Annotated in this window: 55 protein-coding genes and 2 tRNA genes (1 of these 57 only partly in view); 18 read left to right on the top strand and 39 right to left on the bottom strand. The window is 66.8% G+C overall.

Annotated features, from left to right (window positions below; genetic code table 11):
- The 6 genes from ABD231_RS10685 to ABD231_RS10660 form a co-directional block, all read right to left on the bottom strand.
- Positions 1–6, bottom strand: the beginning of a protein-coding gene (locus ABD231_RS10685) for an alpha/beta hydrolase (protein ID WP_344148966.1). It extends 1,599 nt beyond the left edge of the window; 6 of the gene's 1,605 nt are visible here — the first part of the coding sequence; its start codon is at positions 4–6; the stop codon falls past the left edge of the window.
- Between the two features lie 103 nt (positions 7–109).
- Complete coding sequence (gene clpX, locus ABD231_RS10680) at positions 110–1,405, bottom strand: ATP-dependent Clp protease ATP-binding subunit ClpX (protein ID WP_344148963.1); 1,296 nt, start codon at positions 1,403–1,405, stop codon at positions 110–112.
- A gap of 198 nt (positions 1,406–1,603) precedes the next feature.
- Positions 1,604–2,212 (bottom strand): ATP-dependent Clp protease proteolytic subunit, encoded by a 609-nt coding sequence (locus tag ABD231_RS10675; protein ID WP_132410342.1) that lies wholly within the window; start codon positions 2,210–2,212, stop codon positions 1,604–1,606.
- 28 nt (positions 2,213–2,240) lie between these two features.
- On the bottom strand, positions 2,241–2,864 hold the full coding sequence (locus ABD231_RS10670; protein ID WP_344148958.1) for an ATP-dependent Clp protease proteolytic subunit: 624 nt from the start codon (positions 2,862–2,864) through the stop codon (positions 2,241–2,243).
- A gap of 293 nt (positions 2,865–3,157) precedes the next feature.
- The gene (tig, locus tag ABD231_RS10665) at positions 3,158–4,534 is read right to left on the bottom strand and encodes a trigger factor (protein ID WP_344148955.1); all 1,377 of its coding nucleotides are present in this window, start codon (positions 4,532–4,534) and stop codon (positions 3,158–3,160) included.
- Between the two features lie 78 nt (positions 4,535–4,612).
- Positions 4,613–4,685, bottom strand: a tRNA-Pro gene (locus ABD231_RS10660).
- A 125-nt stretch (positions 4,686–4,810) separates the two neighbouring features.
- Here ABD231_RS10660 and ABD231_RS10655 point away from each other — a divergent pair.
- The 5 genes from ABD231_RS10655 (at position 4,811) to ABD231_RS10635 (ending at position 8,986) form a co-directional block, all read left to right on the top strand.
- A tRNA-Gly gene (locus ABD231_RS10655) sits at positions 4,811–4,881 on the top strand.
- Between the two features lie 280 nt (positions 4,882–5,161).
- Positions 5,162–6,223, top strand: a complete 1,062-nt coding sequence (locus ABD231_RS10650) for an ATP-binding protein (protein ID WP_344148952.1) — start codon at positions 5,162–5,164, stop codon at positions 6,221–6,223.
- Positions 6,216–8,000, top strand: a complete 1,785-nt coding sequence (locus ABD231_RS10645; RefSeq protein ID WP_344148949.1) for a vWA domain-containing protein — start codon at positions 6,216–6,218, stop codon at positions 7,998–8,000. Before ABD231_RS10650 ends, ABD231_RS10645 begins: the two co-directional genes overlap by 8 nt.
- 9 nt (positions 8,001–8,009) lie before the next feature.
- Entirely contained in the window at positions 8,010–8,336 is a 327-nt protein-coding gene (locus ABD231_RS10640) for a hypothetical protein (protein ID WP_344148946.1), read from the top strand.
- A gap of 98 nt (positions 8,337–8,434) precedes the next feature.
- Positions 8,435–8,986 carry an AAA family ATPase gene (locus ABD231_RS10635; protein ID WP_344148943.1) on the top strand — a complete coding sequence of 184 codons (552 nt, stop codon included), beginning with the start codon at positions 8,435–8,437 and terminating at the stop codon, positions 8,984–8,986.
- Here the strand turns inward: ABD231_RS10635 and ABD231_RS10630 are convergent.
- Genes ABD231_RS10630 through ABD231_RS10620 form a run of 3 tightly spaced genes read right to left on the bottom strand, consistent with a single transcriptional unit; the run spans position 8,983 to position 11,127 of the window.
- Entirely contained in the window at positions 8,983–9,447 is a 465-nt protein-coding gene (locus ABD231_RS10630; RefSeq protein ID WP_344148940.1) for a DinB family protein, read from the bottom strand. The two genes, ABD231_RS10635 and ABD231_RS10630, sit on opposite strands and share 4 nt — an antisense overlap.
- The gene (locus tag ABD231_RS10625; protein ID WP_344148937.1) at positions 9,444–9,905 is read right to left on the bottom strand and encodes an AAA family ATPase; all 462 of its coding nucleotides are present in this window, start codon (positions 9,903–9,905) and stop codon (positions 9,444–9,446) included. Before ABD231_RS10625 ends, ABD231_RS10630 begins: the two co-directional genes overlap by 4 nt.
- Positions 9,906–9,927: 22 nt before the next feature.
- A complete protein-coding gene (locus ABD231_RS10620; RefSeq protein ID WP_344148933.1) occupies positions 9,928–11,127 on the bottom strand; it encodes an MFS transporter in 1,200 nt (399 codons plus the stop codon).
- Positions 11,128–11,488: 361 nt separating this feature from the next.
- Here ABD231_RS10620 and ABD231_RS10615 point away from each other — a divergent pair, with 361 nt between their 5' ends.
- Both ABD231_RS10615 and ABD231_RS10610 read left to right on the top strand, forming a co-directional pair.
- Positions 11,489–13,153, top strand: a complete 1,665-nt coding sequence (locus ABD231_RS10615) for an ABC transporter ATP-binding protein (protein ID WP_344148930.1) — start codon at positions 11,489–11,491, stop codon at positions 13,151–13,153.
- Complete coding sequence (locus ABD231_RS10610; RefSeq protein ID WP_344148927.1) at positions 13,150–15,018, top strand: ABC transporter ATP-binding protein; 1,869 nt, start codon at positions 13,150–13,152, stop codon at positions 15,016–15,018. The genes ABD231_RS10615 and ABD231_RS10610 overlap by 4 nt, the downstream gene beginning before the upstream one ends.
- Before the next feature lie 318 nt (positions 15,019–15,336).
- Here the strand turns inward: ABD231_RS10610 and ABD231_RS10605 are convergent, their stop codons facing one another.
- The gene (locus ABD231_RS10605; protein WP_344148924.1) at positions 15,337–16,758 is read right to left on the bottom strand and encodes an ATP-binding protein; all 1,422 of its coding nucleotides are present in this window, start codon (positions 16,756–16,758) and stop codon (positions 15,337–15,339) included.
- Between the two features lie 105 nt (positions 16,759–16,863).
- Here ABD231_RS10605 and ABD231_RS10600 point away from each other — a divergent pair, with 105 nt between their 5' ends.
- A complete protein-coding gene (locus tag ABD231_RS10600) occupies positions 16,864–18,015 on the top strand; it encodes an AAA family ATPase (RefSeq protein WP_344148921.1) in 1,152 nt (383 codons plus the stop codon).
- Positions 18,016–18,033: 18 nt separating this feature from the next.
- On the opposite strand, the gene ABD231_RS10595 is transcribed toward ABD231_RS10600, so the two are convergent.
- The 7 genes from ABD231_RS10595 to ABD231_RS10565 all read right to left on the bottom strand — a co-directional run bounded on the left by ABD231_RS10595 (position 18,034) and on the right by ABD231_RS10565 (position 23,355).
- Positions 18,034–18,606 (bottom strand): dihydrofolate reductase family protein, encoded by a 573-nt coding sequence (locus ABD231_RS10595; RefSeq protein WP_344148918.1) that lies wholly within the window; start codon positions 18,604–18,606, stop codon positions 18,034–18,036.
- 98 nt (positions 18,607–18,704) lie between these two features.
- Positions 18,705–19,544, bottom strand: a complete 840-nt coding sequence (locus ABD231_RS10590) for a DMT family protein (protein ID WP_344148915.1) — start codon at positions 19,542–19,544, stop codon at positions 18,705–18,707.
- 1 nt (position 19,545) lies between these two features.
- Positions 19,546–20,274: a CDP-alcohol phosphatidyltransferase family protein gene (locus ABD231_RS10585; RefSeq protein WP_344148912.1), complete on the bottom strand. Its 729-nt coding sequence runs from the start codon at positions 20,272–20,274 to the stop codon at positions 19,546–19,548.
- A gap of 148 nt (positions 20,275–20,422) precedes the next feature.
- Entirely contained in the window at positions 20,423–20,860 is a 438-nt protein-coding gene (locus ABD231_RS10580; RefSeq protein ID WP_344148909.1) for a nitroreductase family deazaflavin-dependent oxidoreductase, read from the bottom strand.
- Between the two features lie 50 nt (positions 20,861–20,910).
- Positions 20,911–21,342, bottom strand: a complete 432-nt coding sequence (locus ABD231_RS10575; protein ID WP_344149275.1) for a hypothetical protein — start codon at positions 21,340–21,342, stop codon at positions 20,911–20,913.
- Between the two features lie 30 nt (positions 21,343–21,372).
- Positions 21,373–22,467, bottom strand: coding sequence for a PP2C family protein-serine/threonine phosphatase (locus ABD231_RS10570; RefSeq protein ID WP_344148906.1), 1,095 nt, complete (start codon positions 22,465–22,467; stop codon positions 21,373–21,375).
- Positions 22,468–22,530: 63 nt separating this feature from the next.
- Positions 22,531–23,355 (bottom strand): Fpg/Nei family DNA glycosylase, encoded by an 825-nt coding sequence (locus ABD231_RS10565; protein WP_344148903.1) that lies wholly within the window; start codon positions 23,353–23,355, stop codon positions 22,531–22,533.
- Positions 23,356–23,365: 10 nt separating this feature from the next.
- On the opposite strand from ABD231_RS10565, the gene ABD231_RS10560 reads away from it, so the two are divergent.
- Positions 23,366–23,551, top strand: coding sequence for a hypothetical protein (locus ABD231_RS10560; protein WP_344148900.1), 186 nt, complete (start codon positions 23,366–23,368; stop codon positions 23,549–23,551).
- Here the strand turns inward: ABD231_RS10560 and ABD231_RS10555 are convergent.
- The 3 genes from ABD231_RS10555 to ABD231_RS10545 all read right to left on the bottom strand — a co-directional run bounded on the left by ABD231_RS10555 (position 23,515) and on the right by ABD231_RS10545 (position 25,745).
- Entirely contained in the window at positions 23,515–23,982 is a 468-nt protein-coding gene (locus ABD231_RS10555) for a ribose-5-phosphate isomerase (RefSeq protein ID WP_344148897.1), read from the bottom strand. The genes ABD231_RS10560 and ABD231_RS10555 overlap by 37 nt on opposite strands.
- Positions 23,983–23,992: 10 nt before the next feature.
- Positions 23,993–25,027 carry a hypothetical protein gene (locus ABD231_RS10550; protein ID WP_344148894.1) on the bottom strand — a complete coding sequence of 345 codons (1,035 nt, stop codon included), beginning with the start codon at positions 25,025–25,027 and terminating at the stop codon, positions 23,993–23,995.
- A gap of 121 nt (positions 25,028–25,148) precedes the next feature.
- Complete coding sequence (locus ABD231_RS10545; RefSeq protein ID WP_344148891.1) at positions 25,149–25,745, bottom strand: mycothiol-dependent nitroreductase Rv2466c family protein; 597 nt, start codon at positions 25,743–25,745, stop codon at positions 25,149–25,151.
- Between the two features lie 109 nt (positions 25,746–25,854).
- On the opposite strand from ABD231_RS10545, the gene pepN reads away from it, so the two are divergent.
- Both pepN and ABD231_RS10535 read left to right on the top strand, forming a co-directional pair.
- Positions 25,855–28,425, top strand: coding sequence for an aminopeptidase N (gene pepN, locus ABD231_RS10540; RefSeq protein WP_344148888.1), 2,571 nt, complete (start codon positions 25,855–25,857; stop codon positions 28,423–28,425).
- A 50-nt stretch (positions 28,426–28,475) separates the two neighbouring features.
- The gene (locus tag ABD231_RS10535; protein ID WP_344148885.1) at positions 28,476–29,006 is read left to right on the top strand and encodes a hypothetical protein; all 531 of its coding nucleotides are present in this window, start codon (positions 28,476–28,478) and stop codon (positions 29,004–29,006) included.
- On the opposite strand, the gene ABD231_RS10530 is transcribed toward ABD231_RS10535, so the two are convergent.
- Positions 28,993–30,102: a serine hydrolase domain-containing protein gene (locus ABD231_RS10530; RefSeq protein WP_344148882.1), complete on the bottom strand. Its 1,110-nt coding sequence runs from the start codon at positions 30,100–30,102 to the stop codon at positions 28,993–28,995. The two genes, ABD231_RS10535 and ABD231_RS10530, sit on opposite strands and share 14 nt — an antisense overlap.
- A 235-nt stretch (positions 30,103–30,337) precedes the next feature.
- Here ABD231_RS10530 and ABD231_RS10525 point away from each other — a divergent pair, with 235 nt between their 5' ends.
- Positions 30,338–30,952 (top strand): hypothetical protein, encoded by a 615-nt coding sequence (locus ABD231_RS10525; RefSeq protein ID WP_344148879.1) that lies wholly within the window; start codon positions 30,338–30,340, stop codon positions 30,950–30,952.
- On the opposite strand, the gene ABD231_RS10520 is transcribed toward ABD231_RS10525, so the two are convergent.
- From ABD231_RS10520 to ABD231_RS10490, 7 genes are all read right to left on the bottom strand, one after another.
- Complete coding sequence (locus ABD231_RS10520) at positions 30,901–31,509, bottom strand: GNAT family N-acetyltransferase (protein WP_344148876.1); 609 nt, start codon at positions 31,507–31,509, stop codon at positions 30,901–30,903. The two genes, ABD231_RS10525 and ABD231_RS10520, sit on opposite strands and share 52 nt — an antisense overlap.
- A complete protein-coding gene (locus tag ABD231_RS10515) occupies positions 31,506–31,904 on the bottom strand; it encodes a DUF5130 family protein (RefSeq protein ID WP_344148873.1) in 399 nt (132 codons plus the stop codon). Before ABD231_RS10515 ends, ABD231_RS10520 begins: the two co-directional genes overlap by 4 nt.
- Positions 31,891–32,172, bottom strand: coding sequence for an aa3-type cytochrome oxidase subunit CtaJ (gene ctaJ / locus ABD231_RS10510; RefSeq protein ID WP_344148870.1), 282 nt, complete (start codon positions 32,170–32,172; stop codon positions 31,891–31,893). Before ctaJ ends, ABD231_RS10515 begins: the two co-directional genes overlap by 14 nt.
- Positions 32,173–32,245: 73 nt before the next feature.
- Positions 32,246–32,734 (bottom strand): hypothetical protein, encoded by a 489-nt coding sequence (locus tag ABD231_RS10505; protein WP_344148868.1) that lies wholly within the window; start codon positions 32,732–32,734, stop codon positions 32,246–32,248.
- 80 nt (positions 32,735–32,814) lie between these two features.
- A complete protein-coding gene (locus tag ABD231_RS10500; RefSeq protein WP_344148865.1) occupies positions 32,815–33,411 on the bottom strand; it encodes a lytic polysaccharide monooxygenase auxiliary activity family 9 protein in 597 nt (198 codons plus the stop codon).
- A gap of 287 nt (positions 33,412–33,698) precedes the next feature.
- A complete protein-coding gene (gene malQ, locus ABD231_RS10495) occupies positions 33,699–35,816 on the bottom strand; it encodes a 4-alpha-glucanotransferase (RefSeq protein ID WP_344148862.1) in 2,118 nt (705 codons plus the stop codon).
- 50 nt (positions 35,817–35,866) lie between these two features.
- Positions 35,867–36,856, bottom strand: coding sequence for a hypothetical protein (locus ABD231_RS10490; protein ID WP_344148860.1), 990 nt, complete (start codon positions 36,854–36,856; stop codon positions 35,867–35,869).
- Positions 36,857–37,065: 209 nt separating this feature from the next.
- On the opposite strand from ABD231_RS10490, the gene ABD231_RS10485 reads away from it, so the two are divergent.
- On the top strand, positions 37,066–37,812 hold the full coding sequence (locus ABD231_RS10485; RefSeq protein ID WP_344148857.1) for a mechanosensitive ion channel family protein: 747 nt from the start codon (positions 37,066–37,068) through the stop codon (positions 37,810–37,812).
- A gap of 122 nt (positions 37,813–37,934) precedes the next feature.
- Complete coding sequence (locus tag ABD231_RS10480) at positions 37,935–44,642, top strand: glycoside hydrolase family 88 protein (protein ID WP_344148850.1); 6,708 nt, start codon at positions 37,935–37,937, stop codon at positions 44,640–44,642.
- 74 nt (positions 44,643–44,716) lie between these two features.
- Here ABD231_RS10480 and ABD231_RS10475 read toward each other — a convergent pair whose 3' ends face one another.
- From ABD231_RS10475 to ABD231_RS10460, 4 genes are read right to left on the bottom strand one after another with little or no spacing between them, the layout of a single operon-like run.
- Positions 44,717–45,145: an OsmC family protein gene (locus tag ABD231_RS10475; RefSeq protein ID WP_344148847.1), complete on the bottom strand. Its 429-nt coding sequence runs from the start codon at positions 45,143–45,145 to the stop codon at positions 44,717–44,719.
- A gap of 25 nt (positions 45,146–45,170) precedes the next feature.
- On the bottom strand, positions 45,171–45,590 hold the full coding sequence (locus tag ABD231_RS10470; RefSeq protein WP_344148844.1) for a globin: 420 nt from the start codon (positions 45,588–45,590) through the stop codon (positions 45,171–45,173).
- A 15-nt stretch (positions 45,591–45,605) separates the two neighbouring features.
- Positions 45,606–46,025, bottom strand: coding sequence for an acyl-CoA thioesterase (locus ABD231_RS10465; protein WP_344148841.1), 420 nt, complete (start codon positions 46,023–46,025; stop codon positions 45,606–45,608).
- Complete coding sequence (locus ABD231_RS10460) at positions 46,022–46,396, bottom strand: acyl-CoA thioesterase (RefSeq protein WP_344148838.1); 375 nt, start codon at positions 46,394–46,396, stop codon at positions 46,022–46,024. The genes ABD231_RS10465 and ABD231_RS10460 overlap by 4 nt, the downstream gene beginning before the upstream one ends.
- Before the next feature lie 142 nt (positions 46,397–46,538).
- Here ABD231_RS10460 and ABD231_RS10455 point away from each other — a divergent pair, with 142 nt between their 5' ends.
- Together ABD231_RS10455 and ABD231_RS10450 are read left to right on the top strand one after the other, a co-directional pair.
- Positions 46,539–47,294, top strand: a complete 756-nt coding sequence (locus ABD231_RS10455; RefSeq protein ID WP_344148835.1) for an SDR family oxidoreductase — start codon at positions 46,539–46,541, stop codon at positions 47,292–47,294.
- Positions 47,295–47,304: 10 nt separating this feature from the next.
- Positions 47,305–47,760, top strand: a complete 456-nt coding sequence (locus ABD231_RS10450; RefSeq protein WP_344148832.1) for a MaoC family dehydratase — start codon at positions 47,305–47,307, stop codon at positions 47,758–47,760.
- Here ABD231_RS10450 and ABD231_RS10445 read toward each other — a convergent pair.
- The 4 genes from ABD231_RS10445 to ABD231_RS10430 form a co-directional block, all read right to left on the bottom strand.
- Complete coding sequence (locus tag ABD231_RS10445; protein ID WP_344148829.1) at positions 47,757–48,641, bottom strand: GNAT family N-acetyltransferase; 885 nt, start codon at positions 48,639–48,641, stop codon at positions 47,757–47,759. The genes ABD231_RS10450 and ABD231_RS10445 overlap by 4 nt on opposite strands.
- A gap of 69 nt (positions 48,642–48,710) precedes the next feature.
- On the bottom strand, positions 48,711–49,610 hold the full coding sequence (locus tag ABD231_RS10440) for a GNAT family N-acetyltransferase (protein ID WP_344148826.1): 900 nt from the start codon (positions 49,608–49,610) through the stop codon (positions 48,711–48,713).
- A 3-nt stretch (positions 49,611–49,613) separates the two neighbouring features.
- Entirely contained in the window at positions 49,614–50,516 is a 903-nt protein-coding gene (locus ABD231_RS10435) for a GNAT family N-acetyltransferase (RefSeq protein ID WP_344148823.1), read from the bottom strand.
- A gap of 207 nt (positions 50,517–50,723) precedes the next feature.
- Positions 50,724–51,701: a helix-turn-helix transcriptional regulator gene (locus ABD231_RS10430; RefSeq protein WP_344148820.1), complete on the bottom strand. Its 978-nt coding sequence runs from the start codon at positions 51,699–51,701 to the stop codon at positions 50,724–50,726.
- Between the two features lie 53 nt (positions 51,702–51,754).
- On the opposite strand from ABD231_RS10430, the gene ABD231_RS10425 reads away from it, so the two are divergent.
- Complete coding sequence (locus tag ABD231_RS10425) at positions 51,755–52,321, top strand: TIGR03086 family metal-binding protein (protein WP_344148817.1); 567 nt, start codon at positions 51,755–51,757, stop codon at positions 52,319–52,321.
- Between the two features lie 21 nt (positions 52,322–52,342).
- On the opposite strand, the gene ABD231_RS10420 is transcribed toward ABD231_RS10425, so the two are convergent.
- From ABD231_RS10420 to ABD231_RS10410, 3 genes are read right to left on the bottom strand one after another with little or no spacing between them, the layout of a single operon-like run.
- Positions 52,343–53,098 (bottom strand): SDR family oxidoreductase, encoded by a 756-nt coding sequence (locus ABD231_RS10420; protein WP_344148814.1) that lies wholly within the window; start codon positions 53,096–53,098, stop codon positions 52,343–52,345.
- A complete protein-coding gene (locus ABD231_RS10415; protein WP_344148811.1) occupies positions 53,098–54,318 on the bottom strand; it encodes an acetyl-CoA C-acetyltransferase in 1,221 nt (406 codons plus the stop codon). The genes ABD231_RS10420 and ABD231_RS10415 overlap by 1 nt, the downstream gene beginning before the upstream one ends.
- A gap of 15 nt (positions 54,319–54,333) precedes the next feature.
- Positions 54,334–55,479: an acyl-CoA dehydrogenase family protein gene (locus ABD231_RS10410; RefSeq protein WP_344148808.1), complete on the bottom strand. Its 1,146-nt coding sequence runs from the start codon at positions 55,477–55,479 to the stop codon at positions 54,334–54,336.
- Between the two features lie 73 nt (positions 55,480–55,552).
- Here ABD231_RS10410 and ABD231_RS10405 point away from each other — a divergent pair, with 73 nt between their 5' ends.
- The gene (locus ABD231_RS10405; protein WP_344148805.1) at positions 55,553–56,152 is read left to right on the top strand and encodes a TetR/AcrR family transcriptional regulator; all 600 of its coding nucleotides are present in this window, start codon (positions 55,553–55,555) and stop codon (positions 56,150–56,152) included.
- Positions 56,153–56,697 lie beyond the last annotated feature (545 nt).

Raw genomic sequence — 56,697 nt, 5'->3', positions numbered from 1 at the left:
CCTCATGGCACCGACAGTAGAAAGCACCACTCTCGGTTGGCGTCCACCACGAGAAGGAGGCCGGGCACCCGCCGTACGGCGGACCCGGCCTCCCGCTACAGAGTGACTGCTAAGCGGTCTTGTCCCGGCGCTCGCGCTTGCGCTCGATCTGATCGCGCGGGATCAGCGTGGGGTTCACGTTCTCCAGCACGACCTCGCCGGTCACGACGACCTTCGCCACGTCCTCACGGCTGGGCACCTCGTACATCACGTTGAGGAGCACCTCCTCCATGATGGCGCGCAGACCGCGGGCACCGGTGCCGCGCAGCAGCGCCTGGTCCGCGATCGCCTCGACCGCGTCGTCGCTGAACTCCAGCTCGACGTTGTCGATCTCGAACAGCCGCCGGTACTGCTTGACCAGCGCGTTCTTCGGCTCGGACAGGATCTTGATCAGCGCGTCGCGGTCCAGCGGGGAAACCGTGGTGATCACCGGGAGGCGGCCGATGAACTCGGGGATCAGCCCGAACTTCAGCAGATCCTCCGGCATCACATCGGCGTACCCGCCGACCTCCTTCGGCTTCTCCGGCTCGCGCGAGGCGTTGAAACCGAGCGTCTTCTTGCCGACCCGCTGCTCCACCATGTGGTCCAGACCGGCGAACGCGCCACCGACGATGAACAGCACGTTGGTGGTGTCGATCTGGATGAACTCCTGGTGCGGGTGCTTGCGACCGCCCTGCGGCGGGACCGAGGCCGTCGTACCCTCGAGGATCTTCAGCAGCGCCTGCTGGACACCCTCACCGGAGACATCGCGGGTGATCGACGGGTTCTCGCTCTTGCGGGCGATCTTGTCGACCTCGTCGATGTAGATGATCCCGGTCTCGGCCTTCTTGACGTCGTAGTCGGCCGCCTGGATCAGCTTCAGCAGGATGTTCTCGACGTCCTCACCGACATACCCGGCCTCGGTCAGCGCCGTCGCGTCCGCGATCGCGAACGGGACGTTCAGCATCCGGGCCAGGGTCTGCGCGAGGTAGGTCTTACCGCACCCGGTCGGGCCGATCAGCAGAATGTTCGACTTGGCCAGCTCGACGGCCTCGTCCTTCGCGTGCCGGCCGGCGCTCGAGGAGCCCTGACCGTCGCGGACCCGCTTGTAGTGGTTGTACACCGCCACCGCGAGCGCCTTCTTCGCCACGTCCTGTCCGACGACGTAGGCATTGAGGAAGTCGTAGATCTCCCGCGGCTTGGGCAGCTCGGTGAGTCCGACCTCGGAGCCCTCGTTCAGCTCCTCCTCGATGATCTCGTTGCAGAGATCGATGCACTCGTCGCAGATGTAGACGCCGGGACCGGCGATGAGCTTCTTGACCTGCTTCTGGCTCTTTCCGCAGAACGAGCATTTGAGCAGGTCGCCGCCGTCACCTATGCGTGCCACCGGGACAGATCCCTTCTCTGAGCAGTCGATCAGGTACCCCACCAAACCTTTTTCGACGGTACCCCGTCAGGAGCCGAAACACCGCGCTCTGTGCCGGGTTGTGTCTACGCCGGTGGCGAACGCGGCGGGGCCTTGACAGCGGCCGCCGAGCCAGGGGTGGAGCGGTGGGCCCCAGATAGGAGCCCACCGTCTCAGCTGTCAGACTCCGGCCGGAACCGGCTTCAGGGTCTGCAGCACGTCGTCGATCAGGCCGTACTCGATCGCCTGCTCGGCGGTCAGGAACTTGTCCCGCTCGATGTCGCGGGAGACCTCTTCGTGCGACTTGCCGCTGGCGTCGGCGATCATCTTCTCCAGCAGCGCGCGCAGCCGGAGGATCTCGTTCGCCTGGATCTCGATGTCGCTGGACTGCCCGTAGGTGCCCTCGGTAGCCGGCTGGTGGATGATGATCCGGCTGTTCGGCAGCGCCAGCCGCTTACCCGGCGTACCGGCCGCGAGCAGCACGGCGGCGGCCGAGGCGGCCTGGCCCAGGCACACGGTCTGGACGTCCGGCTTGATGTAGCGCACGGTGTCGTAGATCGCGGTCAGCGCGGTGAACGAACCACCCGGCGAGTTGATGTAGATGCTGATGTCGCGGTCGGAGTCCATCGACTGCAGGCAGAGCAGCTGCGCCATCACGGCGTTCGCGATCTCGTCCGTGATCGGCGTACCGAGGAAGATGATCCGGTCCTCGAACAGCTTGGTGTAGGGGTCGATGCGGCGCATGCCGTACGACGTGCGCTCCTCCCACTGCGGGATGAAGTAGTTCATGTGTGTGCGTCCTCTGTCGGGTGGGAGATCAGGAGTTCGGGCTGCCGGAGCTGAGCTGAGCGGCGCTGTTGACCACGTGGTCGATGAAGCCGTACTCCTTGGCCTTGTCGGCCGTGAACCAGCGGTCGCGGTCCGCGTCGCTCTCGACCTGCTCGAGCGGCTGGCCGGTGTGCTCGGAGATCAGCTTGAACAGCAGTGCCTTCAGGTGCAGCGACTGCTCGGCCTGGATCTTGATGTCGGACGCCGTGCCACCCATACCACCGGAGGGCTGGTGCATCATGATCCGGGCGTGCGGCAGTGCGTAGCGCTTGTTCTTCGCGCCGGCGCAGAGCAGGAACTGGCCCATCGAGGCCGCCAGGCCCATCCCGACCGTGGCCACGTCGTTGGAGATCCACTGCATGGTGTCGTAGATCGCCATCCCGGAGTCCACCGAGCCACCCGGCGAGTTGATGTACAGCCAGATGTCCTTGTTGGGGTCCTCGGCGTTGAGGAGCAACATCTGCGCGCAGATCGCGTTCGCGTTGTCGTCGCGAACCTCGGACCCCAGGAAGATGATCCGGTTCTGCAGCAGGCGCTGGTAGATGTGGTCGTCGTGTCCGCCGGATCCATTGCCGCCCGCGGCGGTGGGGCTGGCTGCAAATGTCTCGTTCACGAAGCCGACATTACTGGGCGGCGGCGACAGACCTAAGGCTGGGCCACAGGTGTTCGCTCACGGCGCACCGAACCGGCCCGGATCGAGGGTCACCAGGAGCAGAGCGCGGCCGAGTCGAAGTCCCTCTCAGCGAGTCGCTCACCGGAGGCGTCAGTCTCCGGCCGATCACCTTCGTCGAAATCTTCCACCGTGCAGGGCATACCGCGACGGTAATCACCGCCGCTTTCAGCACACTGTCAAACGCGAAACGGCCCGGAACCCCGTGCGGGGGTCCGGGCCGTTCGACGGACAGATCAGGCCTGTGCGGGCTCTTCCACCGGGGCCTCGGCGGCCTCGGGGTCGGCGTAGGTGCCGTCCGGCTGCAGGGTCTTCAGCTCGACCACGTTGCCGGAAGCGTCCTTGACCTTCGCGTGCTCCACCAGGTGCGCCAGCGCCTTGCCGCGGACGACCTCGGAGACCAGGCTCGGGACCAGGTTGTTCTCCACCGCGTGCTGGGCGAACTGGTCCGGGCTGACACCGGAACGCTGCGCGTGCCGGACGATGTGCTCGGTGAGCTCCTGGTCGTTGACGCTCAGCTCCTGCTGCTCGGCCACCAGGTCGAGCACGAACTGCGCCTTGATCGCGTCCTCGGAACGCTTCTTCAGGTCCTCGTCGAACTCGTCCTGGGTCTGCTCCTCGCCCTCCAGGAACTGCTCGAACGACATCCCGGAGTACCCGAGCTGCTGCTCAAGGTTCTCCTTGCGGGCGGCCAGCTCGTCGGTCAGCAGACCCTCCGGCACCGGCACGTCGACCAGGGTCAGGATCTTCTCGAGCACCGCGTCGCGGGCCTCGCCGGCCTGCTCGAGCCGCTTGCCGCGCTCCAGCCGGGCCTGTACGTCGGCCTTCAGCTCATCGGCGGTGTCGAACTCCGACGCGGTCTGCGCGAACTCGTCGTCGAAGGCCGGCAGCTCCTGCTCCTTGACCGCGGTCACGGTGACCTCGACGTCGACGTCGTCACCCTTGAGCGAACCGCCGACCAGCTGCGTGACGAAGGTCTTGCTCTCGCCCGCGCTCAGCCCGGTGACCGCTTCGTCGAGCCCGTCCAGCAGCTGACCGCTGCCGACCTGGTACGACAGGCCGGTGGCCTGCGCCTCCTCGACCTTCTCGCCGTCCTTGCTGGCCGACAGGTCGATGGTGATGTAGTCCTTGTCCGCCACCGCCCGCTCGACCGGGTTCAGCGAGCCGAACCGCTGCCGCAGCGCCTCGATCTGCTCCTCGACCTCGGAGTCGGCGATCGCGATGTCCTCGACCTCGGCCTCCAGACCCTCCAGGTCCGGCAGCGTGATCTCCGGGCGCACCTCGACCTCGGCGGAGAACTGCAGGCTCTCCTTGTCGTTGAACTCGGTGACGTCCACCTCAGGCCGGCCGATCGCCTTCACCTGGTTGTCCTGGACCGCCTGCGAGTACAGCTTCGGCAGCGCGTCGTTGATGGCCTCTTCGAGAACCGGCCCGCGACCGACCCGCTGGTCGATCACCTGCGGCGGGATCTTCCCCTTGCGGAACCCAGGAACCTGGATCTGCGAGGCGATGCTCTGGTACGCCGCGTCGAGGCTCGGCTTGAGCTCCTCGAACGGCACCTCGACGATGAGCTTGACCTTCGTCGGGCTCAAGGACTCGACGGTGCTCTTCACGGTGGCGGTTCTCCTTGATCTGATGACATAACCGGCGCGGCGGACAGCCCGCACCACAGCGGTGCTGCAGGGGGTGTGTCGGGGCGACAGGACTCGAACCTGCGGTCTCCTGCTCCCAAAGCAGGCGCGCTAGCCACTACGCTACGCCCCGCAGTGACCGCACGAGTCTAGTCGACCCGAAGGGGTGCTCGCGCCACCACCCCACCCCGGAACCGGTTTGAGCCCCGGCCAGGTCATGTGGAATCATGTCCGCCGTACCCATTCCGGTGGGCACACGCGGGTGTAGCTCAATGGTAGAGCCCCAGTCTTCCAAACTGACTACGCGAGTTCGATTCTCGTCACCCGCTCGATCGAGGGCGAGGTGTGCCGGCGGAAAGCGCCGGCCCCTCGCTCTCGCCATTTGTGCGCCGTCGCTCCGCTCGGCGCGAGCGGGGGCTCCGCCACCCGCACCCCCTGGCCTTCGCTTCGCTCGGCTCCGGTGGCTGGGGTGCGCTTCCAGGCTTCCGGTTGTGGCTGGGGGTTTACTCTCGCTCACTCCTCCTGGCCGACGCGGCTGAAATTCGGGTGACAGGTGGTGTGGCGGGGAGGATCGTGGAGGGGGTCGGGTTGGGTTTGTGAGAGGGATGGATGCAGGCGGGGATTTCGGTTTCGGCGGGGGAGTTGCCGGGGGTTTTGTTGCATGTGGCTGTGGTTCGGCCGGTGTTTTTGTGGGGGGCTCCGGGGATTGGGAAGAGCAGTTTGGTGCGGGGGTTCGCGGAGTCGTTGGGGTTGGAGTGTGTGACTCTGCTGGGGACTCAGCTGGCGCCTGAGGACCTCATCGGGGTGCCGCAGATTGTTGAGGGGCGGAGTCGGTTTGCGCCGCCGGCGGCTATTGCTCGGGACGAGCCCTATTGCTTGTTCCTGGATGAGTTGAATGCTTCTTCGGCTGAGGTGCAGAAGGCGTTCTACTCGTTGATTCTGGATCGGCGGATCGGTGAGTACGAACTGCCGGAGGGGTCGGTGGTGATCGGGGCCGGGAACCGGGCTACCGACAACGCGCTCGCGCGGCCGATGGCTAGTGCGCTGGTCAATCGGCTGGTGCATGTTCACTTGCGGGCTTCGGCGAGTGACTGGCTGCAGTGGGCTGGTACGGCGGGGATTCACCCGTGGGTGCTCGATTATCTGCGCAACCGGCCGGACCACCTCTGGACTGCGCCGCCGAAGACGGAGGAACCGTTCTCGACGCCGCGCAGCTGGCACATGCTGTCGGACGCGCTGCTCTCCTACGGCGACGATGTCACCGACGAGACGTTGCGAGTGCTTGCCTTTGGCACCTTGTCTGCGGGACATGCTTCTGCGTTCCGGGCGTTCGTGAAAACGGTGCGGAACGCGTTCGGGCTGGAGGCGGTGCTGAAGGGTGAGGCGGGCTGGCCGTCCGCTCCGGAGGACCGCGACCTGCTGTACTTCCTGGCCGAGACCTTCCGGGCCCGACTGGTCAAGGAGCTGCCCGCCGACAAGCACTCCGGCAGCCCGGCTGCGCGTCAGCTCGCGCATCGCGGCAAGGCGTTGCTGGTGGAGCTGGCCGAGATCTCGCTCGAGATCGCTCAGGTGGTGATCGCCTCGGACGACGACGGGCGGCCGGTGCTGCCGACGTGGTTCCTGGTCGAGGTCAGCCGCGACCTGCCGCGGCTGGTCGCTGCGCGTGCCTGACCGGCGCAAGTCCCGCAAGGACCCGGCCTGGGAGGCGGTCCAGGCCGGCTGGGCTGCGACGCGTCGCCATCCGTTGTTCGCACCAATGGCAGCCAAGATCAGCCACCCGACTCGCAGCAGCTCGGTCCCTCGCGACGGCTGGGCCACGATCGACTCCAACGGCCGGATCGTCACCCACTCGTCCCGCCGAGCCACTCCAGCCGAGTGGACCTGGGTATTCGCGCACCTGCTCATCCATCTCGGCCTGGGACATGCGGAACGCGACAGGCCGGCGCCTGACCAGGCTGCGAGTGCCGCCTGCGACACCGCGGTCAACCACTTCCTCAGCTCCCTCAAACTCGGCACTCCGGTCATGGAACTCCCGTCCGAGGTCCCAGTGACCGATGAGGACGCGCTAGCCCGGCAGTGGCGACGTACCGCCGTGCCTGCTCAGTACGCCGGCCTCGGCGTGGCCGGTGCGCAGTCCGACGTACTGATCGAGCGGTGGAACGGCTGGGGCAAGCCACCGGAATGGAGTGAGCTGTTTGCCGCCGGACTGTCCGATGCGGCCGCCGCTGCGGTAGACGTCGCCGGTGGGGCGCGGTCGTCGCTGACGGATCGCGGTGCGAGCCGGAACGAGTGGGACCTCGCACTGGGCTGGTTCGTCTCGTCGTACCCACTGCTCGGTGCACTCGCCGCCACCATGACGATCGTGGCCGAAGCTGAGCTGGCCCGTGGCTGGGACATCCAGGTGGCGGCCGTGAACGCCGCAGTGGGCGAGATCTACGTCAACCCGCTCACCAGCCTGACGCAGAACGAGTGGCGCTTCGTCATGGCGCACGAGATGCTGCACGCCGCCCTCCGGCACGGTGAGCGCGTCGGCGGGCGCGATCCGTACCTGTGGAATGTCGCAGCCGACCTGGTCATCAACGGCTGGCTCCTGGAGATGGGCGTCGGCACCATGCCCGACGGTGCGCTGTACGACCCAGCGCTGAAGGGCATGTCCGCCGAGGAGGTCTACGACCGCGTAGCCACCGACCTCCGCCGCTACCGCAAGCTGGCCACCCTCCGCGGTACCGGACTGGGCGACGTACTGGGCCACCCCCTACCGCACACCGGCGAGGCGGCCCGCGGCGCCGGCCTGGACGACATCTACCGCCGCGCACTGAACACCGGCCTGGCCTACCACGACCCGTCGCGCGGACTGCTCCCCGCAGGCCTCGTCGAGGAGATCCGCGCGCTCGAGCACCCACCACTGAGCTGGGACGCGCAACTGGCCCGCTGGTTCGAAGAACACGTCCCCGCCGTAGAGCGCACCCGCACCTACGCCCGAGCCTCCCGCCGCCAGGACAGTACGCCGGACATCCCGCGCCCCGGCTGGATCCGACCAGTCGAGCTGCAGCAACTCCCGACGTACGGCGTAGTCCTGGACACGTCCGGTTCGATGGATCGCATGCTGCTCGGCAAAGCACTCGGCGCCATCGCTTCGTACTCGCGAGCCCGCGACGTCCCCGCCGCCCGCGTCATCTACTGCGACGCAGCCGCGTACGACGCCGGCTACGTCCCGGTCGACGACATAGCCGGCCGCGTCCAGGTCCGAGGCCGCGGCGGCACCCTTCTGCAACCCGGCGTAGACCTCCTCGAACGAGCCGACGACTTCCCCGCCACCGGCCCCATCCTCCTCATCACCGACGGCTACTGCGACGTAGTCCGCCTCCGCCGGGACCACGCCTGGCTCCTCCCCCGCGGCGCCACCCTCCCCTTCACGCCACGCGGCCAGGTCTTCCGCGTCGAATAGGGTCTCCAGGTGGACACCGAACCCGAGCGGTCGTACCCCTCGCCCATCCGGGACGGACTGTTCGTGGACCGGGACGGCGTGAGCTGGCGTCTTCGTGGGGGCGAGGTGCGCTGGCGGCGGGTACGGCGGTTGATTCAGGACCCGGAAGTGGACGTGCTGCACGTCTATCTGGATGACGTGCGCGCGGTGCCGCTCAGTGAACGCAGTGCCTTGTTGATGCGGATCGCGCCGTACGTCGAAGACGCGCGCAAGCGGCCTGAGGACCACACCGACTTCCGGCTGGCCGAGTTCAAGGCCGAGAGTCGGTCCCTGGTCGTCGTCGAGGAGAGCTGTTAGTGGACATCGAACCTCGGCGGATCGACACGTCGGTGCTCAGGGCGGACGAGTGTGCGGAGATTATTCGGCGGCGGCTGGTGAGTGGTTAGGGTCTGCGGGTGGCTCAGATCGGGGACGGTACGACGCGGCTTGTGGTGGTGAGGGGGAATTCAGGCTCGGGGAAGAGCAGTACGGCGCAGGAGATTCGGCGGCGGCTGGGGTACGGCGTGGCTTGGGTGGAGCAGGATTATTTCCGGCGGACTCTGTTGCGGGAGCACGACAAGTTCGGGCAGCCGAATGTCGGGTTGATCGACCTGACGGTGCGGTATGCGCTCGACCACGGGTATCACGTCGTACTGGAAGGCATTCTGAACAACCCGACGTACGGCGACACCCTTCGGCGGCTCATCGACGACCACGCCGGGGTGACTGGGGCGTACTACTTCCAACTGCCGCTCGAGGAGACGATCCGGCGACACTCGACGCGGGAGCTGTCGAAGGTGGTCACAGCCGAGCAGATGCGCGACTGGTACCGGACAGTCGACCTACTGGGTGTTCCGGGCGAGCAGGTGATCGGTGTCGACAGCACGCTGGAGCAGACGGTCGACCGGATCCTCACCGACCTCGACTGGACCACAGGCGGCGCAATCAACGAGCCGATCGCGCACTAGCCGCGGTCGATCAGTTGGCGGAGGGCTGTGGCGTGGCCGGCGTGATGGGCGGTTTCGGTGGCCATGGTGAAGAGGAGAACGCCCAGTGTGGTCTCGTGATTCTCCCAGTGCGCGACATGGCCGGGACTGTCCAGATCGAGGGACAGGATGACCTGGTCGGAGTGGGCGGACAGCTCTCGGTAGACGGTGGTGATGTAGTCGGTGGACTCGTCCGGTTCCGCCCACATGTCGTGCTCTTCGTAGGGGTCGTCACGAAACCAGGTCGGTCGCAACGCGGGCGTGTGGCCAAGAGACTCACCCAGGTACCCGTGTTCTTCGCCAGCCAGATGCTTAACCAGCCCGAGCAGATTGGTACCGCTGGCCACCACAGGACGCCTGCGGTCGTACTCCGAGATCCCCTCAACCGCAGCCAACACCTGCGCGCGGCTACGGCGGAGGCCCTCCAACAACTCGAGTTTCATCGGTACTCCTCGGCCATGCGCAGGACCTCATCGGTCACGGCGACCACCGACTGGCTGGCATCGACCAGGGTGGCGCCGAAGCGGGCGTTGTCGGCGTCGATGGTCGCGTGCCAGCCCAAGATGCGCTGGAGCTCCTCCTTGGTGGAGCCGAAGCCATTGGGCCGCTGGGCGATCCTCCTCCGCACGGTATCGGCGTCCACCGACAGACTGATCACGTGAGCGAACAGCTCCCAGATCTCCCCCTCGTTGCCCACAGACCCGCAGACGAACCCGACCGCGTCCCCCACCTCGGCCGCCAGTCGACGGACTGTCGCAGGCGACAGCGTGTAGGTGTCGTCCACCCACTCCGCCAGCCCGTCCGCATCCACGTCGTACGCGGGGTGACCTCGTCGTACCAGCTCCGCGCACACCGTCGTCTTCCCGGCTCCGGACACACCGGCCACGTAGAACAAAGGCATGCGCGCAGTCTCCCGTACGCCGTCAGTCCGCGCTGAGGGTTTTGATGCTGCGCAGTGGTGATAGCGCGGCGATCAGTACGCCGATGAGCATGCCGGCGCTGGAGAGCAGGAGTGTCGGGCGGAGTCCGAGGGCGGTGGCGAGCAGACCGGCCAGTGCGGCGCCTAGGGCTTGGCCGCCGATGACCAGGGTGCGCCAGGTGGCGGTGGCTTGGCCCAGGTGGTGGGGTGGGATGCGGGATTGCCGGAGTGTGCGTTGCGGGACGCCGAAGAGTGCCATGCCTAGTCCGGAGACCATCTGGCCCAGGTAGATGACGGGTGCCAGACCGGTTGCCATGGCGGCACCGGACACGACAGACAGCAGCTGCCCAGACAGATACGCGCGGCCGATGCCGACGCGGTTGCACCAGGCGGTGGCTAGCAGCGTGCCGACTATGGCCGAGGCTCCGGAGGCAGTGAGGGCAATACCGATGTACGCCGGGGACCAGTGCAGCTCGCGGACCAGATACAGCACCACTAGCGGCCCCTGCATGGCACCGAAGAGCGAGGCGACAGTCGCCGACAGCGTCAGCGGACCGAGCACGCGGTCGGCGAACAGCACCCGCAGGCCAGTCGACAGCCGCACCGGCGTCCGCTCCCGCAGACCAATCCGCGAAGGTTCCCGAATCAGGTACGACGTCACCGCCGACACCACGAACGACAGCGCATCGACCACTATCGCGAACGGCGCACTGACCGCCTGCACCAGAAAGCCGGCCGCCGACGGCCCGGTGGTCGAGGCCACGTTGGTGGTGAGCAGGGACGCACTGTTCGCCCGCATCAAGTCCGCACGCGACACCAGCGCCGGCAGCAACGTCTGAGCCGCGGTATCCGCGAGCAGAGCGAGCACACCCGCCAGTACGGCGACGCCGTACAGCTGGCCCATGTGCAGAACGCCCGCGGCGGCCGCTGCTGGAATCGACCCGAGCAGTACGGCGCGCCCGACGTCCGCCGTGATCAGAAGCCGTCGCAGCGACACCCTGTCGACCACTAGCCCGGCAGGCAGTCCGAACACGAGATGCGGCAAGACAGTCAGCGCAGACAGGAGTCCCATCTGGAGTGGCGACGCCTGCAACGTCAGCACGGCCACCAGCGGCAGGGCGACCGTGGTGATCGAGCTACCCGCTGTGGAGACCGCCTGCCCGACCCACAGCTTCCGGACCTCACCTCGCACCAGCCACACCATGTGCGGCAACCTATCGCGGTTCGTAATGACTGTGACGCCGGTCACCGCTCGGCCCCAAGCCGGCCTATTGCAACAAGCTGTAATTCATCCACGGGGAATGGAAATGGCACGACAAGCGCTTACCTACTGAGCGATACTGGAAAGTGCGCCGTCTTCCGGTCGCGAACCCCCTGCCTAGTTGATGATGGGAAGTGCGCCCGTCCAGATGCCCTCAGAGCACCCTGTCCAAGCTCCCTCGATCCCTGCTCCCTCAATAGCAGCCCCCTCCATCGCACCGCCGTCTCCCCGATCCCCCGAACGCAGCCGCAACCTCTGGCGACTCCGGCCCTATCTGCGGCCGCACCGCTGGCGGCTGGTGTTGATGTTCTCCACGGCCATGCTGGGTGTCGGGGTCAGCCTCTCCGTTCCCCTGGTCACCCGATCCATCATCGACGGCCCGGTCACCCGCCGTGAGCTGGACCTGCTCGTCCCGCTCGCGTTCCTGGCGCTCGGGCTGAGCATCGCCGAGGTCCTGCTGGTCTGGATCCGCCGGATGGCCCAGTCCCGGACCGTCTCCGACCTGGAGGCATCGCTCCGGCACGACCTGTACGTCCGTCTGCAGTCCCTGCCGATGGAGTTCCACACCCGGTGGCAGAGCGGTCAGCTGCTGTCCCGGGTCACCACAGACTTGTCCACGATCCGCCGGTTCATGGGCTTCGGCCTGCTGTTCCTGGTGATGAACATCCTGCAGCTCGCCGTCGTCACGATCCTGCTGCTGCGGCTGTACTGGCCACTCGGCATCGTCGTGCTCGCGGCCGCCGTACCGATCGTCCTGCTGTCGCTGCGCTTCGAGAAGAAGTACCTGCGGATCTCCCGGCAGGTCCAGGACCAGCAGGGTGACCTGGCCACCCGCATCGAGGAGTCGGCGCTCGGCTTCCGCGTGGTGAAGGCGTTCGGCCGCCGGCAGCACGTCCAGCGGCAGTTCGACGACGAGGCGATCACCCTCTACAACACCGAGGTCGACAAGGTCCGGCTCGCATCCAAGTTCTGGAGCTTCCTCGGCGTCATCCCGAACCTGACGCTGGTGATCGTGCTGCTGCTCGGCGCGCTCGCGGTCGGCCGGGAGGCGATCACCCTCGGCACCCTGGTCGCGTTCATCACGCTGATGCTGTCGCTGGTCTGGCCGGTCACTTCGCTCGGCGGGATCCTCGCGATGGCGCAGGAGGCGATGACCGCGGCAGACCGGATCAGCGAGATCCTCGACACCCACTCGGTGATCACGTCCGGTCCGCTCGAGCTGACGAACTCCCGCGGTCACCTCCGCTTCGAGCACGTCGGCTTCCAGTTCTCCGACGACTCCGCGGAGATCCTGCACGACATCAACCTCGACCTCACCCCCGGTACGACGCTCGCCCTCGTCGGGGCAACGGGGTCGGGCAAGACCACGCTGACCGCGCTCGTCCCGCGCCTGTACGACGTGACCGCCGGCCGGATCACCATCGACGGGCACGACATCCGGGAGCTCACGCTGAACTCGCTGCGGACGGCGGTCGCCTCGGCGTTCGACGACCCGACGTTGTTCTCGATGAGTGTCCGGGAGAACCTCACCCTCGGCCGCCCGGACGCCACGGACGCCGAGATCCAGGAGGCGCTGCAGGTCGCGCAGGCCGAGTTCGCCAACGACCTCCCGTGGGGTCTGGACACTCGGGTCGGCGAGCAGGGCATGTCGCTGTCAGGTGGTCAGCGGCAGCGGCTCGCACTAGCCCGTGCGGTGCTCGCCAAACCCGCCGTACTGGTGCTGGACGACACCCTGTCCGCGCTGGACGTCCACACCGAGGCACTGGTCGAGGAGGCACTCCGCCGGGTGCTGGCCGACACCACCGGCATCGTGGTCGCCCACCGCGCGTCCACGGTGATGCTGGCTGACCAGGTGGCGCTGTTGCAGGGCGGCACGATCACCCACGTCGGTACCCATCAGGAGTTGCTCGCGACAGTACCGGCGTACCGGCATCTGCTCGCAGCGGAAGAAGAGGAGGTGCACGCATGACGACGACCCAACAGCAGACACCTCCTCAGGAGGAGGAACCGGACAAGCCGGAACAGTCCTGGCGCGGGGTGTACGAGGACGAGGGCAGCAAGGAGTTGTCGAAGGCAACGACTGTGCGGCTGAAGGAGGACTCGCGCAAACTGCTCGGCGAGCTGCTCCGGCCCTACAAGAAGCTGATTTGGATCCTGGTCGCGATCGTCGTGATCGAGAACGCGGCCCGGCTCGCGGTCCCGTACCTGGTCCACCTCGGCATCGACAACGGCATCCCGCCGATCCTCGCCGGCGACGGACCGAGAGCACTGATCACAGTTGTAATCGCTGTCCTCTTCAGCGCCCTCCTGCAGGCGTTCACCCGGCAGATCTTCCTGATGCGGTCCGGCCGGCTCGGGCAGACGATCCTGCTCGGCCTGCGCCGGCGCGTGTTCGACCACTTCCAGCGGTTGAGCCCGGCGTTCCACGACAAGTACACATCCGGCCGGGTGATTTCCCGCCTGACCTCCGACGTCAGCGTCATCGACGAACTGCTCGCCAACGGGTTCGACGGTCTGGTGACCGCGGTACTGACGCTGTTCGGCACGATGATCCTGTTGCTGGTGCTCGATCTGAAGCTCGGTCTGATCGCGCTGCTGTCGTTCCCGGTCCTGCTGTTGCTGACAGCCTGGTTCCGGAAGCGGTCGGCGGTCGTCTACCGGCGGACGCGCGAGGCCGTCGTACTCGTCATCGTGCACTTCGTCGAGTCGATGACCGGGATCCGCGCGGTCCAGGCGTTCCGTCGCGAGCCGCGCAACGAGGAGATCTTCGCCGGCGTCAACGACCAGTACCGGGAGGCGAACTACGAGTCGTTCCGGCTGAACGCGGTCTTCATGCCGTCGATCAAGGGCGTCGGCAACGTGACCATCGTGGCGATCCTCGCGTACGGCGGGTACCAGGCGTACCACGGTCATGTCACCGTCGGCGTACTGACCGCGTTCCTGCTCTACCTGCGCCAGTTCTTCGAGCCGCTGCAGGACATCTCGCAGTTCTACAACACGTTCCTGTCCGCGAGTGCCGCGCTGGAGAAGCTGTCCGGCGTACTCAACGAGGAGCCGGACGTGGCCGAGCCCAGCAAGCCCGTGAAGCCCGGAGTTGCCCGCGGTCACCTCGAGTTGCGCGGAGTCCAGTTCCAGTACGTCGACGGCGTACCGGTGCTGCCGGGTCTCGACCTGGACGTGCCGGCGGGGCAGACGCTAGCCCTGGTCGGTACGACGGGCGCCGGGAAGACGACGATCGCCAAGCTGGTCTCACGTTTCTACGACCCGACCGGCGGCCGCGTACTGCTGGACGGCCAGGACCTGCGTGACCTGACCGAGGACGACCTGCGCGAGCGGGTCGTGATGGTGACCCAGGAGAACTTCCTCTTCACCGGCTCGGTCGCCGACAACATCCGCTTCGGCAAGCCCGACGCCACCCTGGACGAGGTGGTCGAAGCAGCCAAGGTGATCGGCGCGCACGACTTCATCACCGCACTCCCCCAGGGCTACGAAACCCAAGTGGAGAAACGAGGCAGCCGCCTGTCCGCCGGCCAGCGCCAACTGGTCGCGTTCGCCCGAGCCTTCCTCGCCGACCCCGCCGTACTGATCCTGGACGAGGCCACCTCCAGCCTGGACATCCCCAGCGAACGCCTCATCCAACGAGCCCTCCGCACCATCCTCGCGGACCGCACCGCCATCGTCATCGCCCACCGCCTCTCCACGGTGGAAACAGCCGACCGAGTCCTCGTCCTCGAACACGGCCGCATCCTCGAAGACGGCCCCCCAGAAATCCTCATCACCACCGGCGGCAACTACGCCGGCCTCCACCAAGCCTGGGAAGACTCCCTGGCCTGAGCCGGTCGGCGCGTGGCTCACCCCCCACGCGCCGACCACACCCCCGTACGACGACCAACCCCACGCGCCCGACTACGCGCACTCCTACGTCGCGCGCTACGCGACCACTCCCACCCACCCCGACGCGGCGTGCTCCGCCCGCCTCTAGCGCTACCGCGCGAATCTGCGGCTACCGCCGCGGGCGGCGTCCTGCCGCACCTGGGCTCTCGGGCGAGCCGCGAACGCCAAGGCCATCACAACTGGGGAATTCGGGCGACGTACGCCTGGACGTGGGCGCCGCGGTGCGGTTGTCATGGCGCGCCGGTTCGCCCACTCGCGTCAGCGCCAGGCTGCGAGCAGGTCGTCGGGCGTGAAGGCCTGGACTCCCTTTGCAGTGCATCCGCTGCGGCTGACTGCGACCAGAGGGGTGTCGGCGGTAGCACCCGGGAGTTGGGCCCGGTGGTTGATCAAGGTCGCCAGGTCGCGTGCGTCGAAAGGTTTCTTCTCCAGCCACTTGATCGATCCGACCATGGTGACCTTGTCTGCAACCGGTGCGCGGTCCGCGCCGATGATGTCGATCTCTGGATTGTTGCTGCGGGTCCAATAGCCGCCGATCACCTGGGTGTCCGCCGGGAGGCGGTCGTCGGCGATGCGCCAGAGGGCTTCTCGGATCACGGGTTCGATGGCGCGTCCACGCCAGGACGTCCAACCCCGCCGTACCGACTCGATCACGAGGTCGCCGCGGCCGCGCTCGATCGTTGGGATCGCCGCACCTACGAAGGCGAGCCAGAAGCGCAGATACGAGTCGTCTACCCAGTAGCGCGTTTCCTTGCTGGGCTTGGTCGACAGGGGGCGTTCTGCTGCGACGACACGACGGCTGGTGAGCTCACTCAACGCGCGTTGCAAGGAGGTCGCTTGCAGGCTGCCTGCAGCTCGGCCGATGGAGCTGAAGGTGCGTTCGCCGCTTCCGATGGTCTGCAACACCTTCTGGGCTTGGGCTTCCGTGGGAAACTCCGCGGACAACACGCGCTCGCCGCTGACCAGCAACGCGGATGTCGGTCGTCGTAGCGCATGGTCGAGGTAGTCCCACACACCGGCTCCGCGCGGCCATTCCTCCAGGATCAGCGGAAGTCCCCCGGACACGAGGAAGGCGTCGAAGGCGTCGGCCGGAGGCAGGTCGAGCATGGCGGCGACGTCGGCCGGGCTGAGCGGCGGGACGACCAACTCGGTACCGCGCTGGTAGAACGGCCGGCCGTAGGTGTTGAGCCGTTCCATCATGGCGATGTCCGAGCCGATCAGGATCAGCAGCACCGGGAGCTTGGACAGCGTCCGATCGAACGCTTTCTGCAGTGCGCCTTCCACGGTGCTGTCTTCACGAATCAGGTAGGGCAACTCGTCGATGACCACGACGCTCGGCTGATCGGCCGGCAACACAGCAGCCAGCACCCCGAACGCCGCATCCCAGGTCTGCGGGGCGGCGAATCCTTCAGCCCCGGCCGCACCAGGAAGCGACGAGATCGCGACCTCGTGGGCGAATCCGCTCAGGTCGTTCGCCGTCGATCCTCCGACAGCAGTGAAATAGACATGCGGTACGTCGGCCCGCTCCAGGAACTCCTCGACCAACCGCGATTTCCCGACCCGGCGCCGCCCACGAACCGACACAGCGCGGCCTGGCCGACCCACTCGCCCGCCCTCGCGGACGGCCGCCAGCAGTTCCTCGAGGACCCCGAGCTCAGCACGCCGCCCAACAAACCCGCTCACCAAGACCACCTGACCTATTAACTAACACCAAAGATACTATCTCCCATGATACTAACATCAGAGGCAGTCTTCGGCACTGTCAGACGAGGTCTGTACGTTGGCGGCATGTTGCGGACGTTGGCGGTGGAGAACTATCGGTCGTTGCGGCGGGTGGTGATGCCGTTGCGGGGGTTGAATGTGGTGACGGGGGCCAACGGGAGCGGGAAGTCGAGTTTGTACCGGGCTTTGCGGCTGCTCGCCGACGCTTCGCGGAATGGGGCTGTGGCGGCGTTGGCGCGGGAGGGCGGGCTGGGGTCGACGTTGTGGGCGGGGCCGGAGTTTGTGCGGACGGATCGGCCAGTGCAGGGGACGCGGCGGATGGGGCCGGTGACGTTGCGGATGGGGTTTGCGGCGGACGACTACGGCTATCTGATGGATCTTGGGTTGCCGCTGCCGTCGGCTTCGATGTTTGCGAAGGATCCGGAGATCAAGCGGGAGTCGTTGTGGGCGGGGCCTTTTCTGCGGCCGGCGGCGTTGCTGGTGGAGCGGGTGAACAGTCAGGTGCGGATCCGGGGCGAGGGCGGTGGGTGGGATCGCGGCGGGCCGGAGTTGCAGACGTTCGACAGTATGTTGAGTCAGTTCGCGGATCCGCAGCGGGCGCCGGAGTTGTTGCAGGTGCGGGAGCGGATGCGGTCGTGGCGGTTCTACGACCACTTGAGGACGGATGCGGACGCGCCGGCGCGACAGGCACAGGTGGGAACGCGGACACCGGTGCTCGGGCCCGAGGGTGCGGATCTGGCCGCGGCGCTGCAGACGATCCAGGAGATCGGGTCGGCATCAGCGGTGGCGGAGGCGGTTGACCAGGCCTTTCCGGGGAGCAGCGTCGAGATCCTTGACAACGCGGGCCGGTTCGAACTCGCGTTCCACCAGCACGGGCTGCTGCGGCCGCTCCAAGGGGCGGAGCTGTCGGACGGGACGCTGCGATACCTGCTGTGGGTCGCCGCACTGCTGACACCGCGACCGCCGGAGCTACTGGTGCTGAACGAGCCGGAGACGAGCCTGCACCCGGATCTGCTTCCTGCACTGGCGAATCTGGTCGTCACGGCCGCCAAGGAGACCCAGGTGATCGTGGTGACGCACTCCAGACCGTTCACCGCATCACTTCAGGCGCTGAACGACGACCTGCACACGATCGAGCTGGTCAAGGACCACGGTGCCACGACGATCGCCGGGCAAGGACCGCTCGACGAGCCGCCCTGGAAGTGGCCGTCACGCTGACGGCCACATCCCCAAAAATCAGCGAACAACGTCGTACACAAGCTTTTGGATCCCGTTCGAGTACGACGCGTTGTCGACGAGCTGCAGGCGCTGCTTGTCCTTGTCGCTCTCGCTGAACAGGCGCTTGCCGGCGCCGAGCAGGACCGGGAAGACGAGCAGGCTGTAGCGGTCGATCAGGCCGGCGTCGGCGAGGTTGCGGTTCAGGGTGGCGCTGCCGTGGATGCTGATCGGGCCGCCCTCGGTCTCCTTCAGCGCGGCGACGTCGTCGAGGGATCGCAGGATGGAGATCTCACCCCAGTTGTCGACGAGGTCGGACTCCTGCAGGCTGCTCGAGACGACGTACTTCGGCATCGCGTTGTACCGCGGGAAGTCGGTGATCGACGGCCAGACCTTCGAGAACGACTCGTAGCTGACGCGACCGATCATCATCGCGGTCGCCTCCTCCTGCTCCTGGCCCTTCAGCTCGTACGCCGCCTCGTCGACCGCGATGTCCTTGAACGTCCAGCCGGAGTTCCGGTAGCCGGGCTCCCCGCCCGGCGCCTCGATCACGCCGTCGAGCGAAACGAACGCGGTGGTGATGAGAGTGCGCATCTGACTTCTCCTCCAAGAAGGTGGTTGCTGCTGACATCACAGCGTCGACCGGGGTCGCCCGAAGACGACATCACCATAATGTGACCCCGGTCACAGAGCTACTTGACGGACTCGAACCGCACCAGGACGACAGATCCGGCAGCCGACAGGAGGAAACCGACGAGAGCCAGCGGCCACCATCCGGCACGCACGGCATCGGACAGTACGACGACGCCGACGACCGCCGGCGTGATGGTCTGCAGCGCGATCATCGGGGTGGTGGCGAGTGTGACCGAGCCGCGTTGGAGGGCGAGCGAGTAGAGGATGAAGGCCAGCGCGCCACTGACCGGGAGCGTGTACGCCGTGGGGCTGCGCAGGAGCTCGCCGATCGAACCGTCCTGCAGCAGACGAGCGGAGATCGCGACCCCGGCGTACCCGAGTCCCGAAAGCATGCCCAGCAGAGCCGTGGAGATCCCGTGTTGCGAGCGACTGGCCAGCGCACCGAGAACGGCGATCGCGATCAGACCGACGATGACCCCAATGGTGAGCCCGTGGTGCTGAACGTTCGGCCCCGCGTCACCGGCGGACACCGCGAGCAGGCCGAGACCGACCACGACAGCAATCACCGCCGACCACTCGACGACGCTCAACTGGTCAGACATCAGCCGGGTCGCGAGCAGCGCGGTGACGACGAGGCTGACCGCGATCCCGGCCTGAGCCAGGTAGAGCGGGAGCAGCCGAAGCGCGACGAAGTGCAGGCCGAAGCCGGCCAACTGGAGCGCCAGCGCGCCGAGGAACGCGGGCTGCCGGAGCAGCGCGACGACGAACCCGGCGAACTGTCGCGGATCCAACTCGGACTGCGTCGGCACCTTGCGGGAACCGACCGCCTGCAGGATCGCGGCGATACCGAACAGGACAGCGGCAGCCAGCGCTGCCCCGAGGCCGAGTCCTAGGGTCAAGTCAGGCGACCTTGCGGCGCGGCACCCAGAACGTCAGGTACAGACTGAGCGCCCCGTAGTACAGCAGGTAGGCGAGCGAGATCGCGACCACGATCGCGTTCGGGTTCGGCATCTGGGCCAGCAGTACGGCGTACGAGGCCATCCAGATCGCGGTCGTCAGCAGGTTCAGCGACCGGAACACCTTCGTCCGGGACGGGTAGACGTACTTGACCGGGACGAAGACGAGGATCGAGCAGATCACCAGGATCAGGCCGGTGGTGGTCGGGCTGAGGCCGAGGATCACCACGTAGAAGGCGACCACGTTCCAGTAGCTGGGGAAGCCGAGGAAGAAGTGGTCGTCGGTCTTCGCATCGGTCCGGCAGAACTGGTAGCTCGAGGCAAGCAGCGGCAGCGCGGCCAGCACCGCGCCCCACCCGCCCGACGGCAGGTAGTGACCGGTCCAGAGCAGCACGATCGGCGCGAACGCATATGTCAGGTAGTCGACGATGTTGTCGAGCATCGCGCCGTCGAACCACGGGATGGTCTCCTTGACCCGCAGTTTGCGGGCGAGCATCCCGTCGGTGCCGTCGATGATCAGTGCGGCCAGTCCGAGCCACAGGGCGCGGACGGCATCGCCGTCGATGGCGGCGATGACGATCAGCAGCGCGAGGACGGTTCCGCTCGCGGTATAGGCGTGCAGCGCGAATCCGGCCAGACGCAACCGCGTCGACCCGACGAACGGCTCCCGCACCGCGTCGTGTGTGGTCAGGACGACTCCCAGAACTCAAACAGGCCCAGAATTCGGCGCAACGCGCCGCCGCCAGCGTCTCACAGAGCAGGTCCTGACCTACGCACCGGCTGTGCGCACACGCCGGATCGGGTGTGCGCACGGACGGGAACTACTCGACCGGCTCGAGCACGAAGAACGGCATCTTGCGGGTCGTCTTGGCCTTGTACTCCTCGTACGGCGGGTAGGCGGCGACCGCGATCGGCCACCACTCGTCGTACTCGGCGCCGTCGATCTCGCGGGCGACGTACTGCTTGGTGACGTCACCGTCCTGGAGGGTGAGGTTCGGGTCGGCCTTCAGGTTGTAGTACCAGACGGGGTTCTTCGGGGCGCCGCCGAGCGACGCGACCGCGACGTACACACCGTCCCGCTCGACCCGCATCAGCGGGACCTTGCGGATCTTGCCGGACTTGGCGCCGCGCATGGTCAGCAGGACGACCTTCAGGCCCATGATGTCGACGGCGTCGGTGGTACCGGCCTCGGCGACCTTGTCTACCTGCTCGCGGACCCAGTCGGAGGTGCTCGGGGCGTATTCGTCGTTGGTGGTCATGTCACCCATGATAATGGTGACGCATCATCATCCACAATGACCGCGCGCCATCACGGCGCGCAGGACTGCAGCTGGGTGGCAGTGGCGATCGTCGCCTCGACCCAGCGGCGGCGCAGGAAGTGCGCCTTCAGCAACCGGTGGACACCGTCCAGCACGACCAGCCGGCCGCGGTACGCGACCAGGTTGATCGGGAGCTCCAGGTCGGCGTCCATCACCCGCTGGTAGTGCGGGCGGTAGTTCATCGGCGTCTCGGCGACCTGGTTCGGCGTCACCTTGAAGCGTTCGCCGTCGAGGTGCCACAACGGCAGGTCGAACATCCAGACCAGGTCCGCGACCTCGATCGGTTCGACCTTCAGGTCGAGCGCCCACAGCTTCTCGAGCTGCCATCGGGTCGGCGGGAAGACCGCGCGCAGCTCGTCCGGCATCGACGCGACCAGCTCGTCGAACGAGACGTCCGGCGCACTCCGATCAGCAGCATCCATCACGACGGAGCAGGCTACGCCATCGCCAGGTTAGGAATGCTCGAGCCGGTGGATGATCACGATCGCCGAGTCGTCGCCCGGTCCTCCGGCCGCGGCGACCAGCTCGGCCGCGCCGCCCCGAAATCCCTGTGCCACCAGGCGTTCCGCGGCCCCGGCGAGCCGGTCGGTACCGCGCCCGATGTCGCGCCGCGGCGTCTCGACCATGCCGTCGCTGTACAGGAACAGCGCGTCGCCCGGCTTCAGCTGGCCGTGGTTCGGCGCGAACTCCGGTGCTTCCATCAGCCCGAGCAACGGCCCGTCCGCGTCCCGCGTCTGCCACCGCCCCGACCAGGCGTCGAACTGGATCGCCGGTGGATGCCCGGCCGTCCGGACGCAGAACTGGCCCGTGGTCAGCTCAACCGCGACATGGACGACGGTCGCGAAGTCGTCCTCCCAGTCCTGCCGCCGCAGATAGCGGTTGGCGGCCGGCAGGAAGTCGTCGACCGGTACGACGCCGAGCAGTCCGCCGAAGGCACCAGAGAGCAGCAGCGCCCGTGTCCCCGCATCGACTCCCTTGCCCGAGACATCGACCAGCGCGACCTCCAGTACGTCGTCCCGTTGCGTCGACACCACGAAGTCGCCGGAGAACTTCGACTTGCCCGCCGACTGGATCGCCACCTCGGCCCGCCACCCACTCGGCAGTGGCGGCAACTCGCCCTGAGCGGTGAGGGTGTCGCGCAACTCCATCAGCATCGACTCACCACGGGTGCCGGGGACGCCGAGCTGATTGCGAACCTTCGCACCCGCGATGACGATCCAGCCGATCGCACCGATCACCAGCAGGAACCCGGTCATCGGAACCGGCGCTTGCCGGGACACGAGCACGAACGACGCGATCATCAACGTCACCAGCGTGAAGACGACCAGTTGCCGGAAGCCCAGAACCAGGCCGCCGAGCAACAACGGGATGACCAGCGCAGCGGCCGGAACGTGCGTGGGCCACGCCGCACTGGCGATCGCGAACACGACTGACAACGAGAGCAACGCGAAGAAGGCGAGCGGGTGCAACCGACGCGCGCGTCTGACCACCGCGACGACCAAGCGGCCGACTCGTCGTACTACAGCGCGTCCGCCACTCCTGATCATGGTGTGAAGAAGATAACGGCACTCCTTGGTCCGCGCATCAAAAAACTTGATAACTGTTCAGACTTACTTTCTGGTGAGACCGGTGCGTTGGCACTTCGGGCACCAGAAAAGGTTGCGCTGGGCCAGGATCTCGGTGCGGATCACCGAGTGGCAGACATGGCAGCGCTGCCCTTGCCGGCGGTAGACGTAGACCTCGCCGCCGTGATCGTCCTGTCGTGGGTCGCGGCCCATCGCCTCGGGCGTGTGGTCGTCGGCAACAGTGTCGATGCGGCCGGTCTCGACGCCGTACTTCATCAGCTCGAGCAGGTCGTCCCACATGCCCTGCCACTCGCGCTTCTTGACCAGGTTGCCGCGGGTCATCGGGTGCAGCTTGGCGCGGAACAGCACCTCGGCGCGGTAGACGTTGCCGACGCCACTCAACACCTCCTGGTCCATCAGCAGCTGCCCGATCGGCTGCTTGCTGCGATGGATCCGCTTCCAGGCGAGCTCCGGGTCGGCGTCGTCGCGCAGCGGGTCCGGACCGAGCCGTCCGATCAGCACTTCGCGTTCGCCGTCGGTCAGCACCTCACAAACGGTCGCACCGCGCAGATCGGCGTACGACGTGTTGTTCTGCAGCCGCAGGCGGACCTGTCCGACCGGTTCGGGGACCGGGGCCGCCCCGAAGTCGACCTTGCCGATCAGACCGAGGTGGATGTGTAGCCAGCCCGCTCCCTCGAAGTCGGCGAGGAAGTGCTTGCCGTGGGCCTCTGTCTGCCGCAGCACGTGCCCGTCGAGCAGCGCGGCGCCGTCGACGAACCGGCTCTGCGGACTGCTCGCCCGGACCGGCCGGCCGCCGAACGCGTCCCAGACGTCGTTCGCCAGCCGGTGCAGAGTGTGGCCTTCAGGCATGATTCCTCTTATGGGGATTGCAGGTGGTACGCCGAAGGGCCGGTCCGGACCGGCGACACCGGCCGTGGTCGGCATCGGCCGGTCGATGCGGGCCCGCGACGTCTCCCGGCCACGAGAGCCGTTCAAACGCCGCGGGGTCAAGCCTCCGGAGGATCAGGATCAGGAGAGCGGCGGCAACTCGCCCGTCGACTCGTAAGCACTCAGCATGTCGATCCGGCGGGTGTGCCGCGCCTCGCCGGAGTAGTCGGTGGCCAGGAACGTCTCCACGAACCCGACCGCCTCTTCGGTCGAGTGCATCCGCGCCCCGACGCTGACCACGTTGGCGTTGTTGTGCTCACGCCCCAGCTTGGCGGTGTCGGTGCTCCAGGCCAGTACGGCCCGGACACCCTTCACCTTGTTCGCCGCGATCTGCTCCCCGTTGCCGGAGCCGCCGATCACCACACCCAGGCTGCCCGGGTCCGCCACCACTCCGGCACCGGCCCGCAGACAGTATGGCGGGTAGTCGTCCACCGCGTCGTACACGGCGGGACCGTGGTCGACGACGTCGTGGCCAGCAGCGGTGAGGTGCTGGACCAGGTGATTCTTGAGCTCGAAGCCGGCATGGTCAGAGCCGATGTGCACTCGCATGAGCTGCAATCTACTGATACACCGGAACGCCTGGCAGCTTGGGTGCACCGGACCCGACGTACACGGTGGTCACGTAGCCGCCGTACTTGGGCAGATAGGCCCACCAGTCGCTGGACCGCGGCGGTACGTCGATGAGCTCACCCTGCTTCTGCCCACTGACCAGAACTTCGACTCCGGCCGGCAGCATGCCCAGGATCCCGCAGGAGGTGTTCGGGGCCGTCCGGACCCGCACTCCCTCCCCGGTGGTGGCCAGCCAGCTCCCACTGGTCCGCACCCCGCCCGGAACGATCAGCGACCGGGTCAACCGGGTCACATCGGTGTATGCCTTCCCGTACTGCGTCCCCCGCGGATGCAGTGTGTAGACCGACACGATGCAGCGGTCGTCCTTGCCGACGGTGCCGGTGGTGTGCAAGGCGTCGCTGACGAGGTCGAGACTGGCCGCCGGCTTGGCGCGGTCGCTGCTGTAGCCGCTCGAGCCGAGAAAGCCGGACCAGCCCTGCTTGATGCTGAAATCAGGATCGAATACCGAGGCGATCCCGAAGAACTGATCGAAGCCGTCGGTGCCGTACCTGGTCGGCTCGTGCAGCAGGTCCATCACCAGGTTCCGGACCGGTGCCGGCGCATGATCCAGGATGTATCGATAGATCCGGACGGTGTCTGCGGCAGTGATCGCGACATAGCCCCAGAAGCCCGGATGGGTGGGCGGCGGGCCGTCGGTGTGGGTCAGCCCGAGCCGCCGCACCATCCGCTCGACGATGGCCGCGCCACCGTTGTGATCCCAGTAGTAACTGGCTGCATCGTCGTCGCTACTGCGCAGCATTACCTCTAAACGCGCCCGGTCCGCCGCCTCGACGGTGTACGTCGGCCCGAGTTCCCACAGCAGGTCCAGGACGATCAGGAGCTTCACCACCGAGGCGGAGCGAAACCGATGGTCGGCGTTGGACTGCTGCACGAACCGCCCGGTGTGGCGGTCGAACACGGCGATGCCGGCGGTCACACCGGCGGGGACGACATCGAGCTCGGTGCGCTCGTCACGTAACGTCATGTGCTACCTACTCACCACTTGAAGAATTCCCGTTGGTGAGCAACCTTCACCGGCACGGGCAGCTCAGTTCAACCCTTGAACCCCAGACCGAATCTTTCCGGCCGGCCCGTAGATCAAACCTTCAGTCGAAGATCGGGTCGCGGTCGCGGCTGCGCTTGATCTCGAAGAATCCGTCGGTGCCGGCCACCAGCAGGACGCCGTCCCACAACTTGCCCGCCGCCTCGCCCTTCGGCGCCGGCGTCACGACCGGTCCGAAGAACGCGGTGCCCGCGACCGAGATGACCGGCGTACCGACCTCCATCCCGACCTGGTCCATCCCGGCGTGATGCGACTTGCGCAGCGCCTCGTCGTACCGGCTGTCACCGAAGGCCTCGATCAGCGACGGCGGCAGACCGGCTTCGGCGAGCGCCTCGGGCAGGACCTGCTCGTCCTTGGCGCCGCGGCCGTCGTTGTGGATCCGGCGGCCGAGTGCGGTGTAGAGCGGCAGCAGGACCTCGTTGCCGTGCGCCTGCTCGGCGGCGATCAGCACCCGCACGTAGCCGAGTTTGCGGTGCCAGTTGGCGTCGTGTTCGTCACGTTCCTCGTTCAGTACGGCGAGGCTCATCACATGCCAGGTCGTGGTCACGTCGCGGACCTGCTCGACCTCGAGCATCCAGCGGGACGTCATCCAGGCCCAGGGGCAGGCCGGGTCGAACCAGAAATCGGCGGAAGCAGTCATGTGCTCGATCATACAAAATTGAAGAAATGGGTACCGGCTTGGTATCCATCGATGGATGTCGCGGGATAACCCGCATCCAACGCAGACGTCAGGTGCATAGGATGCCGATATGCCTGGAACCAACCTGACGCGCGATGAGGCGCGTACCCGTGCCGGTGTGGTCAGCGATGTCAGCTACGCCATCGAGCTGGACCTGACCAACGCCCCGAGTGGAGCGCCGACCTTCCCGTCCGTGACCACGATCACCTTCACCGCGACCGACGGCGCGAGCACGTTCGCCGATCTGATCGCGGACAAGGTCCGTGAGGTCACGCTGAACGGCACCTCCCTCGACCCGGACACGGTGTACGACGGCGCTCGCATCCAGCTCGACGGTCTCGCGGCCGCCAACGAGCTGCGCGTGGTCGCGGACTGCCTGTACTCGCGGACCGGTGAAGGGCTGCACCGCTCGGTCGACCCGGCCGACAAGGAGACCTACCTCTACACGCAGTTCGAGGTGCCGGACGCCCGCCGGGTGTTCACCACCTTCGAGCAGCCGAACCTCAAGGCCCCTTTCACTTTCACCGTCTCCGCCCCGGCCCGCTGGGTGGTCATCTCCAACTCCCCCACCCCCGAGCCGACGCCGTACGCCGGTCCGAGCGGCGAGGAGCTCGCGCGCTGGGAGTTCCCGCCGACCGAGCGGATGTCGACGTACATCACCGCTGTGGTAGCCGGTCCGTACCACGTGGTCACCGACGCCTACGAAGGCCCGCACGGCACCTACCCGCTGTCGCTGCTGTGCCGTCCGTCGCTCAAGGACTCGCTCGACACCGAGGACCTGTTCGAGGTGACCAAGCAGGGCTTCGCGCTGTTCGAGGAGGCCTTCGGGACGCCGTACCCGTTCCACAAGTACGACCAGGCGTTCGTGCCGGAGTACAACATGGGTGCGATGGAGAACGCGGGCTGCGTGACCCTTCGCGACGAGTACATCTTCCGCAGCCGCACCACGCACGCGGAGCTCGAGAGCCGCGCCAACACCGTGCTGCACGAGCTGGCGCACATGTGGTTCGGCGACCTGGTCACGATGACCTGGTGGGACGACCTGTGGCTGAACGAGTCGTTCGCCGAGTGGGCCTCGCACTGGGCGCAGGCGACCGCCACCACCAAGTACGCCGGTGCCTGGACGACGTTCTGCAACGCCCGCAAGAACTGGGCGTACCGGCAGGACCAGCTGCCCTCGACGCACCCGATCGCGGCCGACATGGTCGACTTCCACGCGGTCGAGGTGAACTTCGACGGCATCACCTACGCCAAGGGCGCCTCCACCCTGCGGCAGCTGGTCGCGTTCGTCGGTGAGGACACCTTCATCACCGCCCTGAAGGAGTACTTCGCCGATCACGCGTTCGGCAACACCGAGCTGACCGACCTGCTCAAGCCGCTCGAGAAGGCCTCCGGCCGCGACCTCGACGACTGGACTGAGCGCTGGCTGCGGACCGCTGGCGTGAACACGCTGCAGGCAGACTTCGGCGTCGACGCGGACGGCAAGTTCACCGCGTTCGCGATCGAGCAGACCGCTGCCGCGGAGTACCCAGTACTGCGTCCGCACCGCCTGGCCGTCGGTCTGTACCGGCGTACCGACGAGGGCCTCGTCCGCACCGAGCGGTTCGAGGTGGACATCGACGGCGCTCGTACCGAGCTGGCCGAGCTCGTCGGCGCCACGCAGCCGGACCTCGTGCTGCTGAACGACGACGACCTCACCTACGCGAAGATCCGGCTCGACGAGCGCTCGCGCGCCACTCTGGTCGAGTCCATCGACCAGCTGTCGGAGTCGCTGCCCCGAGCACTCGCCTGGGGTGCGGCCTGGGACATGACCCGGGACGCCGAGATGCCGGCCAGCCAGTACGTCGACATCGTGCTGCGCGGGATTCGCGCCGAGAGTGACCTGACCGGCGTCCGGTCGCTGCTCTCGCAGGTCACCAGCGCCATCAACCTGTACGCCGCACCAGACAAGCGAGACGCCCTGCGGATCCAGTTCGAGGAGGCCCTCCTGGGCCTCGTCAACGACGCCGAAGCCGGTAGCGATCACCAGCTCGCGTTCGTCCGGGCCTACACCAGTGCGGTCTTCTCCGAGGCCGGTGCGGACCGGCTGGCCGCGTGGCTGGACGAGCGGGAGCTGCCCGCCGGCCTGGTCGTCGACACCGACCTGCGCTGGACGCTGATCGTCGCACTGTCCCGGCTGGGCCGGATCGGCGCCGACGAGATCGACGACGAGCTGACCCGCGACACCACCATCACCGGTGGCGAGCGAGCCGCCCAGGCCCGCGCTGCGCGGCCGACCGCCGAGGCCAAGGAAGAGGCGTGGCGGATCGCGGTCGAGTCCGGAGACACTCCGAACGAGACGCAGTTCCGGACCATCCTCGGCTTCCAGCAGCCCGGCCAGGAGGACCTGCTCCGCCCGTACGTCGGGAAGTACCTGAGCGCAGCCAAGGACGTCTACACCCGGCTCGGCTCGTCCATGGGCGAGAACGTGCTGGTCTACCTGTCGCCGCGGAACCTGGCCGAGCAGCCGACGCTGGACGCGCTCACCGACTGGCTGGCCGCAGAGTCGACGGCGGTCGACGCACCGACCCGGCGCTACGTCTCCGAGGCCCAGGCCGACCTGACCCGGGCGATCGCTGCACAGGTCCGAGACGCGAGCTAGGTCGCCGGTTAGGGAGACAGCGTGCACCCGGCCGGGGTAGAACAGAGCAGATGCCTGCTTCTGACCCCGCCCTGGCCGGTGCAGCCGCTGTCGCGCTGACTGGACTCGCTGAGGCGTACCGCCCGCGCCCTGTCACACCCCTGCTCCCCTGGCGGGATCCGCATCGGCTGGTCAAGCCGTACATCATCACTGCGCGCGGTAGGCAGTGGGACGATCAGATGGTCGAGTTCGCTCGGACCGGTGCGAGCCGACAGCTCGACTTCGACGATGCGATGGGCTCGGTCGGCCTGGCCGTCGTCGTACTGCATCTGAGCGACGACGGCGCCTACTTGGTCGTGCACAGCTGGACGAAGGACTACCAGTCCAGACTGAGCAGGTTCAGCGGTGTCGACGTGGACGACTTGCGGCCTGTGCCGACCGGCGTCGCACCGAGCGTCTGGGAGCTCGAGGTGCTCAGCCACGAGCGGACGGCGTACGTGAAACACATCTTGAGCGGTGGCGTCGATGTGGACGCCTGGCTGGAGGACGCGCTCGACACGCGCCCCCAGCCGAAGCCGGACGGCATCCCTAGCGGCACATGACCTCGTCGATGAGCTTGCTGGCCGCCTTCTCCTGAGCGAGCAGCGCGTCCATCGAGTCGTACAGCTGAGTGGACATCGAGACCACCACACTGCGGCGGCCGTCGGCGCTGACCGCTGCACGAGTCTTGAAGCCGATCTGGTCACCACCCGGAATCCAGACCCGCCCGCCACACGGCAGATCGCGGGAGAAGACCCCCAGTCCGTAGCGGGGGTTCCGCCACACGAGCTCGGCAGTCTCGTCGGTCTCGACCGTAGTGGTCAGTTCATCCAACTGAGCCCGCGCGAGCAACCGTCCGTCGAAGATCGAGCGCAGAATCCGGTCCAGGTCCTTCAGCGTGGAGATGTAGCCGCCGGACGCGTCCGCGTCGATCACGTCGGTGGTGTCGGTGTACTCGCCCGCCGTGAAGCGGGTGTAGCCGCGCGCATGCGGACCAGCGATCCGCGGATCCGTGCGCGGGAAGTACGTGTCGCGCAGGTGCAACGGGCGGACGATCCGGCGGTCGACCTCGTCGTACCAAGTCCGTCCGGTGACGGCCTTGATCACCAGACCCACGAGGTCATAGCCGGTGTTCGAGTAGGTCCAGCCCTTCCCCGGCGGGAACGTCGGCTTGTTCTTCAGGCCCGCTTGCACGATCGCCTCCTCGGTGTGCACGAGGTAGCGGCGCTCGTAGTACTGCTCCGCGGAAGCAATGTTCGGGAAGCTCTCGTCGGAGATGCCGGCGGTGTGCTGCAGCAGCTGCCGCACAGTGATCTTCCGCCCGTCGTACTCGGTACCGGCGGTGAGACCAGGCAGCCACTTCTCCACCGAGTCGTCCAGCCGCATGCGGCCTTCGGCGACCAACTGCAGCACCACAGTCCCCACCAGCACCTTGTTGGTGCTCCCGATCCGGAACCGGCCGTCTGGGCGCACCCGCACTCCGCTGACTGCAGTCCGCGAGCCGTGTGGTGACGTCTCTCGAGCCAGTACGCCGGTCACTCCGGTGGCGACGATTCCGTCGGCGTCTCGTTGCAGCGTGGATCGGCCGGCCTCGGCACTGACCGGTACGGCGGTTGCCACCAGCGTCAGGGCGATGGCGGCGAAAAGTCGTCTTCTCATGTCTCGAAGGCTTTCAACGCACCAATCACGTCACCATCGCCTACGGACCCGGACAGTGGTAGCGCGAACGCGACCTGTAGCCATCAAACGATTGCTCGTCGGCACACCGTGAGGAGTCGTGCGCGGACTGCGATCTCCTTGCTCAGAAGGAGATTCTCGCCACTTGAAGAACACTCACTTCCAGCCCGGTTCGGTTTAAGCTCACGCGGAGAGACCTGGGGAGGGGTCCTGTGCCGTGACATCACATCGCCGGAAAAAGAAGCAGCAGCGGTCCCGCAGTGCGGTCGGTGCCGCCATAGTCGCGACTGCCGCGATCGCGACCGTGTCCGCGTTCATCCTGACCAAAGGCGAAACCACGCCACCGGATGACGACGCGGTGCGCGCGGCCGCCGTACCGGACAGCCCTGCCTCGACGCCGACTCCCAGTGCGCACCCCTCGGTCGTGTCCAAGGCCGACCGGAAGCCGCCGACCAGTCGCTCTGCTCCCGAGACGACGACGAGTACACCGCCAAACACTGGGCCGACCTCACCTCGCTTCACGCGCGGCCAGTGGATCGCGGTGCTCGACAAGTACTCGTCCGACACCGGCCTGGATGCCGGACAGCTCGCACAGAACACGGCGGCGAAGATCATCGCGGCTGGTGTCCCCGCGAAGGCCATGCTGGTCAACGGTCAGTATCCGGGCTTCGCCAACAGCTCAGGCGAGCCAGTGCTCGACACGTGGGTCGTCTACCTCGGCCCTGGTACGTCGTCGGCTCAGATGCTCAATCTGTGCACCGCACCGAAGACGCAGCGCGCCTACGACAACCCTGCCTGCCCAACCTTCGAACCGGCGACCGCCGGCAGGTGATCGGTCGCCAGCCGGGCGTGCAGGTGTGAGTCATGCCGCTCGCCATCCGGCTCGACGTAGTAGTCCCGCATGGTCCCTTCCAGCTGGAACCCTGCGCGAAGAGCGACCCGGCAGGACCCCTCGTTGACCAGCGAGTGGTCGAGCGAGATGCGGTGCAGCCCTAGGCCGTCCGGGGCGAACGCCCAGCGTGCAGCCGCGTCCAGAGCGCGGGCCCCGAGAGCTCGACCACGAGCGGCCGGACTGACCCAGTAGGCGGCGACCGCTTGGTCCGGGACCCGGTGCACATCCCGCAAGGCGACGTTCCCGAGCACGTAGTCGGTGCTGCGGTCCGCGATGGCGAAGATGGCGTTGCCACGCGCCCAGGCGTCCAGACGCGGCCCGAGCCAGCGCCGGGCCCGCTGGTCCGCAGGAGTGCGGATCACCGCAGTCCCCGCGGTCCAGCGCAGTACGTCAGGATCCCGCAGCGCCTCGGCCACCGCATCCTCGTCGGACGCTACGAACGGACGCAGTACGACGTCGTCCAGCTCGATGCGGTGCGGCTGCAGGGCCGGGGTCACTGCTTGTGGGGCTCGTTGGCGTGCAGCAGGGGCGCCTGGTGCGCGTTGGTACCCAGCTGCTGCACTCCGGTCACCAGACCGCCGGTGAGGTCACCCGTGGCGAACGACGTCTGCATCGTCAGCGCGGCCAGGCCGGCGGCGGTGTCCGACAGCTGGCGTTTCGCCTCGGAGCCGGTGACGATCTCCAGCCGGCGACCGGCCGGGTCGACGTACACCAGGACGGTGTGATCCGGGTCCTCGAGCTCGTTCAGCAGCTCGACGGCGAACGGACGGGTCTCGGAGTCCGCACCACCGACGTACACGGAGAAGTGCAGGCCGGACGCCTCCTCGGCGTGCCGGACCGCGCGCTCGATGTCGTAGAGCTGGTCGGGCGTGAACGCGTCACCAACTGGCACTTGCGCCTCCGGTCGTACGGGCGACGCCGGCACCGGCGGTCGCGAGGGTTCCCGGAGCGGCGGGCAGCTCGGGCAGGTTGGCAGGGTCGGGCTTGGTGGCGACCGGTCCGTTGATCCAGACCGGCGGCGCCCACCAGGACAACCCCGGCCGGTACCGCGGGCCGCTCGCGATCGACCCCGCGAACACCAGCAGGGCCAGCACCGCAGCCACCAACACAGGAATGCCGACGAACACCAACACCGTGTGGCCGGACAGCTCAGCAATCACACCCGCAGCCTAGTACTTCCGGACCGCCGGCTGCTCCAGGGCCTCGCCTGCAGCAGCCGGAAGCCTCAGATCGTCAGCAGCCGCCGCAGTTGTAGTAGAGGATGTCCCAGTGGTTGCCCTCGTTGGCGTAGATGTTGCCCGCGCCGGAGCGCCACTGCTGGGCGCCGTCACCACGGTCGGCGATCCGGGTGAAGGTGTTGCGGATGTAGTTGCTCACGCAGGTGTAGACGGAGATGTCGACCTTGTAGCCGTTGCGGTGGCTGTAGGTGCCACTCGCGTGACCCGTCTCGGTACCGCCGGTGACGTTCACGGCACACCCGCTCGCCTGCTTCAGCGTGCGGACGCCGTACACGGTGCTGTCGTTGATGTTGGTGAACGACGTGCAGGTCGAGTTGTTCCAGTCCGAGCAGTTGCCGCTCGACGACCAGGTGATACCGGCCGCACTGAAGATCGAGGCGGCCTGGGCATGCGTCAGCTTGGTCAGCGCGGACGCTTCGACAGCCGGCAGCAGGCCGGCCACCATCACGACAGCGGCGGTCAGAACACGGAGCACAACCTTCATGGGGACACTCCTTGAAATAGGGGCGGTTATTTCAAGGAGTGGAATGCCCAAGAAAGTTATTTACCAAACCTTCAGATAGATCAGAAGTTAACATCCGAACACTGGTAGAAGGCGTTCCCCGTGTCGGCGATGGTCCAGACCGCCAGAATCATGTGCCGGCCACTCTTGCCGCTCGGCAGGTTGCCGCTGTGCGCCAGGTCGGACGGCGGCCGGCCGCTGTACGGAACGGTCAGGAACGGGTTCAACTCCAGCGCCCCGCGGGTCAGCGGAGCGTTCTGGTTCCAGCCGTTCTTGGTGACGTAGTACCGGAAGTCGGTCGTCGAGTGCGAGGCGGTGAAGTGCCACTTGAACGTGAAGTTCGCGCCTGAGGTCAGGCGATTGGTCGGCCAGCTGCCGTTCCGCTGGTCATCCAGTTGCGCGAAGGCACCGATCCCGGCCGAGCAGATCTTGCCGTCCGGCGGGCCGCCGTTCGGGAAGCCCTTCGGTCCCTCGACACTCTGCGGCTCCCACTGGATGTTGCCGCAGTTGAGCGACTGATTGGCCTGGCAGTGCTTGGCTCGGCTGATCGGTGCGTTGGTCCAGCCGTGGGCACTGGCCATGGGGACCGAGGTGCTGAACGTCAATGCCAGGGCACCGACAGCAACACCGGCCATGCTGACTTTGCGTGATCGCAGCATGAGATAACTCCTTCAACTGTAGGGGCGGTGACAGTGAAGGAAGGCGCCTTCGTGGTTGACCAATAGAAAACAACTCTTCAAATCTATTGTCAACAACTCGTGACGGGTGAAATACGGAAAGCTAAGTTTCCTGGGTTGGAAGTTCGGCGAGTGCCGGAGGTGTCCAGGTGCGTGCATCGCAAGGCGGAGGAGCGTCCTCGATGCGGTGTTCATCGTGGATGCTTCTCCAACGCAGCGAGGTGCGTGCCTGGGCGCCTCCGGTGCCGTCGAAGTTCCAACCCAGGAAACTAAATTGTCAGAGCGCCGATCAAGCGTCTGAGTCGGAGATTGTTCGGCAGGTGCTCGATCAGCACCGGTTCGCCGTCGGGGCCGCCGAGCGGGACTCGCCAGTTCGGGTACTCGTCCGTGGTGCCCGGCTGGTTCTGGGTACGACGCTCTCCGACGGCATCGGTCAGTGCGACACCGACGAGTTTCGACGGAGTGTGAGCGACGTACTGGTGCAGTGCCTCCACGATGCGTTCGACATCGCCGTCGGTGTAGCGGAGCAGGTGGCGCTCGCGCAGTGCGTCCAGCCACGCATCCCGGTCCGCCTCGTCCACGGCCAGCTCTTCGGCGACCGGACGGGTCAGCAGGCCGAGGCGGTTGCGCAGCTCGACATGGTCGCCGGCCAGGTAGCCCGCGGTCGGCGGCAGGTCGTGCGTGGTGACGGTGGCCAGACACAGCTCGCGCCAGCGCTCCGGGGCGAGTGGCTTGCCATCGGCATCCCGCTCGAACCACAGCACCGACGTACCGAGCACTCCGCGCTCGGTCAGGTAGTCACGCACCCAGGGCTCGACAGTGCCGAGGTCCTCCCCCACGACTGTCACTCCAGCGCGGGTGGCCTCCAGTACGAGGATGCCGATCAGCGCCTCGTGGTCGTAGCGCACGTAGGTGCCCTCGGTCGGCGCCTCCGGTGAGGTCACCCACCAGAGGCGGAACATGCCGAGGATGTGGTCGATCCGCAGTCCCCCGCCGTGGCGCATCACCGCGCGGACCAGGTCCCGCCAGGCGGCGTACCCGGTCTCGACCAGTGCGTTCGGCCGCCAGGGCGGCTGGGACCAGTCCTGTCCCTGCTGGTTGAACGCGTCCGGCGGCGCTCCGACATGGATGCCCTGTGCCAGCACGTGCTGCAGCGCCCAGGCGTCCGCACCGTCCGGGTGCACGCCGACTGCCAGGTCGTGTACGACGCCCAGCGACATGCCGGCGGTCTTGGCCCTGGCCTGCGTGCGGGCGAGCTGATCGTCCATCTGCCACTGCAGCCAGCAGTGGAACTCCACCGCGTCCGGGTTCTCGTTCCGGAACGCGGTGACCGCCGAGCTGGTCGGGTCCTGCAGCTCCTCGGGCCACTTACTCCACTCAGGCCCGTGTACGTCGGAGATCGCCGCCCAGGTCGCGAAGTCGACCAGCCCCTGGTTCTCACGGTCGCAGTACGCGCCGTACTCGGCGATGCGGCCGATCGAGGGCCGCACACCGAACAGGAGCTGCAGTGCCTCGCGCTTGGCAGCCCAGACGGTGTCGCGGTCCAGAGCGTTCGCGTCCTCGCTCAGAGCCCGCGCCTGCAGACTGAGCGTCCGGACCCGATCCCGCTCGGCCGGTGCCAGATCGCCGTACTCGTCGATGTCCTCGATGCGCAGGTAGATCGGGTTGCCGAACCGCCGCGACGCCGGCAGGTACGGCGAGGGCTCCATTCGACCGGCCAGTTCCGCCGCATGCAGCGGGTTGATCAGCACGAACCCGGCACCCAGGTCGTTGGCGGACCAAGCGGCCAGATCGGCGAGGTCGTGCAGGTCGCCGATCCCCCACGAGCGTCGGGAGCGGACGGAGTACAGCTGCAGTACCCAGCCCCAGGTGCGGTTGAGCTTCTCCGGCTCCAGCTTCGCGGGGGTGACAATCAGCGAGCCGACCGAGATCTCCGGACTACTGCCGATCCGCGCGCACAGCCGGTGGTAGCCCAGCGGCAAGTCTCCCGGCAGCTGGTACGTCGCCTCGCCGGTCTGCACGCCGTCGACCCACTCCGGCTCGACCCAGTGCTCCTGCTGCGGGATGTCCCGTCGCTGGCCGCCGTCCTCCAGGTCGACCCACACCTCAGCAGTGGACCCATGCGGCAGGTGTACGGCGAACCATGGCGTCCAGCCCGCGCGCATCACCACAGTGGCGGGCAGCGTCCGTCGCCAACGCGCCAACTGGTGTTCGTCCAGGGCCTCAGCAGCCTTGTCGGGCGTGGAAGCATCCACACCGAGTGCCGCGAGCACAGTGGAGACAACCTCGCTGGAGACGATCACATGCTCGCCTTGCCAGTTCCAGTACTCCGTCGCCACGCCATGGGCAACCGCTAGCTCGACAAGGGCCGGAGTGGGAGCAGTCACCTCAGCGAGTCTGCCGCATCAAGGCCCTTGGTGTGTAACGCAGCGCCGTGTCAGTCGGCCGGTCGGCGCTTGCTGAGCACCAGTACGGCGAACAGGAGGGCCACACTGGCCACCACGAGCCCGATGGCGACCCCTGCGACGTTGTCGGTGAGCTGGTAGAGCGCAGTCGGCCAGATGACCAGCAGGATCGAGCAACCGACCACCGCGTACGCCGATGCGCGCCGCCTCCCGTAGGCGACCAGCAGTGCGGCCGGACCGGCGGTTCCGACAGCCAGCGCCATGATCTCGCCGCGCTCCTGGATCAGCCAGCAGATCGACGAACTGAACATCGCCGCACCGGCCAGCGACCAGGCAGTCGGCTGGTCACGGACCAGCCCGAGCATTGCCAGCACGAACGCGACCAGGATGAACCCGGTCCCGGCGATCCCGGCCGAGTTCGACGCCGATCCGTCGTCCGGGGTCAGCACGTCGGCGGTGATCACCAGCACCCCGACGGCCAGGATGCCGAACGTTGCCACCAGCAACGACGACCCGGCCAGCCACCACAGACCGAGACCGGCCAGGGTGAGTGCGACGGCGACTCCGGTGACCCGGCCTGCCTCCCCCTCGATCGCGACGTAGGTGGCGAATCCGGCCACGCAACATCCGAGCGAGGCCAACGCCGACGCGAGCTGGTCCCGGCGCCGGAAGATCTTCAGTACGACGGCCGCCCCGAGCAGCACGACCGCGGCCACAGTCCCGGTGCTGATCCGGGCCGCACGGCCCATCTCACCCCAGTTGGCCAGCGTGAGCAGCGCCACCGCGCCGAGCAGGAGCGCACCGCCGACGTACCCGAGCACCTCGATCAGTGCGTTCGAATGCGGCGCGACCGGCGGCGTCCGGGGCTTCGGCGGCGGAGCGGCCGGGGGCTCAGGCTTGTGCCGCTCCAGGGCCGCATCGAGTTCGGCGTCGGCCGCCGCGCGCAGCGCCTCCGCCTGGTACTGGCGCAGCACGCCCGCGCTCACGAGCCTGAGCAGCTCGTCGTCCAAGCGGCTGGGCATGCGATTCGTCTCCCTGGTCGAGGTCACTGAGAGGGTGTCTGGGTACTCCGCGCCGTAGCGAGCATGTGCTCGGTGCGGTGCATCGTCGTGCTGGAGGGGAGGCCTCGATGTGGTTCATCGTGGCCTTTCCGCCAGTGCGGCGAGGTGCCGTACCGAGTGCAGCGCAGTAGGCGTGGAGTTCCCAGACGCCCTCTAACATGGGCGGCGATATGCCTATTCTGACCAGCTACCTTGTGTCCGCGATCAGTCACCCCCTGTTTTCCCGTCCGCTGGAGCTCCCAACCTTCTTCCGGTGGGGCAACGACGGCAAGCTCGAGGTGACCGACGAAATCATCCGCGTGCCGGCCCGGATCCTCGCGCTCGTCATCGGCTTCTTCCTGCTCCGCTGGGTGCTGCACAAGGTGATCCGGCGCTTCGCCCGCCGCACCGGCAACGGCGCCGTGGCCGGCGTGCTGTCGAAGTCGAAGCTCGGCCAGGACTTCGTCGAGAACAACCTGGCCACCACGCGCCGGGCCCAGCGCGCCGAAACGATCGCTTCACTGCTGAGCAGCATCGTGACGATCGTGCTCAGCGCCGTCCTGGTGGTGATGGTGCTGGCCGAGCTCGGCTTCAACATCCTGCCGGTGATCGCCTCCGCGAGCATCATCGGCGTCGCGCTCGGTTTCGGCGCCCAGACGCTGGTCAAGGACTTCCTGGCCGGCGTCTTCATGATCTTCGAGGACCAGTACGGCGTCGGCGATCTGATCGACATGGAGAAGGCGACCGGCACCGTAATCGCGGTCGGCCTGCGGATCACCACGCTGCGTGGTGAGGACGGCACCACCTGGTACGTCCGGAACGGCGAAGTCCTGCGGATCGGCAACCTGACCACCCGCGACCCGGGAGCGACCGGTTCCTCGGGCGTCGGCAGCGGCACCGAGAAGGCCGAGGAAGACGCTCACCTTCCGACGGAATAGCACAGATTTCATCATCACAGATCTTGACCGGACCAGCACCGCGCGTCATCATCGAGCGTGATTAGGAAACCTTCCTAACCTAATTCGAATCCAACTCACCCGCCCCGGTTTTGGAGCTCGAGATGCGTCGATCGTTGCGTCGCGCCCTGGTGGCGCTCCTGTCCCTCACTCTGGCGACCACTCTGCTGGTCGCCCCCACCCAACCAGCCAACGCCGAGCCGCAACACCCCCGGCAGCAGTTCCTCCGCGACTCGGTCGGCGGACTGTTCCTGCATTGGGGAATGCGCACCTCCCCCGGCTACACCAGTTGCAGCACCTGGGAGAGCGCCGTGAAATCCGGCGGCTGGGATCCGGCGTACTGGGTTCGCGAGGCCCAGAAGCTGCACACGCAGTACCTGGTCCTGGCGACCTTCCACAGCCGGCTCGGCTACGCCCGGCCGTGGCCGAGCAAGATCCCGGGCAGCTGCCACACCGGCCGCGACCTGGTCCAGGAGACCATCGACGCCGCGACGGCCAAGGGCCTGAAGGTCATCCTCTACATGACCGACGATCCGCAGTGGCACGCCGAAGGCTTGCCTGCAGGCAAGAGCTGGCTCGATTCCGCCGCCTACTCGAAGTACAAGGGCCACTCGGTCGACCTGAGCACCCGCGACGGGTTCGGCGAGTTCAGCTACGACAACTTCGTCGAGGTGATGCAGCGCTACCCGAACCTCGGCGGCTTCTGGATCGACAACGACAACGCCTACTGGGAACGCAACGGACTGTACGAGCGGATCCGGCGCGAGCGCCCGTCGTACACGTTGAGCAACAACAACGAGGACACGCCGATCATGGACATGATCAGCAACGAGCAGAAGACCGGCATGTCCCCGAACTACGACTACCCGCAGGCCGTCTACACCGCCGCGCCGCGGTTGATCGAGGCCGATTTCAAGCTCCCGTCGACCGGCGCCTGGTGGTACAACGGCTCCGACCCGACCGTGGACGCCAAGCTGACGATCGGCCGCCTCGTCACCAACGCAGGGTCGTCGATCAAGGCGCTGATGGCCGAGACCGCCATGGTCAACGGCCGCTTCCCGGCCCAGCAGGAGAGTTTTAACAACCTTGTTGACAAATTTCTGCAGCCCATCTGGCCGTCGCTGCACGGCACCGAGGGCGGCGGATACTCGTACGGCGGCCTGAAGCCCGGCTTCTGGAACGACGGAGCGCACGGAGTCACCACGGTCAGTCGCAGCAACCCCAACGAGCACTACATCCACGTCCTCACCCGCCCGTCGACGAACACCCTGCGGATCCGCGACAACGGCTACCGGGTCGCCCGAGTGACCGATCTCCGGACAGGCGCCGTGATCCCGCACACGCAGGCGACCGGTGTACTGACGCTGACCGGCATCAGCGCGTGGGACCAGTACGACACCGTGTTCAAGGTCGAGACCGCCGGCCGCGAGGGGTTCGTTCCGGCGACCGTCACTGCTTCAGCCAGCACCAACGCTGCCGCGGCCGCAGACGGCAACTACTCGACCTACTGGGACAGCAGCAAGACCACTCCGGTGTCGCTGCGCTTCGACCTCGGCTCAGCCAAGACGGTGCGGTTCCTCGGCATCAACCAGCGCGAGGACTCGGTCGCCTACGCCCGCTCTGCCACCGAGCAGTCCGCCCGGATCAAGGACTACCGCGTTTACACCAGCTCCGACGGTACGAACTGGGGTTCGCCGATCAAGACCGGCACCCTGCCCAGTCGCCGCGGCGTGGTCTACATCGACGTACCGGCTACCACTGCTCGCCATGTGCGGCTGGAGGTCGTCAACACGCACGCTGCCTCCAGTGACACCACCCGCTACAAGCGCTTGCGCATCGACGAGACCTGGGTCGGTACGGCGTACGCGCGATCCGCCGGCGTGGTCACGCAGGCCGCGACCGCTGCCGAGTTCAACGTGAAGACCTACGGCGCGAAGGGGGACGGCGCCGCCAACGACACCGCGGCGATCAACAAGACGATCACCGCCGCGGCCAACGCCGGTGGCGGCACGGTCCGCTTCCCCGCGGGCACCTACAAGAGCGCCAACTCGATCCACCTGAAGAGCAAGATCATCTACCAACTCGACTCCGGCGCGACCATCCTCGGCGCGAGCAACGACACCTACGACGCGGCCGAACCGAACCCGTACGACGACTACCAGGACTACGGGCACAGCCACTTCCACAACGCGATGATGTGGGGCGACCAGCTCACCGACATCGCGTTCACCGGGACCGGCACGATCGACGGTGGCGGGCACCTGATCACCGGCAATCCGAAGGCCGGCGAGGCGGACAAGATCATCTCGCTGACCCGCTGCAACGGACTCCGGGTGGACGGCATCCGGCTGCGCCGCGGCGGCCATTTCGCAATGCTCACCAACGGCTGCGACAACATCAGCTCGGACAACCTGGTGATCGACACAGCGAGCGATCGCGACGGCTGGAACGTGATCAACGCCAAGAACGTGACGATCACCCACGCCAAGTTCGCGGCGAACGACGACGCGCTCGCGTTCAAGAGCGACTGGGCTCTCGGCCGCACGATCGACAACGGCAACGTCCGGGTTTCCGACGCCGAGCTGTCGGCCGGCTGCTGCAACGCGTTGATGTTCGGCTCGGAGACCTGTGGTGACTTCACCGGCTACAACTTCGAGCGGATCAAGATCACCGGAGCCAGCAAGTCCGGCCTCGGCATGGTGTCGATGGACGGCAGCAACATCTCCGACGTGCACTACCGCGACATCACCATGACCGGAACCCGCAGCCACATCATGCAGAAGGTCGGCACCCGCAAGCGCTGCGGGGACAACCCCGGTGTCGGGTCGATCAGCAACATCACCTACCAGAACATCACCGGCACGTACGACGGCTCCCGCGGGACGGCGTACAGCCCGACGTTGTGGGGCGAGTCCGGCAACCGCATCCACGACCTGACGTTCGACAACGTGCAGCTGAACGTGCCCGGCGGTAACGGCACGATGAGCACCGGCGTACCGACCAACGACCCGAAGAACTACAACCCGAACAGCATCGGCACCAGGCCGGCGTACGGGTGGTACATGCGTCGCGTGAACGGAGTGAAGTTCACCAACAGCTCGGTCCGGTTCACCAAGAACGACGGTCGGCCCGGAGTGATCGCCAACGAGTCCGGAAACGTCGGACTGACCGATTTCGTCGCCGAACGCGGTACTGCGAGCCCACACGACCTCGGGTTCCAGACGGTGGCCGGGTACTGCGCTACTGGCAAGAACACCACCGGTGGCGCGCTGCGGATCAGTGCGACGGGCTCGACAAGCAACTGTCCCGCTAATGCTGCTGTGATGCTCGACAACGGTCTCGCCAAGACACCCCCGATGGGCTTCAACAACTGGAACTCGACCAAGTGCTCCAGCACCTTCAACGAGTCGATGATCAAGAGCATCGCCGACCTGTTCGTGAGCAAAGGTCTGAAGGACTCCGGGTACCAGTACGTCAACATCGACGACTGCTGGGCGCTCCCGCAGCGCAACGCCCAGGGCAACCTGGTGCCCGACCCGGCACGCTTCCCGAACGGCATCAAGAGTGTCGCGGACTACGTGCACAGCAAGGGACTCAAGTTCGGCATCTACACCAGTGCCGGCACCAAGACCTGCAACACCGCAGGCTTCCCCGGCGGTCTCGGCCACGAGCAGCAGGACGCCAATCTGTTCGCCTCCTGGGGTGTCGACTACCTCAAGTACGACAACTGCAACAACCAGGGCGTAGACGCTCAGCAGCGCTACAAGGCGATGCGGGACGCACTGCTCAACACTGGTCGTCCGATCGTCTACTCGATCTGTGAGTGGGGCCGTACCGGTCCCCCGCGGGTATGGCAGTGGGGCAAGGACGTCGGCAACCTGTGGCGGACCACAGGCGACATCAGTGACAACTGGGGCAGCATGATCGGCAAGGCCCAGGCCAACCGGGTGCTCACCCAGTACGCCGGCCCCGGGCACTGGAACGACCCGGACATGCTCGAGGTCGGCAACGGTGGGATGACTGCGACCGAGTACCGCACGCACATGAGCCTGTGGGCGATCATGTCCGCTCCCCTGCTCATCGGCACCGACCTGCGCAAGGCATCCGCCGAGACGTTCGACATCCTCAACAACCGCGACGTGATCGCGATCGATCAGGACAAGCTCGGCCGCCAGGCCACTGTGGTCAGCTCGTCGGGCGGACTGGTGGTCTACGGCAAGACTCTGGCCAACGGCGACCGTGCCGTTGCCCTGTCCAACGAAACGACGTCCGCAGCCACCATCTCCACGACTGCGGCAGCACTCGGCCTCGGCGGATCTTCGTCGTACACACTGAAAGACCTGTGGAGTAAGGCATCCCGGACCACCTCGGGTGCGATCAGCGCGTCAGTCCCGGCGCACGGGACCGTGCTCTACCGCGTGAGTCGCGCCGGTACGACGACCCGGTCGGAGGCGGAGGCGGCGACGTACTCGACCGGTAGCACGGTGGACACCAACCACTCCGGCTTCTCGGGCACCGGTTTCGTCAACACGCCCAATGCAGTCGGCAGCTACGTGCAGTGGACGGTCAACCGGCCAGAGGCTGGCCCGGCCACTCTTACGTTCGACCACGCCAATGGCACTACGGCCAACCGAGCCGTCGACATCGCAGTCAATGGGACTGTGGTGGCCAAGAACGTCGCAGTACCGTCCACTGGCGCCTGGACGCTCTGGCGCACGCTGGTGACCACTGCGAACCTCAACGCCGGCCAGAACACCATCCGCGCGACGGCCACGACCGCCGACGGCGCTCCGAACCTGGACTACCTCGACGTCACCACCACCTCCTCAGCAAAGGCGTTGGCGGCGGCGGACTGGTCGAAGGAGATGATCGACTCGACCATGGCGCGCTACAAGCCGACAGAGATCGGCGGCTGGTCCTATCCGATCGGCCTGTACCTCTACGGGCAGTACCTGGTCTACCAGCGCACCCACGACCCGAAGTACCTGAGCTACATCAAGTCGTGGGTCGACCGGTTCGTCGACTCGTCCGGGAACATCAGCAACAGCTTCAACAACCTCGACAGCATGCTCTCCGGTCGACTGCTCGTTCTGCTGCATCACGAGACCGGCGACAACCGCTACAAGGTTGCGGCGACCAAGATCCGCACCCGGCTCAACAGCTACCCGCGGACCGCGGACGGCGGGTTCTGGCACGCCACCAGCCGACAGCACCAGCTCTGGGGCGACGGGGTGTTCATGGTCGACCCGTTCCTCGCGGAGTACGGTCGCGAGTTCGGCGACTCGACGTACACGAACAAGGAGACAGTCGATCAGCTACTGACGACTGCCAAGCATCTGCAGCGCCCGAGCGGACTACTACGGCACGCGTACGACGAGGCACGGGCGCAGACCTGGGCGGATCCGAACACCGGGCTGGCGCCGGAGGTCTGGTGCCGCGCCGAGGGCTGGTACGGGATGGCGGTCATCGACGTGCTCGAAGTGGTCCCGGCGAACCAGCCGCGGCGGGCCGAACTGATCGACGTACTGCGGAAGCTGGTGGCCGGCTATGCGCGGTATCAGGACCCCAAGACCGGGCGCTGGTTCCAGGTCGTCGACAAGGGCAGCCGGACCGACAACTGGACCGAGACCTCCTGCTCGTCGATGTACACCTTCGTCATCTCCCGGGCGATCCAGCGTGGGTACGTCGACTCGTCGTACCAGGCAGTCGCCGATCGCGGCTACCAGGGCGTGCTGGGCAAGATCTCGCTCGGCAGCGACGGACGCACCAACCTGAAAGACATCAGCATCGGCACCAACGTCGGCAACTACAGCTACTACATCGCCCGGCAGCGCGCCACGAACGACTTCCACGGCCTCGGCGCCTTCCTGATCATGAACGAACAGCTCCGCCCGAAGGCCAGGTCCGCAGTACAGGCCGACCCCGCGGCCATGGGCGCGGCGCCGTACCTGTACCTCGGTTGGGGCAATCCGCAGAAGGCGACCGACGTGATGAAGGCCGCCGGCAACCAGTGGTTCACGATGGCCTTCGTGCTGTCCGACGGCGGCTGCAACCCGAAGTGGGACGGCAATCGCAGCCTCACCGGCGGCAACGACCAGTCCGTCATCAATAGCATCCGCGGTGCCGGTGGCGACATCATCCCGTCGTTCGGCGGCTGGTCGGGGAACAAGCTCGGTCAGAAGTGTTCATCGGCCTCCGCACTGGCTGCGGCGTACCAGAAGGTGATCGACGCCTACAAGCTGAAGGCGATCGACATCGACATCGAGGACAAGGAGTTCCAGAACCACACCGTCCAGCAGCGGGTCGTCGACGCGCTGAAGATCGTCAAGAACAAGAACGCCGGGATCAAGACCTACATCACCTTCGGCACCACCACGACCGGTCCGGACTCGTGGGGTACCGCGCTGATCAACAAGGCGGCCGCGGCCGGGCTGGCCAACGACGGCTGGGTGATCATGCCGTTCGACTTCGGCGGTGGCTCGACCAACATGGCCACGCTCACCACGCGGGCCTCGGAGGGCCTGAAGGCCAAGCTGAAGAGCGCCTACGGGTACAGCGACGACCAGGCCTACCGGCGGATGGGCATCTCGTCGATGAACGGCAAGACCGACGTACCCAGTGAGACCGTCCGGCTGCAGGACTTCCGGACCATGCTGAGCTACGCCCAGCAGCACCACCTGGCCCGCTTCACCTTCTGGGCCGTCAACCGGGACCGCCCGTGCAGCGGCGGCTCAGACCCCGGTGCGAACTGCAGCGGTATCGCGCAGAACCCGTACGACTTCACCAAGGTCGTCGCGCAGTTCCGCGGCTGAGACCCGGGGGGACGGGGGAAGGCGCCCGGTGTGATCCACCGGGCGCCTTCGTACGTCGTTTGCTCAGGCGCTGCTCAGGCGGTGAAGGTGACGTCCAGCGTGATCGTCGTACCGGTCAGCGCCTGGGAGACCGGGCAGTTCTTCTTCGCGTCCTCGGCGAACTCCGCGAACTCGTCCGCGGTCAGGCCCGGCACCTTGCCGTTGACCGACAGCACGATCCCGGTGATGCCCTCACCCGGCTGGAAGGTGACGTCGGCCGAGGTGTCCAGGGACTCCGGTGCGTTGCCGCCCTGGGACAGCGCGTGCGACAGCGCCATCGAGAAGCAGGCCGAGTGCGCGGCCGCGATCAGTTCTTCCGGGCTGGTCTTGCCGTTCGCGTCGTTGGCGCGGGACGCCCACGAGACGTCGAAGGTGCCGACCCCGGAGGACTCCAGGGCGACCTGCCCGGCGCCCTCCAGCAGCGAGCCTTCCCAGTGCGTCTTGGCCGTACGAGTGGTTGCCATGCTCGTCTGTTCTCCTTGCGAGGCTTTAGTTGCCGGACACGTCGATCGCGCCGGGATAGTTCGGTTCGTCGGTGTTCACCATGCTGTGGGCGGCCATCACCATGTAGCGCCAGATCTCCTCGTCCCGATCGGGCGTCAGAGCGATCTCGTCCAGGGCGGCCCGCATGTGACCGAGCCAGCGGTCCCGCGCACTCGGTGTGACCGCGAACGGCATGTGCCGCATCCGCAGCCGCGGATGCCCACGCTCGTCGGAGTAGGTGCGCGGCCCACCCCAGTACTGCTCCAGGAACATCCGGAAGCGCACCTCGGCCGGACCGAGGTCCTCCTCCGGGTACATCGGCCGAAGCTCGGGGTCGGCGGCGACGCCACGGTAGAACGCCGCCACCAGCCGGTGGAAGGTGTCCGCCCCACCGACGGCGTCGTAGAAGCTCTCTGCGTCACTCATGTCGAGACCAGTGTCTCAAGTCGCCCTAACGTGCTGTTCGAGGGCTGCCCGTTCAGCGTCTCCGAGCGGGCGTTTGGCGTGCGTCACACCGTCCACCGCGACCAGTACGGCGACCGATTTCGCGTACACGTCCTCGCTGGCACCGGACCGGTCCAGAATGTGCGAGCGGAGCGTGTACGACGACGTACCGATCGACTCGATCCACACATCCACGTCGTACGGCGGGTGCCGCAGCAGGATCGGGCGCAGGTAGTCCACGGTCAGACTGGCGAGCACACACGGGTAGTCGTCGAAGAACACTCCAGCTGTCCCCAGCACGTCACTCAGGAAGGCGATCCGCGCTTCCTGGAGATAGTCGAAGTACCGGACGTTGTTCACGTGGTCGTAGGAATCGATGTCCGACCAGCGGACCAGGACCGGGTGCGTGAAGGTCATTCGGCCACCAGCCTCGAGAGGACCACTCGTTCCTCCGGGGTGATGCGGCGGAGGCGGTTGGCCTTGAAGTCGAACGGGACGAGCTTGGTCCGGGCTTCGACGTACGTCGTCCTGGTCGGCTCGAGGTCGAGAATCTCGTAGTCGACGGTGAACTGGGCCGCCTTGATCTCGCTGATCCACAGCTCGATCCGGACCGGCTCGGACCGGAACCGCAGTGGCGCTCGGTAGTGGACCTCGTGCCGGGCCACCAGCAGACCGGTCTCCAGCGTGTCCGCGCCCAGTTCGGCGGCGGTCCGGAAGAGGAAGTCGACCCGGGCGTCCTGGAGATAGTCGACGTACCGGCCGTTGTTCACGTGGCCCAGCGCGTCCATATCGCCCCACCTAAGCGGACAGTGGTAAACGTGCCGGTTGTGATGAGCCACACGGCGATCATCGCATCCTGGGTGCTCCGGGCATGACGCAGCGTGGGTAATGTCATCCCCGGCAACATGTACCTACCAGTAGGGAGCGGCGATGACGCAGCAGCGAGTGGCGATCGTGACCGGGGCAGCCCGGGGAATCGGCGCGGCTGTCGCGCTCCGGCTGGCCAAGGACGGGAACGCGGTCGCGGTCCTCGACCTCGATGAGGCTGCCTGCGAAGGCACCGTCAAGGCGATCACCGAGGCCGGCGGCAAGGCCGTCGCGATCGGCGCCGACGTCAGCAAGTCCGACCAGGTCGCCGCCGCGATCGAGCGGGTGGTGGCCGAGCTCGGCGCCCCGACGATCCTGGTGAACAACGCCGGTGTACTGCGCGACAACCTGCTCTTCAAGATGTCCGAGGACGACTGGGACACGGTCATGTCCGTGCACCTCAAGGGCAGCTTCCTGATGTCCAAGGGCGTCCAGGCCCACATGGTCGAGGCCGGCTACGGCCGGATGGTGTTCTTGTCGTCGACCTCCGCGCTGGGCAACCGCGGCCAGGCGAACTACGCCTCCGCGAAGGCCGGTCTGCAGGGCCTGGCCAAGACGCTGGCGATCGAGCTGGGCAAGTTCGGCGTCACCGCGAACGCGATCGCCCCGGGGTTCATCGAGACCGACATGACGGCAGCCACGGCGGCCCGGGTCGGCGTGGACTTCGAGGAGTTCAAGAAGGCGACCGCAGCCGCGATCCCCGTGCAGCGCACCGGCACGCCGGACGACATCGCCGCCGCTGCGTCGTTCTTCTGCAGCGAAGAGGCCGGCTTCGTCTCCGGCCAGGTCCTGTACGTCGCTGGTGGACCCCGGAACTGAGGAATCGAACATGCCCAAGTCCTTCACCGGAGTCGACGAGGTCGTCAACGCCGTCGGCAACACCCTGGGCGAGTCCGAATGGCTCGAGATCACCCAGGAGCAGGTCAACCAGTTCGCCGAGGCGACCGGTGACCACCAGTGGATCCACGTCGACGTCGAGCGAGCTGCCAAGGGTCCGTACGGCGGCACGATCGCCCACGGCTATCTGACGCTGAGCCTGATCGCCCGCTTCGGTGACGAGCTGTTCTCCGTCTCCGGCGTCACCGCGAAGCTCAACTACGGCGTGAACAAGGTCCGCTTCCCGACCCCGGTCCCGGTCGGCGCCCGGGTCCGGGCCGGCGCCTCGATCGCGAACACGGCCGAGACCCCGGCCGGCGTCCAGGTGTCGCTCAACTGGGTGATCGAGCTGGAGAACTCCACAAAGCCCGCCTGCGTCGCGGAGACCGTCGTACTGCTCGTTCCCTAAAGAGGGCAGACCAGTACGGCGTGGGTCGCGATCCGGTAGTAGCCCAGCCACTCGTTCACGGCCAGCATCGGCGCATTGCCGTCGTAGTTGGCCGTGTACGCGTTCTGAACGCCGGCGTCGGCTGCACGCCGTAGGGCCGCGGTCTTGACCAGCTTGGCCAGCCCGCGACCGCGATAGTCCGGCATGGTGGCCGTCATCCGCGACCAGATCCTGGTTCGGTCGCCGACGTTGAACGTGAAACCGATGATCTCGTCCTCGTGCACGGCGGCGACACCGAGATCATGCTGCGTCTCCGGATGGTTCCACTTCCCCTGCAACCACTCGGCGTACGGTTGCGCGATGATCCTGGCATCACCCGGTTTGGTGCGCTGGGCAATGACATCTGCGGCGTACAGCGCCTCGGGCGTCACCTCCGTCAACGGAACCAGCCGCACGTCGGACGGGAGTCCAGGGGGATCCGGTGCCTTCCGTGGATCGATCCCGGCATAGTGCACCTGGCGCGTGTGCTGGTAGCCCCAGCGGGACGCCCACGTGACCGTCGACGGCTCCGCGAACACCCGAGCCCTGGTCGCCCCGGCTGCCCGCAGTGAGTCATGAACAGCCTCCAGCAACTGGGTTCCCAGGCCACGACGCTGGTGGTCGGGACGGACCAGCACCCGCACCTCGCCATCGAGCGGGTCGGACCCGGCCACCAGATTGGCAACGCCCCAGCCGACCACCTCGCCGCGATCCACCGCCGCAAAGGTCGCTCGCCCCGGAGCCGGTGGCGTGGCGAGGCGTGCGTTCAGTGCGGTCGATGTGACGACGAGATACGGCACTAGCGTGTCGTGCAACGCCAGTGCGCTCGATAGATCCCCCGCTTCAGCAGCTCTGATCTCCACGAGAACTCCTTCACCGAAGTTCTCCGAAAGATAGCCTCCCACCCGGCGTATCTTGCATACATTCTCACGTTACAGATCGGACTCAACACGCCACGTAACCGCTGTACCGGTCGCCGTCTCCTGATAACCGAGCCACTCGTTCACAGCGAGCATCGGCGCGTTACGCGGACTGTTCTGCGTATATCCGACCGTGCAGCCGGCTTCGGCCGCCCAGGTCAGCGAAGACCACTTGAGGATCTTGGCCAGCCCGCGGCCACGGTACGCAGTCGACGTGGCGGTCAGGTCGGTCCACAACCGAGCGCCGGCGCGCTGCACCAACGACACACCGACAACCTTGCCGTCGACAACCGCCGCGGATCCCAGATCGAGCTGATTACCGCGCGCCGGATCCCACGCGTGGGCGACGAACGCGTCGTACGAGACGTCGAAGCCCCCGTCGATGCCAGGAATGTCCAGCACAGTCTCGGCATACACCGGGTGCACGTCCTGCGGTTCCAGCTCGCTGAGTCGACGTACCGTCAGGTCCGCCGGTACGTCGGGTGCCGCAGGCAACTCGTCCAGTCGAACGGACGCCACCCGGGCCTTCTCACCAGGGACGCCACCTCGGGCAACTGCGAACGCCAACCCGATATCGCCTTCAGTCATGACATCCAGTCGCTGCGCTCCGTGTGCCCGCAGGTGCTCCTGCATCAGGTCGGCCAGCGTGCGACCGGTCCCCTGCCCGCGGTGGTCCGGGTGCACCATCAGCGTTCCCTGATAGGCGTCCGCTTGCGTGCGGTACTCCGCCGGAGCCACCCGTCCCCAACCGACGATCACGTCGTCCTGCACGAACACCCAACTGCCGGCTCGCTCTGTCCTCTCCAGGACGCGCTGAGTCGCACCAGGCGGCAGAACGACGTGCGGTCGCACCAGAGCGAACAGTTCACCCAGTGCATCGGCGTCGGAGACGACTGTTGTGCGAAGAGGCATGTGTCAGAGCGTACGCATCAGACCGTACTCGGTAGCGACGCGGCGATAACCCAGCCAGTTGTTGACGGCAAGCATCGGACCATTGACGTCATCGTTGGACGTGTACGCCGAGGTGATGCCCGCGGCGGCGCATCGACGCAGTGCTACCGACTTGACCAGCTTGGCGAGACCACGGCCGCGGTACGCCGGAATCGTGCCGGTCATGCCGGACCAGGCGCGGTCGCCCGCAGTCTCGACCGCGGTGAAGCACACCACCTCGTCACCGACCACTGCCGCGACACTCAGCGACTTGTCGAGAGCAGGCGCCGTCCAGACCTCGCCGTACCAGTCGTCGTAGTCGACGGCGTCGATCGGAGCGTCACTGGGCTCGTCGAGCGAAGCTGCTGTGTCGGCCGCGAACGCATGTCGCGGATCCACCTGATCCATCGTCACCAGCTGAATGTCCGCGGGTGTCGGCGGCTGCTCCGGCACGTCAGCTGTGTCGACTCCGGCGAAGTGCATCTGCCGAGTGCCGTCGTACCCACGGTTGCGGGCGAACTCCAGCCCCTCCGGCTGCACGAACACACCCACCTTGGTCGCACCGACCTCAGTGAGGTGCTGGTGCAACCGGTCGGCGAGTGCGCCGCCGATGCCCTGCTTGCGGTACTCCGGATGCACGTAGATCGAGATGTTGCTGCGCCCCGGCTCGCTGGTCCAGGTGTTCAGCCCGGCCGACCCCCACGCGACCAGCTCACCGTCCGCTTCGGCCACCAGCGCCAGGAAGCGTTCGCCCGGCGAGAACACCGTGATCATGTGATGTGCCGCTGCCGGCGACAACACCTTGTATCCATAAACAGCGCGGCGCAGTGCGGCGACCGCCTCGGCATCGTCGCCGGTCACCGGCCGGATCTGCACCCCTGTCGTCATGGCCGGACCATAACCAGCCGCACTCCTGCCACGCCACGGAATTAGGGCGTAACGCGATCGCAACCGGTACGTGCGGACTGTGATTCGGTCGTGCAGCTCCGGGGTATTAGAGTGAGCCGGTGCTGTCGGACTAATCGCCCCGACCGCCGGAAGTGCCATCGTGCTGGGACACGACGGGGTCACCGGCGGCGGGGAGTCCACAGCCCTTCAGCTGTAGAGCTCCACGGCCCCCTGAGCCAGCTCCAGCAACTGCGCCCGCAGGTCGACAGGCGCCAGTACTTCGACGTCCGGACCGAACGCGATCAGCATCCCGCACGCAGCCTCGCGGATCCGGAAGTCGAGCCACAGATGCGGCCATGCATCGTCACTGGGCCGCTCTTGTGGGACTGCCCCTTTGGCCAGCATCGAGGTGACCACCCGTCGGAAGATCTCGACTCGATCGGGATGCACCCGGACCTCAACCTGCACACCCTTCGGACCGCCACCTGGCTGCTCCAGATTGGCGCGCAGGCGTTCCCACTCCGCTCGCACATCCAGACTGTCCGGTCTGTCCGCGGCCTCTTCCAGTACGTCGACCTGCTCGATCCGCGACACCCGATACATCCGTGGTGCGCCCCGATGCGCCGCCACCAGGTACCAGCGCCCGGCCTGCTCGACCAGACCCCACGGATCGACGGTACGGCGTTGGAGTCCGCTACTCGCCGATGCGTACCGCAGTCGCACCCGACGCTCGGCCACCACGGCCTGACGCAGTACCGGCAAAGCACCGTGATCCTCAGCCTCGGCGAACCAGCGACGGCGGTCCACCACGATCGCACCGGACAACGCTGCGGCGTCACTCTGCAGTTCCTCCGGCAGAGTCGCCGATAGCTTGCCCATAGCCGACTTCAGACTCCCCCGGAGTCCTAGCTCGTCCGACAGCTCGGACCGCCCGGACCACGCGAACAACGCCTGCGCCTCGCGCGGCGTCAGGCCGCTCACGTCGGCGCGATACCCCGGCAGCAAGACGCAACCACCGTTGCGCCCGCGTTCGGCGTACACGGGCACTCCGGCTGCGGACAGCGCCTCCATGTCTCGCATCACCGTGCGCTTCGAGACCTCGAGCCGCTCGGCCAGCTCGCGAGTGCTCAACCGGGCATGCCGTTGCAACAAGAGGATGATCTGCAACAACCGGTCGGCTCGCACTCTCTCAGAATAGGCGACAGAAGATGTCACCTATAGAGCACGAGGGTGGACTCATGACGAATCCTGATCCACGCCCGATGTTCATCCGTGCACTCGACCAGACCCAGCACCTCATCGACACCGTCGGCCCTGACGAGTTCACCAAGCCGACACCGTGCCCGGAGTACGACGTCCGCACGCTGCTCGGTCATCTGCTGTCGGTTGCCCACCGCATCAACCTTGCACTGACCGGTGGCGACCCGTTGACGATTCCGAAGGTGACCGACAGCCCGGACATCGCCGGAACCTGGAAGGAACACCGGACCGCACTCGACGCGACGCTGACCGACGACAGCATCCTCGCGCTGATCTGCAAGCTGCCCTTCGGCACGCTGCCGGGCGCAGCGGCGATCGCCGCCTACACCGGTGAGCTCACGACACACTCATGGGACCTGGCCAAGGCCACCGGTCGACTCGACCAGCTCGACGACGAACTGGCCGAGCACGTGCTGACGCTGGTTCGACAGTTCCTTCCGGCCGAACCGCGGGGTGGCGACATCCCGTTCGGCCCCGTCGTACCGGTCGCCGACGACGCATCGCCGTACGACCGGTTGGCGGGCTGGCAGGGCCGCACGCCCTAGGTGCCTTGAGGCCTTGAGGCCTTAGCCGACGATGCCGCCGCTGAGGGTGAGGCCGCCGTCGATGGTGATGGTCTGACCGGTGATCCAGGAGGACTCGTCGGACAGCAGGAACCACACCAGCGAGGCAACATCCTCGGGGCGGCCGAGGCGAGCGAGCGGGTACGTCCCCGCGACCTCGTCCTCACGCCCTTCGTAGAGGGCTCCGGCGAACTTGGTCTTCACGACCGCCGGAGCCACCGCGTTCACCCGGATCTCCGGCGCGAGCTCGAGCGCGAGCTCGGCCGTGACGCGGGACAGCATCGCCTTGGTCGCGCCGTACCAGCCGATCCCCGGCGACGGCGACTGGCCGGCCAGCGAGGACACGTTCACCACCGCACCACCGTGGTTGCCCATCCACGCGTCCCGGCAGGCCTTCACCCACGAGATCGTGGCCAGCACGTTGGTGTCGACCATCTTCGCGGCGACACCGGCCTCGATGTCGAGCAGATCGCCATAGATCGGATTGATGCCGGTGTTGTTCACCAGCAGGTCAAGCGACCCGTACGTCGCCACGGCCGCCGCGACCGTGGATCCGCGGTGCGCGCCATCGGCGGCGTTACCCGCGATGCCCAGCGCGTGCTCGCGACCGCCCAATGACTTGACGGCCTCGTCGAGAGCTTCCTGATTGCGGCCGGTGATGACGACGCGGGCGCCGTCGGCAACCAGCCGGTGGGCGATCGCCAGCCCGATACCGCGGGAGGCTCCGGTGACGATCGCCGTACGGTTCTCCAGACTCATCAGCTGAGGCGCTCCAGGACGATGGCCATGCCCTGACCGCCACCGACACACATGGTCTCGAGCCCGAACTGCTTGTCCTCGAACTGCAGACCGTTCACCAGCGTGGTCATGATCCGCGCACCGGTCGAACCGAACGGGTGTCCGAGCGCGATCGCGCCGCCGTGCACGTTCAGCCGGTCCTCCTGGATGCCGAGCTCACGCGCCGAGCCGATCACCTGGACCGCGAAGGCCTCGTTGATCTCGACCAGGTCGATGTCGTTGATGCTCATCCCAGCCCGGGCCAGCGCCTGCTGCGACGCCTCGACCGGACCGAGGCCCATGATCTCCGGCGACAGACCGCTCACACCGGTGGAGACGATCCGGGCCAGCGGGGTCAGCCCGAGCTCGCGTGCCTTGGTGTCGCTCATGATCACGACCGCGGCAGCGCCGTCGTTCAGCGGACAGCAGTTGCCGGCCGTCACGGTGCCGTCGGGGCGGAACACCGGCTTCAGGCCGCTCACACCTTCGAGCGTGGTGCCAGCGCGCGGACCGTCGTCCTTGCTCACGACCGTGCCGTCCGGCAGCGTCACCGGAACGATCTCGCGCTCGAAGAAACCGTTGTTGATCGCCTTCTCGGCCAGGTTCTGCGAGCGGACGCCGAACGCGTCCTGGTCGGCGCGGGTGATGCCCTTGAGGGTCGCCACATTCTCCGCGGTCTGGCCCATCGAGATGTAGATGTCCGGCAGGTAGCCGTCCTGCCGCGGGTCGTGCCAGGTCTCGTTGGTCTCCGCGTACTTCGCGGTCCGCGCGACCGCATCGGCGAACTGCTCGTTGAACGAGCTCGGGTCACCGACACCAGCCGAACCGAAGTTCTTGTACCGCGAGACGCACTCGACCCCGGCGCTGACGAAGATGTCGCCCTCACCGGACTTGATCGCGTGGAACGCCATCCGCGCAGTCTGGGTCGACGACGCGCAGAACCGGTTCACCGTGGTCGCCGGCGCGTTGTCCCAGCCGAGCTGCACCGCGACCCGGCGGGCCATGTTGCCACCGTGCTCGTCGTGCGGCTCCGCACACCCGAGCATCAGGTCCTCGATCTGGTCGCCGGTCAGACCGATCTTGTCGGTCGCCGCCTTGATCATCTGGACGGCGAGGTCGTCCGGCCGGATCGTGGTCAGCGATCCCTTGTTCGCGCGGCCGATGGGCGAGCGGGCCGCCGAGACGATGACTGCTTCAGGCATTTCGTGAATCTCCTTCTACAGGCCCAGGTCGCGGCCGATGAGTTCCTTCATGATCTCGTTCGATCCCGCCCAGATCTTGGTGACGCGCGCGTCGCGCCAGGCGCGGGCCACGCGGTACTCGTTCATGTAGCCGTAGCCACCGTGCAGCTGGACACAGGCGTCGAGGACCTCGTTCTGCACGTGGGCGCTCCACCACTTGGTCTTGGCCGCGTCCACCGCGGTCAGCCGGTTCTCGTCGTGCGCGACCACACCGTTGTCGACGTAGGCCTGCGTGACCTCGACCTTGGTGACCAGCTCGGCGATCAGGAACTTGTTGTACTGGAACGAACCGACCGACTGCCCGAAGGCCTTGCGCTGCTTCACGTACTCGATGGTCTCGTCGAGGATCTGGGTCGCGTGGGCGATGTTCGACACCGCGGCGCCGATCCGCTCCTGCGCCAGCCGCTCCATCATGTGGATGAAACCGCGGTCGAGTTCGCCGAGGACGTTGTCATCGGCAACGAACAGGTCCTCGAAGAACAACTCCGACGTACCGGACTCGGTCTGCCCGACCTTGTCCAGCTTGCGGCCGCGGGCGAACCCCTCCATCCCTTCCTCGACGACGAACAGCGTGATGCCCTTCGCGCCCTTCTCCGGGGTGGTGCGGGCGGCCACGATGACGAGGTCGGCCATGTCGCCGTTGGTGATGAAGGTCTTGGACCCGTTCAGCACCCAGCCGCCGTCGGCCTTCTTCGCGGTCGTCTTCAGCGCGGCCAGGTCGGACCCGCCGGACGGCTCGGTCATGCCGATCGCGGCGACGTACTCACCCGAGCAGAACTTCGGCAGCCAGCGCTGCTTCTGCTCCTCGGTCCCGAGGTCGACGAAGTACGGCGCGGCACAGTCGTAGTGGATGCCGAAACAGCTCGACAGCGCGGCGGAGACCTTCGAGACCTCCTCGGCGAACACCTGGTTGAACCGGTAGTCGCCGACGCTGGAGCCGCCGTACTCCTCGGGCACGTCGAGACCGAGGAAGCCCTGCTTACCGGCCTCGAGCCAGGCGGCCCGGTCGATCGTCTTCTCCTCGAGGAACTGCTCCATCCGCGGCACCAGCGAGCGGTCGCAGTACTCCTTGGCACTGGCCCGGAAGGCGTGGTGATCCTCGTTGAAGATGACGCGTTCCATCGGTGGCCTCCGCGGTTCGAGATTGCTGGCTAAGCGCTTGCTTAGCTTCACGCTTTTGGTGCAAGGTGTCAACGTGTCCGCAGTCACCGATTCCCTCGATTGGGCCCACGTAGAGCCCGCCGCCGCCCGCCGGCTGCTGACGGGCGCCATCGACGCCTTCGCCGAACGCGGCTTCCAGGCCACCACCACCCGCGACATCGCCTCCCGCGCAGGAATGAGCCCGGCCGCCCTCTACGTGCACTACCCCTCGAAAGAGCGCCTCCTCTTCGAGATCAGCCTCTACGGCCACAACGCAGCCCTGGAAGTCCTACGCTCCGCCGACACCGGCGGCACCCCCGCCGACCGCCTCCGCGCCCTGGTCGCCGCCTTCACCGCCTGGCACGCCCGCCACCACACCATCGCCCACGTAGTCCAGTACGAACTGAACGCCCTCTCCCCCGACCACCTCGCCGAGGTAGCCACCATCCGCCGAGCCATCTCCACCCAAATCGAGCAGGTCCTGACCGACGGCGTCCGCGACGGCTCCTTCGCCGTACCAGACCTCCCCGGCACAACCCTCGCCGTACTGTCCCTGTCTATCGACGTAGCCCGCTGGTACACCCCCCACCGCGGCGACCCCGACGCCCTAGGCAAGCTGTACGGCGACCTAGCCCACCGAATGGTCCAGTCCTAGCAACCGCGGTCGACCCCACCCGTGCACCGGGTTCGTGCACACGCACTTTCCCCCACCCCACACCAATAGCGCGGGCCGGCTCAAGCTTCGCGCCAAGGGGTGGTCGACCCACCGCGCACGAATTCGTACGCATCTACTTCCCCAACCCGCACGCGCTGTCGTGGCGGCGAGGGGCTACGCCGTAGACGTTCACATTGACGACCTGGTCCACGAGCTGACGCACGCCTGGCAGCTTCTCTGACGGCATGGGCGCCTTTACGGGCAATGGCTGGCGGATGGCATCGCCATGCTCGTCGCACGGAGACATGAGCCTGGATAGCCCGGGTGTTGAGAGTCGATCGCTAGCGCGATACCGCCGCCGGCAGGCCGAAGTAGTCCTTCATGACGTGGATACGTGTCGAGAAGTCGGGGCGTCGAGCAAATTGCGCCGCCTGGTCGCCGAGAGTGGGGAGCGGGCAGTCGAGTGTGATCTCCGTGCCGTTGTCCATCGCTTGGGTTCAGGTGGTCGTTGCAACACCTTGATTGTGGAGGTGTTGTTGATGTCT

The organism is Kribbella yunnanensis (genome assembly GCF_039529655.1).
GTDB classification, from domain to species: Bacteria; Actinomycetota; Actinomycetes; order Propionibacteriales; family Kribbellaceae; genus Kribbella; species Kribbella yunnanensis.
This window is presented reverse-complemented; position numbering and strand designations above follow the sequence as displayed.

What these genes read in the sequence shown, in the direction of transcription:
- ABD231_RS10675 (WP_132410342.1), bottom strand. Translation starts at nt 2,212, where the DNA reads ATGAACTACTTCATCCCGCAGTGGGAGGAGCGCACGTCGTACGGCATG.
- ABD231_RS10650 (WP_344148952.1), top strand. Translation starts at nt 5,162, where the DNA reads ATGCAGGCGGGGATTTCGGTTTCGGCGGGGGAGTTGCCGGGGGTTTTG.
- ABD231_RS10630 (WP_344148940.1), bottom strand. Translation starts at nt 9,447, where the DNA reads ATGAAACTCGAGTTGTTGGAGGGCCTCCGCCGTAGCCGCGCGCAGGTG.
- ABD231_RS10625 (WP_344148937.1), bottom strand. Translation starts at nt 9,905, where the DNA reads ATGCCTTTGTTCTACGTGGCCGGTGTGTCCGGAGCCGGGAAGACGACG.
- ABD231_RS10620 (WP_344148933.1), bottom strand. Translation starts at nt 11,127, where the DNA reads ATGGTGTGGCTGGTGCGAGGTGAGGTCCGGAAGCTGTGGGTCGGGCAG.
- ABD231_RS10615 (WP_344148930.1), top strand. Translation starts at nt 11,489, where the DNA reads ATGTTCTCCACGGCCATGCTGGGTGTCGGGGTCAGCCTCTCCGTTCCC.
- ABD231_RS10610 (WP_344148927.1), top strand. Translation starts at nt 13,150, where the DNA reads ATGACGACGACCCAACAGCAGACACCTCCTCAGGAGGAGGAACCGGAC.
- ABD231_RS10600 (WP_344148921.1), top strand. Translation starts at nt 16,864, where the DNA reads ATGTTGCGGACGTTGGCGGTGGAGAACTATCGGTCGTTGCGGCGGGTG.
- ABD231_RS10595 (WP_344148918.1), bottom strand. Translation starts at nt 18,606, where the DNA reads ATGCGCACTCTCATCACCACCGCGTTCGTTTCGCTCGACGGCGTGATC.
- ABD231_RS10580 (WP_344148909.1), bottom strand. Translation starts at nt 20,860, where the DNA reads ATGACCACCAACGACGAATACGCCCCGAGCACCTCCGACTGGGTCCGC.
- ABD231_RS10575 (WP_344149275.1), bottom strand. Translation starts at nt 21,342, where the DNA reads ATGGATGCTGCTGATCGGAGTGCGCCGGACGTCTCGTTCGACGAGCTG.
- ABD231_RS10570 (WP_344148906.1), bottom strand. Translation starts at nt 22,467, where the DNA reads ATGATCAGGAGTGGCGGACGCGCTGTAGTACGACGAGTCGGCCGCTTG.
- ABD231_RS10565 (WP_344148903.1), bottom strand. Translation starts at nt 23,355, where the DNA reads ATGCCTGAAGGCCACACTCTGCACCGGCTGGCGAACGACGTCTGGGAC.
- ABD231_RS10560 (WP_344148900.1), top strand. Translation starts at nt 23,366, where the DNA reads ATGGGGATTGCAGGTGGTACGCCGAAGGGCCGGTCCGGACCGGCGACA.
- ABD231_RS10555 (WP_344148897.1), bottom strand. Translation starts at nt 23,982, where the DNA reads ATGCGAGTGCACATCGGCTCTGACCATGCCGGCTTCGAGCTCAAGAAT.
- ABD231_RS10550 (WP_344148894.1), bottom strand. Translation starts at nt 25,027, where the DNA reads ATGACGTTACGTGACGAGCGCACCGAGCTCGATGTCGTCCCCGCCGGT.
- ABD231_RS10545 (WP_344148891.1), bottom strand. Translation starts at nt 25,745, where the DNA reads ATGACTGCTTCCGCCGATTTCTGGTTCGACCCGGCCTGCCCCTGGGCC.
- pepN (WP_344148888.1), top strand. Translation starts at nt 25,855, where the DNA reads ATGCCTGGAACCAACCTGACGCGCGATGAGGCGCGTACCCGTGCCGGT.
- ABD231_RS10535 (WP_344148885.1), top strand. Translation starts at nt 28,476, where the DNA reads ATGCCTGCTTCTGACCCCGCCCTGGCCGGTGCAGCCGCTGTCGCGCTG.
- ABD231_RS10530 (WP_344148882.1), bottom strand. Translation starts at nt 30,102, where the DNA reads ATGAGAAGACGACTTTTCGCCGCCATCGCCCTGACGCTGGTGGCAACC.
- ABD231_RS10505 (WP_344148868.1), bottom strand. Translation starts at nt 32,734, where the DNA reads ATGAAGGTTGTGCTCCGTGTTCTGACCGCCGCTGTCGTGATGGTGGCC.
- ABD231_RS10500 (WP_344148865.1), bottom strand. Translation starts at nt 33,411, where the DNA reads ATGCTGCGATCACGCAAAGTCAGCATGGCCGGTGTTGCTGTCGGTGCC.
- ABD231_RS10490 (WP_344148860.1), bottom strand. Translation starts at nt 36,856, where the DNA reads ATGCCCAGCCGCTTGGACGACGAGCTGCTCAGGCTCGTGAGCGCGGGC.
- ABD231_RS10485 (WP_344148857.1), top strand. Translation starts at nt 37,066, where the DNA reads ATGCCTATTCTGACCAGCTACCTTGTGTCCGCGATCAGTCACCCCCTG.
- ABD231_RS10480 (WP_344148850.1), top strand. Translation starts at nt 37,935, where the DNA reads ATGCGTCGATCGTTGCGTCGCGCCCTGGTGGCGCTCCTGTCCCTCACT.
- ABD231_RS10475 (WP_344148847.1), bottom strand. Translation starts at nt 45,145, where the DNA reads ATGGCAACCACTCGTACGGCCAAGACGCACTGGGAAGGCTCGCTGCTG.
- ABD231_RS10470 (WP_344148844.1), bottom strand. Translation starts at nt 45,590, where the DNA reads ATGAGTGACGCAGAGAGCTTCTACGACGCCGTCGGTGGGGCGGACACC.
- ABD231_RS10465 (WP_344148841.1), bottom strand. Translation starts at nt 46,025, where the DNA reads ATGACCTTCACGCACCCGGTCCTGGTCCGCTGGTCGGACATCGATTCC.
- ABD231_RS10460 (WP_344148838.1), bottom strand. Translation starts at nt 46,396, where the DNA reads ATGGACGCGCTGGGCCACGTGAACAACGGCCGGTACGTCGACTATCTC.
- ABD231_RS10455 (WP_344148835.1), top strand. Translation starts at nt 46,539, where the DNA reads ATGACGCAGCAGCGAGTGGCGATCGTGACCGGGGCAGCCCGGGGAATC.
- ABD231_RS10450 (WP_344148832.1), top strand. Translation starts at nt 47,305, where the DNA reads ATGCCCAAGTCCTTCACCGGAGTCGACGAGGTCGTCAACGCCGTCGGC.
- ABD231_RS10440 (WP_344148826.1), bottom strand. Translation starts at nt 49,610, where the DNA reads ATGCCTCTTCGCACAACAGTCGTCTCCGACGCCGATGCACTGGGTGAA.
- ABD231_RS10435 (WP_344148823.1), bottom strand. Translation starts at nt 50,516, where the DNA reads ATGACGACAGGGGTGCAGATCCGGCCGGTGACCGGCGACGATGCCGAG.
- ABD231_RS10425 (WP_344148817.1), top strand. Translation starts at nt 51,755, where the DNA reads ATGACGAATCCTGATCCACGCCCGATGTTCATCCGTGCACTCGACCAG.
- ABD231_RS10420 (WP_344148814.1), bottom strand. Translation starts at nt 53,098, where the DNA reads ATGAGTCTGGAGAACCGTACGGCGATCGTCACCGGAGCCTCCCGCGGT.
- ABD231_RS10415 (WP_344148811.1), bottom strand. Translation starts at nt 54,318, where the DNA reads ATGCCTGAAGCAGTCATCGTCTCGGCGGCCCGCTCGCCCATCGGCCGC.
- ABD231_RS10410 (WP_344148808.1), bottom strand. Translation starts at nt 55,479, where the DNA reads ATGGAACGCGTCATCTTCAACGAGGATCACCACGCCTTCCGGGCCAGT.